The 57,671-nt window shown below is 43.2% G+C and carries 51 protein-coding genes and 1 pseudogene (2 of these 52 running past the window's edge); 41 read left to right on the top strand and 11 right to left on the bottom strand.

Going from position 1 to position 57,671, the window contains the following annotated elements; translation table 11 throughout:
- The 6 genes from hrcA to PW220_RS01500 form a co-directional block, all read left to right on the top strand.
- Nucleotides 1-940, top strand: the 3' portion of a protein-coding gene (gene hrcA, locus PW220_RS01475) for a heat-inducible transcriptional repressor HrcA (protein ID WP_248055403.1). The gene continues 95 nt to the left of window position 1, outside the view; the window shows 940 of its 1,035 coding nt (coding positions 96-1,035); the start codon falls outside the window, past its left edge; it ends in the stop codon at nucleotides 938-940.
- 11 nt (nucleotides 941-951) lie between these two features.
- Nucleotides 952-1,464, top strand: a complete 513-nt coding sequence (gene grpE, locus PW220_RS01480; protein WP_002943082.1) for a nucleotide exchange factor GrpE — start codon at nucleotides 952-954, stop codon at nucleotides 1,462-1,464.
- Between the two features lie 255 nt (nucleotides 1,465-1,719).
- Nucleotides 1,720-3,543, top strand: a complete 1,824-nt coding sequence (dnaK, locus tag PW220_RS01485) for a molecular chaperone DnaK (RefSeq protein ID WP_024417547.1) — start codon at nucleotides 1,720-1,722, stop codon at nucleotides 3,541-3,543.
- A gap of 258 nt (nucleotides 3,544-3,801) precedes the next feature.
- Complete coding sequence (locus PW220_RS01490) at nucleotides 3,802-4,437, top strand: DJ-1/PfpI family protein (RefSeq protein ID WP_248055404.1); 636 nt, start codon at nucleotides 3,802-3,804, stop codon at nucleotides 4,435-4,437.
- 308 nt (nucleotides 4,438-4,745) lie between these two features.
- Nucleotides 4,746-5,882, top strand: coding sequence for a molecular chaperone DnaJ (gene dnaJ / locus PW220_RS01495; RefSeq protein ID WP_248055405.1), 1,137 nt, complete (start codon nucleotides 4,746-4,748; stop codon nucleotides 5,880-5,882).
- A gap of 337 nt (nucleotides 5,883-6,219) precedes the next feature.
- Entirely contained in the window at nucleotides 6,220-14,823 is an 8,604-nt protein-coding gene (locus PW220_RS01500; RefSeq protein WP_316716440.1) for a MucBP domain-containing protein, read from the top strand.
- A 119-nt stretch (nucleotides 14,824-14,942) separates the two neighbouring features.
- Here the strand turns inward: PW220_RS01500 and PW220_RS01505 are convergent.
- Nucleotides 14,943-15,433, bottom strand: a pseudogene (locus tag PW220_RS01505) (transposase); the annotation flags it as partial.
- Between the two features lie 250 nt (nucleotides 15,434-15,683).
- On the opposite strand from PW220_RS01505, the gene PW220_RS01510 reads away from it, so the two are divergent.
- Nucleotides 15,684-16,136 carry a pyridoxamine 5'-phosphate oxidase family protein gene (locus PW220_RS01510; RefSeq protein ID WP_248054960.1) on the top strand — a complete coding sequence of 151 codons (453 nt, stop codon included), beginning with the start codon at nucleotides 15,684-15,686 and terminating at the stop codon, nucleotides 16,134-16,136.
- A 131-nt stretch (nucleotides 16,137-16,267) separates the two neighbouring features.
- Nucleotides 16,268-16,609, top strand: coding sequence for a metal-sulfur cluster assembly factor (locus PW220_RS01515; protein ID WP_172080562.1), 342 nt, complete (start codon nucleotides 16,268-16,270; stop codon nucleotides 16,607-16,609).
- A 26-nt stretch (nucleotides 16,610-16,635) separates the two neighbouring features.
- Here the strand turns inward: PW220_RS01515 and PW220_RS01520 are convergent, their stop codons facing one another.
- The 5 genes from PW220_RS01520 to PW220_RS01540 all read right to left on the bottom strand — a co-directional run bounded on the left by PW220_RS01520 (nucleotide 16,636) and on the right by PW220_RS01540 (nucleotide 21,326).
- Nucleotides 16,636-17,022 (bottom strand): DUF6176 family protein, encoded by a 387-nt coding sequence (locus tag PW220_RS01520; protein WP_248054959.1) that lies wholly within the window; start codon nucleotides 17,020-17,022, stop codon nucleotides 16,636-16,638.
- Nucleotides 17,023-17,069: 47 nt separating this feature from the next.
- On the bottom strand, nucleotides 17,070-18,788 hold the full coding sequence (ilvD, locus tag PW220_RS01525; RefSeq protein WP_248054958.1) for a dihydroxy-acid dehydratase: 1,719 nt from the start codon (nucleotides 18,786-18,788) through the stop codon (nucleotides 17,070-17,072).
- A gap of 160 nt (nucleotides 18,789-18,948) precedes the next feature.
- Nucleotides 18,949-19,371, bottom strand: coding sequence for a hypothetical protein (locus PW220_RS01530; protein ID WP_248054957.1), 423 nt, complete (start codon nucleotides 19,369-19,371; stop codon nucleotides 18,949-18,951).
- Nucleotides 19,346-20,287: a phosphodiester glycosidase family protein gene (locus PW220_RS01535; RefSeq protein ID WP_248054956.1), complete on the bottom strand. Its 942-nt coding sequence runs from the start codon at nucleotides 20,285-20,287 to the stop codon at nucleotides 19,346-19,348. Before PW220_RS01535 ends, PW220_RS01530 begins: the two co-directional genes overlap by 26 nt.
- A complete protein-coding gene (locus tag PW220_RS01540; protein ID WP_248054955.1) occupies nucleotides 20,274-21,326 on the bottom strand; it encodes a glycosyltransferase in 1,053 nt (350 codons plus the stop codon). Before PW220_RS01540 ends, PW220_RS01535 begins: the two co-directional genes overlap by 14 nt.
- A gap of 226 nt (nucleotides 21,327-21,552) precedes the next feature.
- On the opposite strand from PW220_RS01540, the gene PW220_RS01545 reads away from it, so the two are divergent.
- The 6 genes from PW220_RS01545 to PW220_RS01570 all read left to right on the top strand — a co-directional run bounded on the left by PW220_RS01545 (nucleotide 21,553) and on the right by PW220_RS01570 (nucleotide 27,922).
- Nucleotides 21,553-23,256: an acetolactate synthase large subunit gene (locus tag PW220_RS01545; protein ID WP_248054954.1), complete on the top strand. Its 1,704-nt coding sequence runs from the start codon at nucleotides 21,553-21,555 to the stop codon at nucleotides 23,254-23,256.
- A complete protein-coding gene (gene ilvN / locus PW220_RS01550; RefSeq protein WP_105125208.1) occupies nucleotides 23,249-23,725 on the top strand; it encodes an acetolactate synthase small subunit in 477 nt (158 codons plus the stop codon). Before PW220_RS01545 ends, ilvN begins: the two co-directional genes overlap by 8 nt.
- 140 nt (nucleotides 23,726-23,865) lie before the next feature.
- Entirely contained in the window at nucleotides 23,866-24,888 is a 1,023-nt protein-coding gene (ilvC, locus tag PW220_RS01555) for a ketol-acid reductoisomerase (RefSeq protein WP_105125207.1), read from the top strand.
- 575 nt (nucleotides 24,889-25,463) lie between these two features.
- A complete protein-coding gene (gene ilvA, locus PW220_RS01560) occupies nucleotides 25,464-26,714 on the top strand; it encodes a threonine ammonia-lyase IlvA (RefSeq protein ID WP_172091256.1) in 1,251 nt (416 codons plus the stop codon).
- Nucleotides 26,715-26,723: 9 nt separating this feature from the next.
- Complete coding sequence (locus PW220_RS01565; protein ID WP_248050480.1) at nucleotides 26,724-27,629, top strand: SPFH domain-containing protein; 906 nt, start codon at nucleotides 26,724-26,726, stop codon at nucleotides 27,627-27,629.
- Nucleotides 27,630-27,712: 83 nt separating this feature from the next.
- On the top strand, nucleotides 27,713-27,922 hold the full coding sequence (locus PW220_RS01570) for a capsule biosynthesis transcriptional regulator (RefSeq protein WP_009910800.1): 210 nt from the start codon (nucleotides 27,713-27,715) through the stop codon (nucleotides 27,920-27,922).
- A 102-nt stretch (nucleotides 27,923-28,024) separates the two neighbouring features.
- Here PW220_RS01570 and PW220_RS01575 read toward each other — a convergent pair whose 3' ends face one another.
- Together PW220_RS01575 and PW220_RS01580 are read right to left on the bottom strand one after the other, a co-directional pair.
- Complete coding sequence (locus PW220_RS01575) at nucleotides 28,025-28,768, bottom strand: amino acid ABC transporter ATP-binding protein (RefSeq protein ID WP_248033052.1); 744 nt, start codon at nucleotides 28,766-28,768, stop codon at nucleotides 28,025-28,027.
- Complete coding sequence (locus PW220_RS01580; protein WP_248054953.1) at nucleotides 28,761-30,326, bottom strand: ABC transporter substrate-binding protein/permease; 1,566 nt, start codon at nucleotides 30,324-30,326, stop codon at nucleotides 28,761-28,763. The genes PW220_RS01575 and PW220_RS01580 overlap by 8 nt, the downstream gene beginning before the upstream one ends.
- Before the next feature lie 127 nt (nucleotides 30,327-30,453).
- Between PW220_RS01580 and PW220_RS01585 the strand changes: the two genes are divergently transcribed.
- The 8 genes from PW220_RS01585 (at nucleotide 30,454) to sufB (ending at nucleotide 38,658) form a co-directional block, all read left to right on the top strand.
- Nucleotides 30,454-31,290 carry an undecaprenyl-diphosphate phosphatase gene (locus PW220_RS01585; RefSeq protein ID WP_248054952.1) on the top strand — a complete coding sequence of 279 codons (837 nt, stop codon included), beginning with the start codon at nucleotides 30,454-30,456 and terminating at the stop codon, nucleotides 31,288-31,290.
- 125 nt (nucleotides 31,291-31,415) lie between these two features.
- The gene (gene mecA / locus PW220_RS01590) at nucleotides 31,416-32,138 is read left to right on the top strand and encodes an adaptor protein MecA (RefSeq protein ID WP_172084504.1); all 723 of its coding nucleotides are present in this window, start codon (nucleotides 31,416-31,418) and stop codon (nucleotides 32,136-32,138) included.
- A complete protein-coding gene (locus PW220_RS01595) occupies nucleotides 32,135-33,322 on the top strand; it encodes a glycosyltransferase family 4 protein (RefSeq protein ID WP_172084501.1) in 1,188 nt (395 codons plus the stop codon). Before mecA ends, PW220_RS01595 begins: the two co-directional genes overlap by 4 nt.
- Before the next feature lie 79 nt (nucleotides 33,323-33,401).
- Nucleotides 33,402-34,175, top strand: a complete 774-nt coding sequence (sufC, locus tag PW220_RS01600) for a Fe-S cluster assembly ATPase SufC (RefSeq protein WP_024376584.1) — start codon at nucleotides 33,402-33,404, stop codon at nucleotides 34,173-34,175.
- Between the two features lie 16 nt (nucleotides 34,176-34,191).
- On the top strand, nucleotides 34,192-35,454 hold the full coding sequence (gene sufD, locus PW220_RS01605) for a Fe-S cluster assembly protein SufD (RefSeq protein ID WP_248054951.1): 1,263 nt from the start codon (nucleotides 34,192-34,194) through the stop codon (nucleotides 35,452-35,454).
- Between the two features lie 3 nt (nucleotides 35,455-35,457).
- Complete coding sequence (locus PW220_RS01610; RefSeq protein ID WP_248054950.1) at nucleotides 35,458-36,681, top strand: cysteine desulfurase; 1,224 nt, start codon at nucleotides 35,458-35,460, stop codon at nucleotides 36,679-36,681.
- Entirely contained in the window at nucleotides 36,668-37,108 is a 441-nt protein-coding gene (sufU, locus tag PW220_RS01615; RefSeq protein ID WP_248054949.1) for a Fe-S cluster assembly sulfur transfer protein SufU, read from the top strand. Before PW220_RS01610 ends, sufU begins: the two co-directional genes overlap by 14 nt.
- A 134-nt stretch (nucleotides 37,109-37,242) precedes the next feature.
- Nucleotides 37,243-38,658 carry a Fe-S cluster assembly protein SufB gene (sufB, locus tag PW220_RS01620; protein ID WP_248054948.1) on the top strand — a complete coding sequence of 472 codons (1,416 nt, stop codon included), beginning with the start codon at nucleotides 37,243-37,245 and terminating at the stop codon, nucleotides 38,656-38,658.
- 424 nt (nucleotides 38,659-39,082) lie between these two features.
- Here the strand turns inward: sufB and pbp3 are convergent, their stop codons facing one another.
- A complete protein-coding gene (gene pbp3 / locus PW220_RS01625; RefSeq protein WP_248054947.1) occupies nucleotides 39,083-40,324 on the bottom strand; it encodes a D-alanyl-D-alanine carboxypeptidase PBP3 in 1,242 nt (413 codons plus the stop codon).
- Between the two features lie 211 nt (nucleotides 40,325-40,535).
- On the opposite strand from pbp3, the gene PW220_RS01630 reads away from it, so the two are divergent.
- From PW220_RS01630 to PW220_RS01675, 10 genes are all read left to right on the top strand, one after another.
- On the top strand, nucleotides 40,536-42,326 hold the full coding sequence (locus PW220_RS01630) for an oligopeptide ABC transporter substrate-binding protein (RefSeq protein ID WP_248054946.1): 1,791 nt from the start codon (nucleotides 40,536-40,538) through the stop codon (nucleotides 42,324-42,326).
- A 223-nt stretch (nucleotides 42,327-42,549) separates the two neighbouring features.
- Nucleotides 42,550-43,548, top strand: coding sequence for an ABC transporter ATP-binding protein (locus tag PW220_RS01635; RefSeq protein ID WP_248054945.1), 999 nt, complete (start codon nucleotides 42,550-42,552; stop codon nucleotides 43,546-43,548).
- 3 nt (nucleotides 43,549-43,551) lie between these two features.
- Complete coding sequence (locus PW220_RS01640) at nucleotides 43,552-44,493, top strand: ATP-binding cassette domain-containing protein (protein WP_105118298.1); 942 nt, start codon at nucleotides 43,552-43,554, stop codon at nucleotides 44,491-44,493.
- Nucleotide 44,494: 1 nt separating this feature from the next.
- On the top strand, nucleotides 44,495-45,451 hold the full coding sequence (opp4B, locus tag PW220_RS01645) for an oligopeptide ABC transporter permease (protein ID WP_105118297.1): 957 nt from the start codon (nucleotides 44,495-44,497) through the stop codon (nucleotides 45,449-45,451).
- A 13-nt stretch (nucleotides 45,452-45,464) separates the two neighbouring features.
- Nucleotides 45,465-46,367: an ABC transporter permease gene (locus tag PW220_RS01650; RefSeq protein ID WP_248054944.1), complete on the top strand. Its 903-nt coding sequence runs from the start codon at nucleotides 45,465-45,467 to the stop codon at nucleotides 46,365-46,367.
- A 123-nt stretch (nucleotides 46,368-46,490) separates the two neighbouring features.
- On the top strand, nucleotides 46,491-46,856 hold the full coding sequence (locus PW220_RS01655; protein ID WP_002939192.1) for an Asp23/Gls24 family envelope stress response protein: 366 nt from the start codon (nucleotides 46,491-46,493) through the stop codon (nucleotides 46,854-46,856).
- Nucleotides 46,857-46,858: 2 nt separating this feature from the next.
- Nucleotides 46,859-48,523: a DAK2 domain-containing protein gene (locus PW220_RS01660; RefSeq protein ID WP_248054943.1), complete on the top strand. Its 1,665-nt coding sequence runs from the start codon at nucleotides 46,859-46,861 to the stop codon at nucleotides 48,521-48,523.
- A 100-nt stretch (nucleotides 48,524-48,623) separates the two neighbouring features.
- Nucleotides 48,624-49,064: a tRNA (adenosine(37)-N6)-threonylcarbamoyltransferase complex ATPase subunit type 1 TsaE gene (tsaE, locus tag PW220_RS01665; RefSeq protein ID WP_316716441.1), complete on the top strand. Its 441-nt coding sequence runs from the start codon at nucleotides 48,624-48,626 to the stop codon at nucleotides 49,062-49,064.
- On the top strand, nucleotides 49,057-49,581 hold the full coding sequence (locus PW220_RS01670) for a GNAT family N-acetyltransferase (RefSeq protein WP_248054941.1): 525 nt from the start codon (nucleotides 49,057-49,059) through the stop codon (nucleotides 49,579-49,581). The genes tsaE and PW220_RS01670 overlap by 8 nt, the downstream gene beginning before the upstream one ends.
- On the top strand, nucleotides 49,581-50,822 hold the full coding sequence (locus PW220_RS01675; protein WP_248054940.1) for an LCP family protein: 1,242 nt from the start codon (nucleotides 49,581-49,583) through the stop codon (nucleotides 50,820-50,822). Before PW220_RS01670 ends, PW220_RS01675 begins: the two co-directional genes overlap by 1 nt.
- Before the next feature lie 37 nt (nucleotides 50,823-50,859).
- On the opposite strand, the gene PW220_RS01680 is transcribed toward PW220_RS01675, so the two are convergent.
- Nucleotides 50,860-51,159 carry a chemotaxis protein gene (locus PW220_RS01680; protein ID WP_105118292.1) on the bottom strand — a complete coding sequence of 100 codons (300 nt, stop codon included), beginning with the start codon at nucleotides 51,157-51,159 and terminating at the stop codon, nucleotides 50,860-50,862.
- A 1-nt stretch (nucleotide 51,160) separates the two neighbouring features.
- Entirely contained in the window at nucleotides 51,161-51,574 is a 414-nt protein-coding gene (locus PW220_RS01685) for an HIT family protein (protein ID WP_248054939.1), read from the bottom strand.
- Between the two features lie 61 nt (nucleotides 51,575-51,635).
- Here PW220_RS01685 and PW220_RS01690 point away from each other — a divergent pair, with 61 nt between their 5' ends.
- From PW220_RS01690 to infB, 9 genes are all read left to right on the top strand, one after another.
- The gene (locus PW220_RS01690) at nucleotides 51,636-52,370 is read left to right on the top strand and encodes an ABC transporter ATP-binding protein (RefSeq protein WP_248054938.1); all 735 of its coding nucleotides are present in this window, start codon (nucleotides 51,636-51,638) and stop codon (nucleotides 52,368-52,370) included.
- A complete protein-coding gene (locus tag PW220_RS01695; protein ID WP_248054937.1) occupies nucleotides 52,367-53,404 on the top strand; it encodes an ABC transporter permease in 1,038 nt (345 codons plus the stop codon). The genes PW220_RS01690 and PW220_RS01695 overlap by 4 nt, the downstream gene beginning before the upstream one ends.
- 53 nt (nucleotides 53,405-53,457) lie before the next feature.
- Nucleotides 53,458-54,252, top strand: a complete 795-nt coding sequence (ccrZ, locus tag PW220_RS01700) for a cell cycle regulator CcrZ (protein ID WP_248054936.1) — start codon at nucleotides 53,458-53,460, stop codon at nucleotides 54,250-54,252.
- The gene (gene trmB, locus PW220_RS01705; RefSeq protein WP_248054935.1) at nucleotides 54,249-54,884 is read left to right on the top strand and encodes a tRNA (guanosine(46)-N7)-methyltransferase TrmB; all 636 of its coding nucleotides are present in this window, start codon (nucleotides 54,249-54,251) and stop codon (nucleotides 54,882-54,884) included. Before ccrZ ends, trmB begins: the two co-directional genes overlap by 4 nt.
- Nucleotides 54,885-55,098: 214 nt before the next feature.
- The gene (rimP, locus tag PW220_RS01710) at nucleotides 55,099-55,569 is read left to right on the top strand and encodes a ribosome maturation factor RimP (protein ID WP_248054934.1); all 471 of its coding nucleotides are present in this window, start codon (nucleotides 55,099-55,101) and stop codon (nucleotides 55,567-55,569) included.
- Between the two features lie 39 nt (nucleotides 55,570-55,608).
- Nucleotides 55,609-56,751, top strand: a complete 1,143-nt coding sequence (gene nusA / locus PW220_RS01715) for a transcription termination factor NusA (protein ID WP_248054933.1) — start codon at nucleotides 55,609-55,611, stop codon at nucleotides 56,749-56,751.
- 16 nt (nucleotides 56,752-56,767) lie between these two features.
- A complete protein-coding gene (gene rnpM / locus PW220_RS01720) occupies nucleotides 56,768-57,064 on the top strand; it encodes an RNase P modulator RnpM (RefSeq protein ID WP_172022661.1) in 297 nt (98 codons plus the stop codon).
- Nucleotides 57,021-57,359 carry a YlxQ-related RNA-binding protein gene (locus PW220_RS01725; protein ID WP_172053996.1) on the top strand — a complete coding sequence of 113 codons (339 nt, stop codon included), beginning with the start codon at nucleotides 57,021-57,023 and terminating at the stop codon, nucleotides 57,357-57,359. The genes rnpM and PW220_RS01725 overlap by 44 nt, the downstream gene beginning before the upstream one ends.
- A 17-nt stretch (nucleotides 57,360-57,376) precedes the next feature.
- Nucleotides 57,377-57,671: the start of a translation initiation factor IF-2 gene (infB, locus tag PW220_RS01730; RefSeq protein WP_248054932.1), read on the top strand. The gene runs 2,504 nt beyond the window's last position; 295 of the gene's 2,799 nt are visible here — the first part of the coding sequence; the start codon lies at nucleotides 57,377-57,379; its stop codon lies beyond the right edge, outside the window.

Here is a 57,671-nt window from a genome sequence, read left to right on the forward strand (position 1 = left end):
GATTGCTTCTAGCTCTGCTACCATTCGCAATGACATGGCTAAGCTGGAGCAGTTGGGCTTGCTAGAAAAGGCCCACACATCAAGTGGTCGGATACCCAGTAGGGCTGGTTTTCAATACTTTGTCAACCACTCGCTTAATCTGGAACACATTGATGAAGAAGATGTTTATCAGGTGGTTAAGGCCTTCGACTTTGAAGCCTTCAAGCTGGAGGACATCTTGGAGCGGGCCAGTACAGTCCTAGCGGATTTGACAGGCTATTCCTCGGTCATTTTAGATGTGGAGCCGACCAGTCAGCAGCTGACTTCCTTTGACATCGTGCAGCTCAGTAGCCACGATGCCCTGGCAGTCTTGACTTTGGACCAGTCCAAACCTGTCACTGTCCAGTTTGCCATTCCCAAGAACTTTTTGGCCAGGGACTTGGAGGTGCTCAAACGCCTGGTGGATGAACGCTTCGTTGACCAGACGGTCTTGGCAATCCACTACAAGCTGCGGACGGAGATTCCCCAGGTGGTGCAACGTTACTTTACCACGACGGACAATGTCTTGGATTTGATGGACTATATCTTTGCTAATCTCTTCCGAGAATCGGTCTTTATCAGTGGAAAAGTTGCTTCGCTGACCTACGGCAACCTCGCCACCTACCAACTCTTGGATAGTCCTCAGCTATTGGCACCAGAGTTGCGGCAGGGCTTGGCGCCAAACCAGCAGACCAGCATTTCTGTGGCGGAACATAGAGAACCTGCTCTTGCAGATGTGACTATCATTCATCATTGCTTTCCAATCCCCTATCGGGGCATGGGCCAGATGAGTTTGCTCGGTCCTGTTGACATGAACTACCGCAGGCAGATGAGTTTGATCAATATCATCAGCCGCGTCCTATTTATGAAATTAACCGATTACTACAGATATTTAAGTAGTAATCATTATGAAGTCAATTAAAGGAGAATGCTTTGTCAGAAGAAATCAAAAACGAAGAAATCGTAGAAGAGGTTGAAGCAACAGAAGAAGTTGTGGAGACACCTGAAAAGTCAGAATTGGATTTGGCAAATGAGCGAGCGGAAGAATTTGAAAACAAGTACCTTCGTGCTCACGCTGAAATGCAAAATATCCAACGCCGTGCCAACGAGGAACGCCAAACCATTCAGCGTTACCGTTCACAAGACTTGGCCAAGAAAATCTTGCCAAGTTTGGATAACTTGGAGCGTGCCCTTCAAGTCGAAGGCTTGACAGAAGATGTCAAAAAAGGCTTGGAAATGGTACAGGAAAGCTTGATTCAAGCCCTCAAAGAAGAAGGGGTGGAGGAAGTCGCAACCGATGTCTTTGACCCAAATCTTCACATGGCCATTCAAACAGTTCCAGCCACAGACGATTGCCCAGCAGAACACATTGCACAAGTCTTCCAAAAAGGCTACAAGCTGCATGAACGCTTGCTGAGACCGGCTATGGTAGTCGTATCAGAGTAGCCACTCTGCTATTTCCCAAAAAAGAAACTTGACCGAAATGTCACAAAACTATGAAATTGTAAAAAAAGACAAGCCTTGAGCTTGTGGGCTGGCGAACATCGTGAGCTCATTCGATACTCTCCGCCGTGGCGGTAAATACGCAAAGTTTGAGACTAGAGGCTCAAACTTTAGTCAAAGAGACCGCAAAAGCGGGCTCTGACGGCGTCGCCACTTAAGGAGAGTATCACTAAAAGAAATAAAAAAGAGGTAACACATATGTCTAAAATTATCGGTATTGACTTAGGTACAACAAACTCAGCAGTTGCAGTTCTTGAAGGAACTGAATCAAAAATTATCGCAAACCCAGAAGGGAACCGTACAACTCCGTCTGTTGTGTCTTTCAAAAATGGTGAAATCATCGTTGGTGACGCGGCAAAACGCCAAGCAGTGACTAACCCAGATACCATCATCTCTATCAAATCAAAAATGGGAACTTCTGAAAAAGTTTCAGCAAACGGCAAAGAATACACACCACAAGAAATCTCAGCTATGATCCTTCAATACTTGAAAGGCTACGCTGAAGAGTACCTTGGTGAAAAAGTAACTAAAGCCGTTATCACTGTTCCTGCTTACTTCAACGATGCGCAACGTCAAGCAACCAAAGACGCTGGTAAAATTGCTGGTCTTGAAGTAGAACGTATCGTCAACGAGCCAACTGCAGCAGCTCTTGCTTACGGTTTGGACAAGACTGACAAAGACGAAAAAATCTTGGTATTCGACCTTGGTGGTGGTACATTTGACGTATCTATCCTTGAACTTGGTGACGGTGTCTTTGACGTACTTGCAACAGCAGGTGATAACAAGCTCGGTGGTGACGACTTTGACCAAAAGATTATCGATCACATGGTAGCAGAATTCAAGAAAGAAAATGGCATCGACTTGTCTGCTGACAAAATGGCTCTTCAACGTTTGAAAGATGCAGCTGAAAAAGCGAAAAAAGACTTGTCAGGTGTAACATCCACTCAAATCAGCTTGCCGTTCATCACTGCAGGTGCAGCAGGTCCGCTTCACTTGGAAATGACTTTGACACGTGCGAAATTCGATGAATTGACTTACGACCTTGTAGAACGTACAAAAATTCCTGTTCGTCAAGCTCTTTCAGATGCAGGTCTTAGCTTGTCAGAAATTGACGAAGTTATCCTTGTCGGTGGTTCAACTCGTATCCCAGCCGTTGTAGAAGCTGTTAAGGCTGAAACTGGTAAAGAGCCAAATAAATCTGTAAACCCTGATGAAGTTGTTGCTATGGGTGCAGCAATCCAAGGTGGTGTCATCACTGGTGATGTGAAAGATGTTGTTCTTCTTGACGTAACACCATTGTCACTTGGTATCGAAACAATGGGTGGTGTCTTTACAAAACTCATCGACCGCAACACAACGATCCCAACGTCTAAATCACAAGTCTTCTCAACTGCGGCGGACAACCAGCCAGCTGTTGATATCCATGTGCTTCAAGGTGAGCGTCCAATGGCAGCAGACAACAAGACTCTTGGTCGCTTCCAATTGACTGACATTCCTGCAGCACCTCGTGGTATTCCACAAATCGAAGTAACATTCGACATCGACAAGAACGGTATCGTTTCTGTAAAAGCCAAAGACCTTGGTACGCAAAAAGAACAAACTATTGTTATCCAATCTAACTCAGGTTTGACAGACGAAGAAATCGACCGCATGATGAAAGATGCAGAAGCAAACGCTGAAGCAGATAAGAAACGTAAGGAAGAAGTGGACCTTCGTAACGATGTTGACCAAGCAATCTTTGCGACTGAGAAAACTCTGAAAGAAACTGAAGGCAAAGGCTTCGACGCAGAGCGCGACCAAGCTCAAGCAGCCCTTGATGAGTTGAAAGCAGCTCAAGAAGCCAACAACTTGGATGACATGAAGGCTAAACTTGAAAACCTCAACGAAAAAGCCCAAGCCCTTGCAGTGAAACTCTACGAGCAAGCCGCAGCAGCCCAACAAGCAGCCGCAGGCCAAGAAGGTGCCCAAACAGCTAACAACGCAGGCGATGATGTTGTAGATGGCGAGTTTACTGAGAAGTAGTACTCTTCGAAATTCTTCACTAGGTTTCGTTAACTCTCCGCGATGAACTCCAGTTCAATCTTCGTCCAGTTGCCTAGCCTAGTCTTGAATTTCTTTGAGTATCTAGAACATGGAAAGTTATCTTTTTTCTGAAGTTCTTAGCTCGAACTCAGTTCTTATCTTCTCGAGAATAGAAATCATTATTAAGTCAAAATTCCAATCACAGAGGTTGCAACCCAGCCTCTGTTTTTGGGTAAATAACTGATGAGGAGGCTTTTCGTGAAAAAAGTTGCTTGTTTGCTTTATCCTAATTTTTCTCTTTATGAGATAGCTCCGTTGACTAGCACATTGGTGTTGAATTTTGGGCGAAAGATTGATTTTATTGCCTCTACTAAGGAAACGATTTATTCGGAGGACGGTTTACCTTGTCATGCCAACAAAACCTTGGAAGAGGTAAATATAGAGGAATATGATTGTATTCTTTGTCCAGGGACGATTGACTTCACTTCGGCTTTGAGAGATGAGCGCCTCATTCGATTTCTGGCTGGCTTAGATGGTAAGCCAATCAAAATTGCAGCGATTTCCTCTGCTCCACTCCTGCTTGCTAAGGCTGGATTATTGGAGAATACCTTATATACAGGTGGTATTTGGCAAAATTTCATTGACTATTTTGACTTTCTATCTGGAGAAAATTTTCGTCCCCTACCAGTATGTGAAGATGGGAATATTATCACAGGAACTGGTTTTACAGTAAATGCCTTTTCTCGCCAGGTTATAACCAGTCTTGGATTGATTGAAGATGCGACTATGTACTTCAAAGAAAGCGATGATTATTCTGCGGAAGACTTTATTTTTGAGTTGTCTGACGAAGAATTTGAAGAGTTCAAAGCAACATTTGAGAAAGATCCTAACTAATTTTACAGAAAGGAAAGTGTTCGTAATCGAACACGGGCTACTTTCAATATTTCAAAGAAAGGAATACAAGTTCGTTTATTCGAACACAGGCTAAAAACCTAGTGAAAAAGATAAACTTCCTAGTGTGTTAGGCACACAGCGTCAGTTTTCTGTTTTCACTTTTCCAAAACCATGATAGAAAGGAAAGTGTTCGTAATCGAACACGGGCTACGGACTGTGCCAAAAAGATAGTTTTTCCTAGGACGGTGAGGTCCTACGTCAAAACTCCTATTTTGGCTGTGTCCGCTTAACGCCCTTAGTATCTTAATATGAACAACACAGAATTTTACGATCGTCTGGGGGTTTCCAAGAATGCTTCGCCAGACGAGATTAAGAAGGCTTATCGGAAGCTTTCAAAGAAATACCATCCAGATATTAACAAGGATCCGGGTGCGGAGGATAAATACAAAGAAGTTCAAGAGGCTTATGAAACCTTGAGTGATCCGCAGAAGCGTTCTGCCTATGACCAGTTTGGTCCTGCTGGGGCAAACGGAGGCTTCGGCGGTGGAGCAGGTGGCTTTGGTGGTTTCGATGGAGCTGGTTTCGGTGGCTTTGAAGACATCTTCTCAAGCTTCTTTGGTGGTGGCGGTGCGACCCGCAATCCGAATGCTCCTCGTCAAGGGGATGACCTCCAATACCGTGTCAACCTCAAGTTTGAAGAGGCAATTTTTGGCGCAGAGAAAGAAGTTTCTTATCACCGTGAAGCTACTTGTCGGACTTGTACGGGTTCAGGAGCTAAACCTGGTACTAGTCCAGTAACCTGTGGACGCTGTCACGGCTCAGGGATTATCAATGTAGATACGCAAACACCACTTGGGACCATGCGCCGTCAAATGACCTGTGATGTTTGTCATGGTCGTGGGAAACAAATCAAAGATCCTTGTACAATCTGTCATGGAACGGGCCATGAAAAACAAGCCCATACAGTAACAGTGAAGGTGCCAGCAGGTGTGGAAACTGGTCAGAAAATCCGTCTGGCAGGTCAGGGGGAAGCAGGTTTTAATGGAGGTCCTTACGGAGATCTCTATGTGGTCATTCAAGTCCAGGCTTCAGATAAGTTTGAGCGTGAGGGGACAACAATTTATTATAAATTAGACCTCAACTTTGTTCAGGCAGCCTTGGGTGATACGGTCCATGTGCCAACCGTTCACGGTGATGTGGATATGGTGATCCCTGAAGGAACACAGACAGGTAAGACCTTCCGTCTGAAAGGCAAGGGAGCTCCAAGTGTTCGTGGGGGTGCCATCGGTGACCAGTATGTGACAGTCAATATTGTTACCCCTACAGGTTTGAACGACCGCCAACGCGCAGCCCTCAAAGAATTTGCAGCAGCAGGAAACATTGATATCAAACCCCATAAAAAAGGCTTCTTTGACAAGGTAAAAGATGCTTTTGAAGAATTGTAAAATAGCTGAGATAAAGTAAAGATACATAGAGTAGCTTCTCTTTCAGGAGCGATATTCTATTCTAAAATAAAGCAAAAAGGAAGTGTAATGTATTGCTTCCTTTTTCGTTGTGCATACTGTCTTTAAATAAACCTTGTTTTCTATTGTAAGAAAATATCTAAAATAAAGGAAAATTAGGAAAACAATCAAAAAAGTTTCATCAGTTCATGAAAAAAAGATACAAATCTTTTGAAAACAGTGATTATCAATGTTATAATGTAACGTATTTTAAAAACATGCCAGTATTAAAGTATCATGAATTGTACTTACCATACTGCGCAATTGGGAAGGATTTTACATGCGTAAAATAAAGAAAAAATCATTTGACTGGTATGGAACGAGACAACATTTCTCGATTCGTAAATACCATTTTGGAGCAGCCAGCGTATTGCTTGGTATGTCCTTGGCACTGGGTGCAGGCGGACAAGCAGTAAAAGCGGAAGAGACAGCTGCTTCATCAGAAGCACTTATTTCTACAACGGCGACATCTTCAATACAGGCTAGCTCAGAAGTTGCGTTAGCTACAAGTGTTGAGACGGCTGCTACTGAGACAGTAGCGTCTACACCAGCACCAGCAGCTACAACTACAGAAGTAGCAGCTACAGAACGTACAGCAACTATCAACTATATCGTTCAGTACCTTCTTGAAGATGGTACTCTTGTTGATGCAGTTGTGAAGACAACAACAGTCACAACGACTGATGCCCTTGCAAAAACAACAGTTGAAGTAGTAGCAGAACTACCAGAAGGCTATGAATTGGCTGAAGGTCAAGTAGAAACAACTTCACAAGAAGTAACAGAAGGTGCTGAAAACCTTGTTACTATCAAAGTTGTTAAGAAAGCTGAAGTAGCTGCAACTACAACAGCAGCACCAGCAGCAACTACGACAACAACAGAAACAGCAGCACCGGTTGCAATAACTCCTGTAACAGTTGAAGAAGGGAAAGTTGTCCTTGAGCAAAACATCTCAGAAGCACAACTCTTGTCAAATGAAGCTTCACGCTTGTATGCAACAACACAAGCTGGTAATGAGGCTTTGAAAGCAGCTGCTGACGCAACACAATTGGTAGCGACAGATGCAACTGCAGTCTTGAATGACTCACTTGCAACTCTTGAGCAAGTGAATGCTCAGATCGATGCAGTTCGTACAAACGTTGAGGCCTTGGCAGTTGAATTCCGTAAGTTCTCTACGGATGGTGAAATTTCAGTAGCCTTGTTCGAAGTGGCAGGAACAACAGCTGGTTTGAACAACATCGGTGATGATTTAGGTACACTTATCAAGACAGATACAACAGTATCAGTTCCAATGACAGATCCAGCAGGTGCAGCAGTAAGCTCACGTGTTCAATCTCCATATGCTCCAACAGCAGTAGATGACTACTATACTATGAACTATATGACAGTCAGCTACTACGATGCAATCATGGGGTATAGCCGTTACAAACCAACAGGTGGTACATCTACAGGTGGCGCTTACTTCCGTACTTCGATCAAGTCAGCAAATGTAGCAGATCCTATCCTTGTCGAATTGGTAGCCAAAGACGGCACGCTTCTTGAGAGCCACTACATGACACCAAACGTTTCTAAGGATTTCACATATTTCCAAGCTACATCTGGTGTGAATAAGCCAATGACAGCTACTATCCGAACGGATGTTGCTTCTGACACTGTTCTTGGTCAAATCTTTATCCAGTTCGATGATAACACTATCGCGACTGCATCGGATACAAGAAGTCTTCCAAGTACCCTAATCTCTCAACCGTGGGAATACACAACTTACTACAAGACGACTGCGGATTCTACAAACGAACCCCTTGCGACATATACTATCGTAGGTGTGCCAGGTAACACGGTAACCCCATCTGGCGTTCGTAAGTTCGGTGGTTATGAGTATGTCAATACAACTACTGAAAATATCCAAGTTAACCAAGTAGCAGGTGCTCCTTATGTAGAACGTACCCGTGCACACGTTAATGGTACCTACCACAAGTCTGTTGCGACACCGATGGGAACGGATGGTTCTATCAAGTTGGATCTCTACTTTGCGGATCCTAACTACGCAGGTACACCAAACTTTGAAGATACATCAAGTGAAGGCTTTATCAAGATTATTGAAACCCAAACAATGGGCTACACTCAGTCTAATACTACACAAATACTGAGCCCAGAATTGTTTGACAAATATCCAATCTACTTTATTGATGCCTCAACTGAAGCACCAGTTGGTACAGAAAAGGGACCCGTTCCAGTTAAAGGTACTCGTTTGACCTCTGCAGATCAAATGGATTTGAGCAAGTTGACAAGTACTGCTCAATACTACCAAATTACCTTCAAGGAAAATGCAGCGGCAGAAGAATTGTCATTTGCCCGTATTGGTTTAGGTGCCGTAGGTTCAACTAGACAACTCCGTATCGAGTATAACGTTAAGGCAGATGGTGCAGAAACACACGATCAAGCTGATGGTGAGGTTCGTGTAGCTACATACAAAGGTACATTCATCCCTATCACCCTTCAAAACCAGCCAAACATCATAACTGAAACAACTCACTGGTACCGTCCAGTTATCCAAGAAGCCATCATCCGTTACCAAGTTGAAGGTGAGGCAGGATATCTTGAAGAGTCAGCTACCTTGACAGGTAACCCAGGTACAGACATCACTTACTCAACTGAAGATACCATTAACAAGTATAAGAAATTGGGTTATGAGCTTGTATCTGACAACTTCACAACAGCCGCTGGTCAAGACTATGACTACGATACAGCTGTGAAACAAGAATTCCTTGTTGTCATCAAGCCTCTTACCAAAGAAGTTCCAAAGACTGCTGTACCAGGTGAGCCAGTAGATCCAACAGATCCAAACTCACCAGTATGGCCTGCAACTGTAGAAAACTTGGAAAGAACTCAAGAAGTAACTCGTACAGTTGAGTACAAGTATGATGATGGTACTCCAGTTCGTGTAGATGCTGCAGGCAATGTCTTGCCAAAAGACTCTACAGAAGGTACGCCACTTGTTAAGACTGAAACAGTAACCTTCACTCGCCCAGCTCAAGTTAACCTTGTAACAGGTGAAGTAACTTATGGTGAATGGGTAGCTGATACAACAGATACACTCAGCGGAAACCAAATCCCTGCTATCACAGACTACACTGCAACTCGTACAACCCTTGAAGGTGCAGATGCGCCTATGTCTGAAACAGTTATTCCTAAGAAAGTAGCTGCTACAGATGCGGACATCAACGAGGTTGTTTACTACACACCAAATCCTAAGTACGGAGATGTTGTTGTTAACTATGTAAACACAGATGGCAAAGTTATCGCAAATCCTGTTGTAGATACAAACGATGCCCTTGTAGGTACAGACTACTCTACAGCTGATCAAGTTCCAGAGAAGATTGTTGAAGATGCTACTGGTGATGTTTACTACTACAAAGAAATCAAACCAGAAGATGCAACTAAAGAAACTGGCACAGTCGTAGAAGGTACAACAGAAGTTACTTATGTTTACGAAAAAGCTGGTGACGTTGTTATCAAGTATGTGGATGTTAACGGTCTTGAATTGCAAGCTCCAGTTGCGGACACTACAGACGGCAAACCAGGTTCAGACTACAACACAGCTGAAGGTACTGAAAAACCAGCAACTATCACAGCAGGTGGTAAAGTATATGCTCTTGTTCCAGCAGGTGACTACCCAGTAGGTACAGTAGCAGCAGATAGCAACTTGGCTTCAGGCGCAACTCCAACAGGTACTGTTGAAGCAGGTGTAACTAAAGAAGTAACTTACGTTTACCAAGAAGTGAAATCTGACGTTGTAGTTGAGTACTACGATACAGAAGGTAACCCAATTTCAGGTACTGAAACAGGTAACGCAACATCTGTAGTGGATACAGAAGATGCTTCAGTTGGTACAGCCTATAATACAGACGATAAGAAACCAGCAACCATCACAGCAGCGGACGGCACAGTTTACTACTACAAAGAAGTGAAAGACACTTCTGCACCAACAACTGGTACTGTAGCAGAAACGACTACAACTGTTCAGTATGTTTACGAAAAAGCAGGCTCTGTCAATGTTAACTATGTAGATGTAAATGGTACTGAAATCGAGGCAGATGTATTGGATGTTGAAAACGGACAACCAGGTTCTAACTACGATACACTTGCGGACAACCGTCCAGATACAATTGTTGCAAAAGATGGTAAGACCTACAAACTTGTTCCAGCAGGTGACTACCCAGTAGGTACAGTAGCAGCAGACAGCAACTTGGCTTCAGGTGATGCTCCAACTGGTGCAGTTGAAGCAGGCGTAACTAAAGAAGTAACTTACGTTTACCAAGAAGTAAAAGGTAACGTTATCGTTAACTACGTTGATGAAAATGGTAACCCAATCTCTGGTATTACTGATGCAGGTACAGAAACTGCAAGCACAGTTGAAGACACACCAGAAAGCTCAACTGGTACTGAGTATAATACGACTGACCTTCGTCCAAACACCATCACAACTGCAGACGGTAAGATCTACAAACTTGTTCCATCTGCTATCCCAGCAAATGAAACTGGTAAGGTTGTAGAAGGTACGACAGAAGTAACCTATGTGTACGAATTGGTACAGGGTGATGTTGTTGTTCACTATGTAGATACAGAAGGCAACACAATCGCTAAAGATGTGACAGATACTAAAGTATCTGACACAGGTACAGCTTACGATACAACAGATAACAAACCAGCTAAGATCACAGCAGAAGATGGTACAGTTTACTACATCTTGCCACAAGATGAAGTGAAGGCTGGTTCAGCTCCTGAAACTGGTAAGGTTGTAGAAGGTACAACAGAAGTTACTTATGTTTACCAAAAAGCTGGTAATGTTGTTGTTAACTACACATTGGCAGATGGTACAGTTATCAAAGATCCTGTGAATGATGAAACGAACCAAGAACCAGGTTACGACTACAACACAACAGATAACAAGCCAGAAACCATCACAACAGCTGATGGCAAAGTCTACAAACTTGTTCCAGCAGCAACAATCGGTAACGAAACTGGTGATGTTGAAGCAGGTAAGACTATCGAAGTAACTTACATCTACGAAGAAGTTAAATCTGACGTCGTTGTAGAATACTACAACACAGCTGGTGAAGAGATTGCAGCAACTGTTGTCGATGAAGATGACAAGTCTGTTGGTACAGTCTACAACACAGATGAAGACAACCGTCCAGAAACTATCACAGCAGCGGACGGCACAGTTTACTACTACAAAGAAGTGAAAGACACTTCTGCACCAACAACTGGTAAAGTAGCAGAAACGACTACAACTGTTCAATACGTTTATGAACAAGCTGGTAACGTTGTTGTTAACTACATCGCTGAAGATGGTACTGTAATCAAGCAACCTGTAAACGATGAAACAAACGCTAAGCCAGGTACTGAGTACAGCACAACTGATAACAAACCAACTACTATCACAACAGAAGACGGTAAGACTTACGAGTTGATCCCAACTGCAACAATTGGTACTGAAGAAGGTACGGTTGAAGCTGGTAAGACAACAGAAGTGACTTATGTCTACAAAGAAGTGAAAGGTTCAGTCGTTGTTAACTATGTAACAACTGATGGCACAGTTCTTCAAGCGCCTGTGACAGACACACCAGAAACTTCAACAGGTACAGCTTACGACACAACAGACAACAAACCAACTACTATCACAACAGCAGATGGTAAGACATACAAACTTGTTCCAGCCCTTACTCAAGGTTCTGAAACAGGTGAAGTTGTTCCAGGTGTAACGGAAGTAACATACGTTTACGAAGAAGTTAAGGGTGATGTTGTTGTTAACTATGTAAACACTGCAGGTGAAGTAATCGCTCCTCAAGTAGTGGATACGAAGACAACTTCAACAGGTACAGCTTACGATACAACTGATAACAAGCCAGCTAAGATCACAGCAGCAGATGGCACAGTTTACTACTACAAAGAAGTAGACGCAACTTCAGCTACTGAAACTGGTAAAGTTGTAGAAGGTACAACTGAAGTAACTTATGTTTACGAGCCAGCAGGTTCTGTAACAGTTAACTATGTAACAACTGACGGTACAGTCATCAAATCTCCAGTTAAGGATGAAGAGAACGCTGAACCAGGTAAGACATACTCAACTGAAGACAACAAACCAACAACAATCACAACAGAAGACGGCAAGACTTACAAGCTTGTTCCAAACGCAACTACAGGCGAAGAAAACGGAACAATCACTTCTGGTGAAGACAAGCAAGTCACTTACGTTTACGAAGAAGTGAAAGGTTCAGTTGTTGTTAACTATGTAAACACTGCAGGTGAAGTAATCGCTCCTCAAGTAGTGGATACGAAGACAACTTCAACAGGTACAGCTTACGATACAACTGATAACAAACCAACTACTATCACTACAGAAGATGGTACTACTTACGAGCTTGTTCCAGTTCTTACAAAAGGTTCAGAAACAGGTAAGGTTGTAGAAGGTGAAACGGTTGTAATTTATGTTTACCGTAAGGTTGTTGCTCCAACTCCAGACGTGAAGACAGGTTCAGTTGTTATCCGTTATGTTGAAGCAGGTAACGAATCAAACGTTCTGAAAGACCCAGTTCTTGATGAGAATGCTGTTGTAACAGGTACTAAGTACGATACGACTGACGAAGGTGACAAGCCAGCTGAAATCGTGAAAGACGGCGTTCGTTATGTATTGGTTCCATCTAAGACAACTGCTGTAGATCCAAATGGTAACCCAGTTACTGAAACAGGTGAAGTTGCTGAGGGTACAACTGTAGTAACCTACAAGTACCAGAAAGTCGCTAACTGGATCCCACAACTTCCTGTAACTCCAGAGAATCCAACTCCAGTTAACCCAGTAATCCCTTACCCATTCGATCCAACTAACCCAGATAAGCCAATTGATCCAACAACACCTTACCCAGATGGTGAAGTTCCATCAATTCCACATGTTCCAGGCTACACACCAGTAGATCCTAAGACCAACGAACCATTGAAACCAGTTGATCCAACAGATCCAAGCAAGGGTTATGTGCCACCAACTCCAGACGAGTCAGGTATCGACACGCCAATCCCTTACGTTCAAAATGGTAACGTTGTGGTGAACTATGTGACTGAAGATGGTACAGTCATTAAGGCACCTGTTCAAGACGAAACAAACGCTCCAGCAGGTAAGTCTTATGACACAACTGACAACAAGCCAGCTGAGATTGTTACAGAAGATGGTTCACGTTATGTCTTGATCCCATCTAAGACAGTTGGTTCTGAAACAGGTACAGTTGAAGGTGGTAAGACAACTGAGATCACTTATGTGTATAAGAAAGTCGCTAACTGGATCCCACAACTTCCTGTAACTCCAGAGAATCCAACTCCAGTTAACCCAGTAATCCCTTACCCATTCGATCCAACTAACCCAGATAAGCCAATTGATCCAACAACACCTTACCCAGATGGTGAAGTTCCATCAATTCCACATGTTCCAGGCTACACACCAGTAGATCCTAAGACCAACGAACCATTGAAACCAGTTGATCCAACAGATCCAAGCAAGGGTTATGTGCCACCAACTCCAGACGAGTCAGGTATCGACACGCCAATCCCTTACGTTCAAAATGGTAACGTTGTGGTGAACTATGTGACTGAAGATGGTACAGTCATTAAGGCACCTGTTCAAGACGAAACAAACGCTCCAGCAGGTAAGTCTTATGACACAACTGATAACAAGCCAGCTGAGATTGTTACAGAAGATGGTTCACGTTATGTCTTGATCCCATCTAAGACAGTTGGTTCTGAAACAGGTACAGTTGAAGGTGGTAAGACAACTGAGATCACTTATGTGTATAAGAAAGTCGCTAACTGGATCCCACAACTTCCTGTAACTCCAGAGAATCCAACTCCAGTTAACCCAGTAATCCCTTACCCATTCGATCCAACTAACCCAGATAAGCCAATTGATCCAACAACACCTTACCCAGATGGTGAAGTTCCATCAATTCCACATGTTCCAGGCTACACACCAGTAGATCCTAAGACCAACGAGCCATTGAAACCAGTTGATCCAACAGATCCAAGCAAGGGTTATGTGCCACCAACTCCAGACGAGTCAGGTATCGACACACCAATCCCTTACGTTCAAAATGGTAACGTTGTGGTGAATTATGTGACTGAAGATGGTACAGTCATTAAGGCACCTGTTCAAGACGAAACAAACGCTCCAGCAGGTAAGTCTTATGACACAACTGACAACAAGCCAAACACTATCACTACAGAAGATGGTACAACTTATGAGCTTGTTCGTGTGGAAGGTTCAGAAACTGGTACTGTTGTAGGTGGTAAGACTACTGAAGTAACTTATGTTTACCGTAAAGTAGGAACACCTGCTAAGAAGGTTGTAACAAACCACGTTGACGAAGACGGTAACCCAATTGCACCGCAAGAAGAGGGAACAACACCTAACAAGTCAATCCCAGGATACGAGTTCACAGGTAAGACTGTAACAGATCCAGACGGTAACACAACTCACATCTACCGTAAGAAACCAACGACGCCAGTAACACCAGTTCTACCAGGTGAGCCAGTAACATCACCTGTAGCACCAGTTGTACCAGGTGAGCCAGTAACATCACCTGTAGCACCAGTTGTACCAGGTGAGCCAGTAACATCACCTGTAGCACCAGTTGTACCAGGTGAGCCAGTAGCGCCTGCAACACCAGTTGCACCTGCAGTATCTGCTAAACCAGCGGCACCAGCTACATCTGCTAAGTCAGGTGCGGCACAGTTGCCAAATACAGGTGAGTCAAGTACAGTAGCAGCTTCTGCCTTTGGTGTGGGTATGCTGGTTGCAGCACTTGCTTTGGCAGGTAAACGTCGTCGTAACGAAGACTAATTCAGATTTTTTCAAGAGGAATCTTTCTTGATAAAAAGAATATGAATGAAATAAGCAAGGGTTTAGGCCCTTGCTTTTTTGGCTCTTTGTCAACTGTAGTGGGAAGATGTCAGCTAACATTAAGAGAGAACGAAGTCCGTTTTCTCATTTTTGATGTTTAAGGCAATCAAAATCAGTTTTTTAAAGTTTTCATCTTCCTAAAACAAAGGCATTTCGTTTAATGACTTTGATGAGATTATTAGTAGATTCCAATTTTGCGTTGGAATAAGGCAATTCCAATGCGTTTAAACCTTGTCCTTATCTTTTAGAAACGTCTTGAATACCGTCTGGAAAATAGGGTTAATTGAGGAATTTTCCTGTTTGATGAGGTTAAAGAAATAGTCTAAGTTTTTTTCTTGGAAATGGGAAAGAAGGATTTGGTAGACTTGATGCTAGAATTTCAGTTCTTCTGAGAAATTCAGTGTCTTCTGAACCACCTCATTCTGTGCAAGGTTTGCCCAAAGGTACGGGAATGAAAGTGATTCTGGGACAGTTTACAGCTGTCTTTTAGGAGAGTGCGCCAGTGCTTTTTCATGGATCGATAAGGTATAGACCGCGTATCAAAAGTTTCACTTTACTATTTCTAGGCTCAGGAGTCTTAGTTACCTCCCTTACTCTTGCTTTATCCGATATAAACTCTTTTTGTGTGAGTTCGGTTGCTTTTCATTATTGGTCATATGGACTTTTTCTACATTCAAAAAGGCTCTTATAATCTTCTTTGTGTATTTTACTCACAGCAGTTTTATTGATCCGTATTTTTTCTTAACTTTCTTGTTAGAATTTGCTATAATCAAGGTAGAAAGAAGTCTAGGAGGTGTGCTATGGAATTGAAAGATATCATGGACATTTTGGAAGGAATGAAGGTAGGGATTTTTGCGACGGTTGATGAGGCGGGTAATCCTCATTCCAGACCGATTCATATCACAGCAGCGACGGAGGATGGCGTGTTCTTTATGACAGGTTCGGAAACTCATTTTTACCATCAATTGATGGGGGATGAGCGCCTAGCTATCACGGCCTTGTCTGAGGAAGATTATCTTATTCAAGTCATCCGAATTGAAGGAAAGGCTAGACCAGCAAGTCAAGATCTCTTGGAAAAGGTCTTTGCGGACAATCCTTATGTTCAACATGTTTACAAGGACGAGGAAAGTCGCAAGATCATGCAGATTTTCCAAGTTTATGAAGGAGAGGGATTCTATCATAGTCTGACACAAGGGCATAAGTATGTGTTCCAGATTGGAGAAGGTCAGTCGAAGGAGATGAGAGTGATCTAATTCTCTAGACAGAAAACTTCAAGAAGCTCTTTGGAGCTTCTTTTTGAATATTCAGACAATTAAGCTACATTTTCTTGAAAAATTATGAAAAATATGAGAAAATGATAAAAACAAGAAAGTTGAGAATTCCAATGAGAGATGATATAAAAATCAATGATCGAGCAGCTGCACTTTCAAGTCAATTGATCGAAGTCCTGGAGAATATTTATGATCCGGAAATTGAATTGGATATCTATAATTTAGGCTTGGTCTATGAAATTGATTTGGATGAGAATGGATTTTGTAAGGTCATTATGACCTTTACCGATGCTGGTTGTTCTTGTGCGGATACCATGCCAGGAGAATTGGTAGCAGCCTTGAAAACCATTGAGGGAATTGAGGATGCCCAGGTCGAAATCGTCTGGTCACCAGCTTGGAAAATGACCCGTATCAGCCGACTTGGACGGATTACGCTAGGTATCAGTCCAAAATAAAAAGAAAATGAGTTGCATAGAGCAGCTCATTTTTTAAATGTTTCATCGTATTGTTTATTTAGTTCTTCCATGGTTTCATAAATCGGCTTGGGAATCATGACAACCTGAGGTTCAAGATCCACCATATCGTAGCTGGAATCAATGCATTCATTCCAGTATTCTAGGTGTTTTTTGTCAATATAGGATTGGGAATGTTCTACCTCAATCCCGCCTTCTGCTTGGACGGAGTACCAGTAGAGGTATTCACGACCGTCCAGCACTTCACGGAAGATGGTTTCGACATACATTTTCTCTCCTTCAAGAGTGAGAAGGGTGTCTTCCATGCGGTCATTGAGAAAGGTCATCCACTGGTCAACGACAGCTGACTTCCCTTCTTTGACACGGAAACGGGATAGTTCGACGTTTAGTTTCATTTTTTCTCCTTGTGAAAACCCTGTCGCAGTGCCAGGGTTTTGTAATGTTATGATTGTTTCCCACTGCGTTCTGGTCTCCAGAAGTCGGTAACAGCTCCTTTAGAGGCAGAAGATACAGTGTGGGCATATTTGCCGAGAACGCCACGAGAGTAAAGCGGTGGAATGACCGTCGTTTTCTTGCGTTCTTCAATTTCTTGGTCAGAAACGTGCATGGTGATTTCTTTGGTATCCTGGTCAACCGTCACCAAATCTCCTGTGCGGAGGTAGGCGATTGGACCGCCGTCCTGGGCTTCAGGAGCGATGTGACCAACAACCAGACCATAAGTACCACCAGAGAATCGACCGTCTGTCAGAAGGGCTACCTTGTCGCCTTGGCCTTTGCCGACAATCATAGAAGAAAGGGACAGCATTTCAGGCATACCTGGACCACCTTTTGGTCCAACATAGCGGACAACAACCACATCGCCATCGACGATATTGTCAGAAAGAACAGCCTCGATAGCCTCTTCTTCAGAATCAAAGACTTTGGCTGGACCAGTATGGTTACGGACTTTCACACCGGAAACCTTGGCAACGGCACCTTCAGGAGCAAGGTTACCTTTGAGGATGATGAGTGGGCCATCTGCACGTTTTGGATTTTCAAGTGGCATGATGACATCTTGACCTGGTGTTAAATCTGCAAAGTTTTCCAAGTTTTCAGCAACGGTTTTACCTGTACAGGTGATGCGGTCACCATGGAGGAAGCCGTTTTTGAGCAAGTATTTCATAACCGCAGGGACACCGCCGACATTGTAGAGATCTTGGAAAACATATTTTCCAGATGGTTTTAAGTCTGCCAAGTGGGGCACGCGTTCTTGGAAATCATTGAAATCTTCCAAGGTCAAGTCAACGTTGGCAGCATGGGCAATGGCTAGTAAGTGCAGAGTAGCGTTGGTTGAGCCACCGAGTGCCATGGTAACAGTGATAGCATCTTCAAAGGCTTCGCGAGTCATAATGTCAGACGGCTTGATGCCCAGTTCTAACATGCGGACAACGGCACGACCAGCTTCTTCAATGTCCGCTTTTTTCTCGGGAGATTCAGCAGGGTGAGAGGAAGAGCCAGGAATAGACATACCCATTACCTCAATGGCAGTAGCCATGGTATTGGCAGTGTACATACCGCCGCAGCCACCAGGTCCAGGGCAAGCGTTACACTCGATTTGACGGACTTCTTCGGCCGTCAAGTCGCCATTGTTCCATTTTCCGATTCCCTCAAAGACTGAAACAAGGTCGATATCTTTACCGTTGAGATTTCCTGGTGCAATGGTTCCGCCATAGGCAAATACAGCAGGGATGTCCATGTTGGCGATGGCAATCATGGAACCAGGCATGTTCTTATCACAGCCTCCGATAGCAACAAAGGCATCGACGTTATGACCGCCCATAGCCGCTTCAATAGAGTCAGCGATAATATCACGGGAAGTCAAGGAGAAACGCATACCAGGAGTTCCCATGGCAATCCCGTCTGCAACGGTGATGGTGCCGTATTGAACAGGCCAGCCCCCTGCCTCTTTGACGCCTTCTTTGGCTAGTTTTCCAAAGTCATGCAGGTGGATGTTACAGGGTGTATTTTCTGCCCAGGTCGAAATAACCCCGACAATCGGTTTTTCAAAACTGTCGTCGGTCATGCCTGTGGCACGCAACATAGCACGGTTGGGTGATTTGACCATCGAATCGTAAACAGAGCTACGGTGACGGAGGTTTTTGAGTGTATCTTTATCTGTCATTTCTCTTCTCCCTATCTTTCTGGTGATTAGTTTCCTTATTATACCATAGTTATGAGGGATATGAAAAAGGATTTGTTAAATGATGTGAAATTTCTGAATTTTACAAAAAATAAAACAAAACAGCCTTGGATGTTTTAAAGGCTGTTCTAGTTTGTTCTTGTTACTGAGTAGTTGCTCGGAGCTGTGCTTTCTTATTTCCGGTAAAGAAGAGGCTAACCAAGGCAAGAACTAAGAATCCTGCACCGATAAACCAATAGGGTTGGTCCAAGGTGGTTGAACGACCAGACAGGTTGATGATACCACGGAGCAGGAAGCCTGCTGTAATGGTGGCAACACCTGAATTCCAGAGATTAAAAGTCAGTCGTGATAAGTTTGGCTTTAGAGTGAGCATACCAAGTAGCAAGGCTCCGCCAATCAGGGTCACACAGAACATATAATGCATGAAGAATGAAACCTCGCCATAACTAAGGCTTTCGTAGATACGGCTGAAGATAAAGAGGAAGGCTGTTGTAGCCAAGTAGGTAATGAAGGTGCGTGCAGTACGCGTAGATGTTTGATTAGTAACCGATGTAGACAATGTCACTTACCGCCCTTTCTGAGATAGTATTTCCGTTTGTTGTTGGATTGTTGATGACTTGGCCGTTGAAGTAGAGGGTTGATGAACCGCCACCGTCAAGGTTATAGGCTGTTTTGGCACCATACTGCTTCATAACCTCGGCCATTTGATAGAGAGAAAGTCCTTGACTTTCAGAGGTACGTCCGTCTGCGACTACGATGATGTAGTGGTTTTCATCAATAATTCCGATAGCAGAACGAGGATTGGATGACTTGGCACGACCAACTTCTGTTGATGTATCAACGACAATTTCACCATTCTCTACCAATGATGGACCGAATGCTAAGAGGTTGACGACACCCTTGTCAATCAATTCTTGAGCAGTAATTTCATTTTCATAGATGATTTCAAATGAGCCGTCGGCGTAGATAGCCAAGTCGCCGTAAGCTGCATTGTCACGAACAGTGTCACGGTAGAGGACTCCGTTTTTAATGACATAACCAGTTGAGTTGGCGCCGTAATAGTCACCGTTGACTGCTAGGATAGCATTGTTTGCAGCGGCGGTTTCAGAAGTTTTGGCCGTTACGTTGGTACCGTAGGTATTTTGAGCTAGAGCTGTCTTTAGATACTCTGGAGAGTTGACCTGGATATCAGCCACATAGACAGTTGTGTTGTTGGTAGTGATAGTTTCTAAGTTAACTTGGATATTATCATCAGAGTAAGATGTATCTGTTGTCGTCACGTTGGTAGCTGTTGAGGCAGTGGTGGCTGATGAAGTGGTCGTTTCTGCTGTCGGTTGACTACTTGTAGTAGTGCTGTTTGCCGCGACGGTGGAAATAGCTTCAGACAGGACAAAGGTTTTCAACATAGAGTAGGAAAATCCACTCGTTAGCAGCATTCCAAAGATGGTGGCGTAGGCAAAGGGTTTTTTAAGCAATTTCATGGGAAAATGATTTCCTTTCTTTAAAGATGATATTTTTTTGAATGAGCCAAGAGGCTAGGAAGAGGAAGACTCCGACCACAAGTTTGACAAGGTAGAGGTTAAGTCCAAGAATTTGATGGAAAAGATAAAGAAGAGCTGTATCAGCTAGGAAGAGAATGAGAGCTAGAGTAAAGTAGCCAGCACCTGTTCGTGCGACGCTTTCTTTGTTTTTAAAGACTAATTTCTTATTGAGGACAAAATTACAGCTAGCACTGCAGATGCGAGCAATGGTGTTAGCAGCTAACAAGCGTGCAGCAGTTGGTAGTCCGGTCAGCACTAACAATACTAAGGCGTAGATACCATAGTCGACTAGGAAACCACCGAAGGAAGCCAAGGCAAATTTGAAGAGATTTTTGTAAATGAGTAGTCCATCTTTTATGGGACGAAAGTGCGAACTGGCATTATCATCGATATAAATAGTTTGAATGGGAACTTCCGTGATTTTATAGCGTTGACATGCCTGAGTTAACATGTTCATCTCGTACTCATAGCGGTCGCCGTCAATTTCTAACATGAATGGAATTAAGTCGGTATGAAAACCACGCAAGCCTGTTTGTGTATCGGATACATTGACACCGGTTTGTAGTCGGAACAAGACTCTGGTTAGTTTGTTTCCGAAACGGCTACGGAGCGGAATATCTTTGGTAAATTGACGAACACCAAGGATGAGGCGACTGGGTAGGTTCATGGCTGCGCGTGCGACACGGTCTATATCATTCACAGCATGTTGACCATCTGCATCAGCGGTAACAACGACACCAGGCTTTCTCAAATCTTGGATAAAGCTAAAGGCTGTCCGCAAGGCTTGTCCTTTTCCTTTGTTGATATCATGGTGGAGAACAATGGCATAGGTTTTGGCGATTTCAAGAATATTTCTTGCTTGGTCTGTACTACCATCATCTACAACAATGACCTGGCAGTTTAGTCTATTTTTCATAACTTCTAAGAGTTGAATCAATTTTTCATCTGGCTGATAAGCCGGTATCACTACATAATACATATCATAAACCTCGTCTGTTTTTCTTGATGAGTCTACTATACGGGACTTTCCTAAAAGCAAGCTAAAACCAGAGGGGGCTTGCGATTAGCTTAAGTTTGCTTTAAGAATTTTTTTGGGAATTTTTAAGAATCCGAACAAATGTAGGAATTTTCAGAAAGTTTTCTTGACATTCCAATTCCTTGTGATATTATAGTAGATAACACACTTGCAGAGAGGAGGAATATTCGTGCAAGAATTCCAATTAGACCAACCACGTTCAGGGTCTTATCTAATCTTAGACACCTTGCATCAACTGGGGGTTGACCTAATTTTTGGTTATCCAGGTGGCGCAGTTTTGCCGTTATACGATGCTATTTATCAGTATGAGGGTATCCAACATATTTTGGCGCGACATGAACAAGGGGCAGTTCACGAGGCAGAAGGTTATGCCAAATCATCAGGAAAGGTGGGCGTAGCCATTGTCACATCTGGTCCAGGCGCAACGAATGCCATTACAGGTATTGCGGATGCTATGGGTGATAGCGTACCCTTGTTGGTCTTTACAGGTCAAGTAGCTACACGGGGGATTGGTAAAGATGCCTTCCAAGAGGCCGATGTCTTGGGTATGACCATGCCCATTACTAAATATAATTATCAGATTCGAGATACTGCCGATATTCCTCGTGTCATTACAGAGGCACTTCATATCGCGACGACTGGCCGCCCTGGTCCGGTTGTCATTGACGTTCCAAAAGATATTCAAGAGAGAATAGTTGATTTTTATCACGATCCAACTGTTCAACTCCCAAGTTATCAACCGACAGTTGAGCCAAATGGTTTACAGGTCAAGAAAGTATTGAAACAGCTTAGTCAGTCCAAGCAGCCAGTTATCCTTGCTGGTGGAGGAGTTAACTACGCGGATGCTAATCAGGAACTGATTGCCTTTGCAGAACGCTATCGGGTCCCTGTTGTGTCTACCTTACTTGGTTTGGGAGCTATGCCTATCCATCATGAATTAGCATTAGGTATGGGTGGCATGCATGGTTCCTACGCAGCCAATATGGCCATGAATGATGCAGATTACATTATCAATATCGGTGCCCGTTTTGACGACCGATTGACAGGTAATCCTCTCACCTATGCACCCAATGCCTTAGTTGCCCATATTGATATCGACCCAGCTGAAATTGGTAAGGTTAAGAAAACAGCCATTCCTGTCGTGGGAGATGCCAAGGCAACTCTGCAAGCTCTTCTCAAGCTGGACCCAGTAGAAACAGATTACGCTGACTGGACTGCTCAGGTCTTAGAAAATAAACGCAGAGCACCGTTCTGGTATGAGGAAGATAAAACTGTCATCAAACCGCAACAAGCGATTGAGATAATTGGTCAGTTGACAAAGGGTGACGCCATCGTCGTAACGGATGTTGGTCAACACCAGATGTGGGCTGCTCAATTCTATCCATATAAGCATGCCCGCCAGTTGGTGACATCAGGTGGCATGGGAACCATGGGCTTCGGTATTCCAGCAGCTATTGGTGCCAAGTTAGCCAATCCAGACAGGGAAGTTGTCTGCTTTGTTGGGGACGGTGGTTTCCAGATGACCAACCAGGAATTAGCCATTCTCAACGGCTATGGTGTACCGATTAAGGTGGTTCTGATTAACAACCACTCGCTCGGCATGGTCCGTCAGTGGCAGGAGTCCTTCTATGACAAACGTCGTAGCCAGTCTGTCTTTGATGCGGAGCCAAATTTCCAGCTGCTAGCGGAAGCCTACGGAATTGCCCATTACAGTTTTGACAATCCAGTCACCCTGGCTGAAGATATGAAAGTTATTTTGGAAGACAAGCCTATGTTGATTGAAGTGCATATTTCCAAAGCAGAACACGTTCAACCAATGGTGCCAGCTGGCAAGAGCAATGCAGAGATGTTGGGGGTGAAGTTCAATGCGTAGAATGTTAACAGCAAAATTACGAAATTCATCAGGCGTCCTCAACCGCTTTACAGGTGTCCTATCTCGTAGGCAAATCAATATTGAGTCCATATCTGTTGGTCCGACAGAAGTAGATGGCATTTCCCGAGTTACAGTGATTGTCGATGTGGCAACCATGGACGAAGTGGAGCAAATCATCAAGCAACTCAATCGCTTGATTGATGTGGTCCGTGTCCGCGATTTGACGGATATTCCACACTTGGAACGGGAAGTGATCTTGGTTAAGATTGTTGCTCCACCAGCTAAACGGGCAGAAATTTTAGCCATTATCCAACCTTTCCGGGCCAGCGTTGTTGATGTGGCCCCCCATTCCATTACCATTCAGATGACCGGTGACGGAGATAAGATTGATGCCCTCCTGCGCGTCATTCAGCCTTATGGTATCAAGAATATCGCTAGGACGGGAGCAACTGGTTTCAGTAGAGATTAATGCTCTTCGAAAACAAACACTATACTGCGTTGAGCTGGCTTGATGAACTCTAGTTCTATCCTCGCCTTCCTCGCCCAGTCTAGCGTTCAATTTCTTTGAGTATCCAAACTACAAATAAAAAATAGAAATGAGAAAAGATTATGACAGTAGCAATGCAATATGAAAAAGATGTAACAGTAGCAGCACTTGACGGCAAGCGTATCGCCGTTATCGGTTATGGTTCACAAGGCCATGCCCATGCGCAAAACTTGCGTGATACAGGGCACGATGTTATCATCGGTGTGCGTGCTGGTAAGTCATTTGACAAGGCTAAAGAAGACGGTTTTGAAACCTTTGAAGTAGCAGAGGCTGCTAAGCAAGCTGATGTTATCATGATTTTGGCTCCAGATGAAATCCAGGCTGACCTTTACAATGACGAAATCGCTCCAAACTTGGAAGCAGGAAATGCCCTTGGTTTCGCTCATGGTTTCAACGTTCACTTTGAATTTATCAAGGTACCAGCAGATGTGGATGTCTTCATGTGTGCACCAAAAGGTCCAGGTCACTTGGTGCGCCGTACCTTTGAAGAAGGCTTTGGTGTACCAGCCCTTTACGCAGTTTACCAAGATGCAACTGGTAATGCCAAGCACATCGCTATGGACTGGGCAAAAGGCGTTGGTTCGGCTCGTGTAGGTCTTTTGGAAACAACCTTCAAGGAAGAAACAGAAGAAGACTTGTTTGGTGAGCAAGCAGTTCTCTGCGGTGGCTTGACAGCCCTTATGCAAGCTGGTTTTGAAGTTTTGACAGAAGCTGGCTATGCACCAGAATTGGCTTATTTCGAAGTGCTCCATGAAATGAAACTCATCGTTGACCTTGTTTACGAGGGTGGTTTCAAGAAAATGCGCCAGTCTATTTCAAACACTGCTGAATTCGGTGACTATGTATCAGGTCCACGCGTGATTACAGACCAAGTGAAAGAAAACATGAAAGCAGTTCTTGCGGATATCCAGTCAGGTAAATTCGCAAATGACTTTGTAAACGACTACAAGGCTGGTCGTCCACGCATGGAAGCTTACCGCAAAGAAGCAGAAGGACTTGAAATCGAAAAAGTCGGAGCAGAACTCCGCAAAGCAATGCCATTCGTCAGCCGCAACGACGACGATTCGTTCAAGATTTATAACTAAAACAGTCCAGTGGACTGTTTTAGCCCTCGCCTAAAAACGAGAAAGCGAGGCAGTTGAAGTGGAGTGAAAGAGTCTGGGGATAGACTCTTTCAGCTGGTCGCCTAGAAATGTGAGAGCGACCATACGCCCTCGCCTGAAAACGAGAAAGCGAGGCAAGTCCGGGGGTCTAATTGACACTTGTTGTCGCAAGCTTTATCTCCAATCTATAGCAGTTCCCCTAGAAATAGGTGGTTGGAAAAGCTTTTGCTTCCCTATCCTATTTTGAAGTTAGGGAGTTTTGGAAAAGTTTAGTAGACAAGACATATTAAAGAGCTGGTGGGGCCAGCTCTTTTGACCGTCTATTTATGTTATAGTCCTTCAATAGATAATATTTGCTTTCTTCGGATCCCTGTGTCTAAGTGTAACTCGATCCATCATTAGAGAGGTTACTTTGACCCACTCAAGGAAGAATACTATAGCTAAAAAGTTCGGCATTTGACCTAAATATATAATATTATTTTAAATATGCGTATAATTGTTAGTATTATTTTGAAAATACTGGTACAATATGATTATAGAAAGAAATTAGTGCAAATATGATTACAGCAAAAAATGTAGAGCAGGCCTACGAAGTCTTAAAAAGAGTTGTCGTTCGAACGCCATTAGATTACAGTCGCTACTTATCAGAAAAGTACGGAGCCACCATCTATATCAAGCGTGAGAATGAGCAACGCGTTCGTTCATTTAAAATACGAGGAGCCTACTATGCCATTTCTCAATTATCCGATGAAAAAAAGGCGCTAGGTGTGGTCTGTGCTTCTGCCGGCAACCATGCCCAAGGTGTTGCCTATACTTGTCAAGAAATGCAGATACCAGCAACCATCTTTATGCCTATTACAACACCACAGCAAAAGATTGGACAGGTTCGTTTCTTTGGCGGTGACTATGTAGATATTCGTTTAGTGGGTGATACTTTTGATGAATCTGCTCAGGCAGCACAGGATTATACTACGGAGAGTGGCAAGACCTTTATCGATCCCTTTGACGATGACCATGTTCAGGCGGGTCAAGGAACGGTTGCTTATGAAATAATAGAAGAAGCCCAGGAACAGACCATTAGTTTTGATCAAATCCTCGTGCCAGTGGGAGGCGGCGGTTTGATTGCAGGTGTGTCTGCCTACCTCAAAGAACACGCGCCTGAAATCAAGATTATCGGCGTTGAAGCTAACGGGGCTCGTTCTATGAAGGCAGCCTTTGATAAGGGACGTCCTATCAAATTGGCGAGCATTGATAAGTTTGCGGATGGGATTGCCGTTCAAAAGGTTGGTGCTAGAACTTATGAAGTGGCTCGCAAGCATGTCGATAAGTTGGTTGGTGTTGATGAGGGTTGGATTTCAGGTACCATTTTGGACCTCTATTCAAAACTCGGGATTGTAGCTGAGCCAGCAGGTGCAGCGACTGTGGCAGCTTTAGAAGTCATCAAAGATAAGATTAAGGGGCAGACTATCTGCTGTATTATTTCAGGTGGCAATAATGACATTAACCGTATGCCGGAGATGGAAGAGCGTGCCCTTATTTATGAAGGGATTAAACATTACTTTGTAGTGAATTTCCCGCAACGACCGGGTGCCTTGCGTGAATTTGTAAATGATATTTTAGGTCCAAATGATGATATTACTCGCTTTGAGTACATCAAACGTGCCAATAAAGGTACAGGTCCAGTCTTGATCGGGATCGCCCTGGGCAATAAGGAAGACTACGTCCAATTCCTTTCTCGCTTAGAAGATTTCGATCCTCAGTATATCAATCTTCATGAGAATGATTCTCTCTATAAGATGCTTGTTTAGGAGGAAATGATGGCTCTTGGTTCAATTATTTTTATCATTAGTTTCTTATTTGTTGTATTGCTTACCTTGGTTTTGGTTGTGTCGGGGCTATATGTGGTCAAACAGCAGACAGTTGCCATTGTAGAGCGGTTTGGGAAGTACCAAAAGACTTCTACCTCTGGTATTAACTTTAAAATCCCCTTTGGTGTAGATGTGATTGCGGCCCGTATCCAATTACGGATGCTACAGAGTGAGATTGTGGTAGAAACCAAAACACAGGACAATGTCTTCGTGACTATGAATGTGGCTACGCAGTATCGTGTCAATGAAAATAATGTCACAGATGCCTACTACAAACTCATGCATCCAGAGGCTCAGATTAAATCCTATATTGAAGATGCCTTGCGGTCATCAGTTCCGAAGTTGACCTTGGATGAACTCTTCGAGAAGAAAGATGAAATAGCCCTTGAAGTACAAAAGCAGGTGGCGGAAGAAATGTCGACCTACGGTTATGTTATTGTCAAGACCTTGATTACCAAGGTTGAGCCAGATGCCGAGGTTAAGCAATCAATGAATGAAATCAACGCAGCTCAGCGGAAACGGGTTGCGGCCCAAGAATTGGCAGAAGCCGATAAGATTAAAATAGTCACTGCTGCTGAAGCAGAAGCTGAAAAAGACCGCCTACACGGTGTGGGGATTGCCCAACAAAGGAAGGCAATTGTAGACGGACTAGCAGACTCTATTCGTGAACTGAAAGAGTCTAACATCAGCATGACAGAAGAGCAGATTATGTCTATCTTATTGACCAACCAATACTTGGATACATTAAATAATTTTGCGCAAGGAGGTAATCAAACAATCTTTTTACCAGCTAATGCTGGCGGAGTGGAGGATGTACGTACACAAATATTGTCTGCTCTCCAGGTTAAAAATTGAGTAAAATCCGAACATTTTACTTGACAATTCAAGGCAATTTGTATTATACTAAATTGCACGAATAAATTGGAAAGGGGTTCCTAATGACTAGTTACGAAAAAGTTGCCGCTGTTGTCGGCTGGGTACGCGAAAAGAAAATCACTGGCTACCGTATCAGCAAGGAAACAAATGCTCGTGAGATGTCAGTTATCGCTCTTGCACAAGGACGCGCTAAAATTGACAACATTTCATTTGCGACTGCCTTGGGGTTGATTGACTTTTACGACAAAAACCACAAGAAATTTGAAAACTAATCTAAATCTTAGTATTTAGACAATTTGATGAGAAGACGTCAGGTCTTCTCTTTTTTGTTACAAAAAAACTTACCAGCAGGTGAATGCTGGTAAGTGAGGTGTTTATCCAAGGAAACGTTGCAGGAATTCGCGGGTGCGTTCTTCTTGTGGGTTTTCAAAGATTTGTTGAGGTGTGCCTTCTTCGGCGATGACACCCTTATCCATGAAGATAACACGATCAGAAACATCGCGGGCAAATTCCATTTCGTGAGTAACAATCACCATGGTTAGACCAGACTTGGCCAAATCCTGCATGGTTTTGAGTACTTCACCGACCATTTCTGGGTCTAGAGCAGAAGTTGGTTCATCAAAGAGAATAACTTCGGGATCTACAGACAGAGCACGGGCAATGGCAACACGCTGTTTTTGACCACCAGAGAGTTGGCTTGGTTTGGCCTGCCAGTATTGCTCAGTCATACCGACCTTGTTGAGGTTTTCTTTGGCGATTTTCTCAGCCTCTGCACGATCGCGTTTCAATACAGTGGTTTGTGCTACGATGGCATTTTCCAAGACATTGAGGTTGTTAAAGAGGTTGAAGGACTGGAAAACCATGCCTAGTTTTTCGCGATAGGTGGTCAAATCATAGCCTTTGGCCAAGACGTCTTGACCGTGGTAGAGGATTTGTCCTTCGGTTGGTGTTTCCAAGAGGTTGATGGAACGGAGGAAGGTTGATTTTCCAGACCCCGAAGAACCGATGATGGAAATCACTTCCCCTTTTTCAACTGTCACAGAAATGTCCTTTAGGACCTGGTTTTGTCCATAGGATTTCTTTAGGTTTTTAATTTCAAGAATTACATTATTAGTCATGAGGCACCTCGATTTGCATTTGGTTGGCACCAGTTGTATAGGTGTCTGTGTCAAAGCGTTTTTCAACTGCGCGCAAGATGCGGGTCACAGTGAAGGTCAAGATAAAGTAAATGATGGCAATGACGGTAAAGGTTTGGAAGTACTGGTAGGTTTGTGTCGCCACAGTATTTCCTGAGAAGTACAATTCCACAACGGAGATAACGTTCAATACAGATGTATCCTTGATGTTGATGACAAACTCGTTACCAGTTGCTGGCAAGATATTGCGGATAACCTGCGGAAGAACAATCTTGCGCATGGTTTGGTTGTGGGTAAAGCCAAGAGCTGTTGCAGCTTCAAATTGTCCCTTATCAACGGCGAAGATACCACCGCGGACAATTTCACTCATGTAGGCACCGGTATTGATGGATACGATGAAGATGGCAGCCAGGGTGCGGTCAAGGTTAAGACCGAAGGCTTGGGCAGTACCGTAGTAGATAACCATAGATTGTACAATCATTGGCGTGCCACGGAACACTTCGATATAGATATTGATCAACCAACCGAGAACTTTTTGACCGATAGCAAGAGCCTTGTTGGCTGCTTTTGGAGCGGTACGGAAGACACCAATTAGAAGACCAATAAGGGTACCGATGACAGTTCCTAAGATAGAAATCAGCAAGGTCATTCCAGTGCCACGAAGTAATTGTTGCCAGTTGTTAACGATGATATTCCACACTTGTGCAAAGAAGCTTGGTGTTTCCCCTTCGCTGGCTTCTTCAACAGGCTGGTTTTCAATCATATTGTCCATAAGTGCAATTTGGTCGTTCTCCGAAAGAGTAGCTAGTACTTCATTGACCTGGCTGATGCGAGCATCGTCTTTACGCATACCGACAGCAATAGTCACGTCCTCAGCATTGGTTTCAAAATTATCCGTTAATTCGACCATCTTGAATGCCTTGTTGGCTGCTTCGGCTGTACGACCTTCTGGACGCTCCGAAACGTAGGCATCAATAATACCAGCTTCTAGTGCTTGACGGATTTGAGAGAAATCTCCCATGGCAGTTTGTTTGTCTGCTCCTTGGATTTGGTCGATTAAGTCGTAGAGGTAGACACCTTGCTGGGCAGTGATTTTTGCCCCAGCAAATTCAGCCAAACTAGTCGCCTTAGCATACTGGCTGTCTGAGCGAACAACCAAGGTTGGAATAGATGTATAGTAGCTGTCTGAGAAAGCAATTTCTTTCTTACGTTCTTCGGTTGGGCTCATACCAGCGATAATCATGTCAATCTTGCCAGAAGTAAGGGCAGGAACCAGACCTTCCCACTTGGTTTTAACAACTAGCAACTCTTTATCCATAGATGCTGCGATTTTTTTTGCAATCTGGACATCGTAACCGTTGGCAAATTGGTTGGTTCCTTCAATCGGAACTGCTCCGTTACTGTTATCCTCTTGGGTCCAGTTAAATGGAGCGTAGGCTGCTTCCATTCCTACCCGGAGGTATTCATCTGCTTTAACACCGGTTGCCATGGAAAAAACAGCAATCAGTGTTAGCAGAAATATACTAAGTTTATGTTTCATAATGTCTCCTTAATAAATAATATTATTCCATTTTATTAAAAATTCTGACAAATTTCAATCTCCTTGTACCATGAAAGGAAGTTTTTTTTATGGTATAATAATAAGACTTGATATAAAGGAGTGTAGTATGTTACTCGAATTATTAAAAGCTGTTTTTTTAGGGATTGTTGAAGGGGTGACAGAGTGGTTGCCTGTTTCTTCAACAGGGCATTTGATTTTGGTTCAAGAGTTTATGAAGCTCAACCAAAGTGCTAGTTTTGTAGAAATGTTCAATATCGTCATCCAGTTGGGAGCCATCCTTGCTGTTATGACCATCTATTTCAAAAAATTAAACCCCTTCCAGCCGGGTAAAACCAAGCGTGAGATTCAGTTGACCTGGCAATTGTGGGCAAAGGTTGTCATAGCCTGCCTGCCTTCTATTCTAATAGCTGTTCCATTGGATAGTTGGTTTGAAGCCCATTTTAACTTTATGGTGCCCATTGCCATTGCCTTGATTGTTTATGGTATTGCCTTTATCTGGATTGAAAATCGTAATCGGGATGTAGAGCCACAGGTGACAGATTTGGCTAAAATGTCTTATAAGACGGCCTTCTTAATCGGTTGCTTTCAGGTTTTGAGTATTGTTCCAGGAACTAGTCGTTCTGGTGCGACTATTCTAGGTGCGATTATCCTGGGGACTAGTCGGACAGTTGCTGCTGACTTTACCTTTTTCCTTGGAATCCCGACCATGTTTGGTTATAGTGGTCTAAAGGCGGTCAAGTATTTCTTGGATGGAAACAGTTTAAACCTGGAGCAAGGTCTCATTCTCTTGGTTGCCAGTCTGACAGCCTATCTTGTTTCCTTGGTGGTGATTCGCTTCTTGACGGACTTTGTTAAGAAAAATGATTTCACCGTATTTGGCTACTATCGCATTATCTTGGGAGCGATTCTGCTAGTCTATTCCTTTATCACATTTTTATTTTAAGAGCAGGGGGACCTGCTTTTCTTTTGTCTTTCAAGCGGTCATTTAGTATAATGGAAAGAGATATGTATGAGAATTGAAAATGAATGGTAAATTTTTCGAGAGCTGTTCATCAATAAGAGGTAAGTATGAAAGTAAAACAAATTAGTGATTCAACCTTGAAAATCACTATTCAAATGGATGATTTGGAAGAGAGAGGGATGGAATTGGCCGACTTCTTAATTCCACAAGAAAAGACAGAGGATTTTTTCTATACAGTTTTGGATGAATTAGAGTTGCCCTTAACCTTCCGTGAAAGTGGTATGCTTAGTTTTCGTGTGACTCCTAAGCCAGATCGGGTGGATATTTTTGTGACCAAGTCGGACTTGGATCAGAATTTGAATTTTGACGAGTTCGCAGATTTGTCTGATTTAGGGGATGTTTCAAGCATGAGTCCAGATGAGTTTTTTAAGAGCTTGGAGCAGACAGTTCGGGAAAGAAGTAGCAAAGATATGGATGCGGTTCGTCATTTGGAAGAAGTTGAAAAAGCTGAAGAAGCTGAGGAGAGCGAGTCAGAAGGCTACATCTACTATATCCTTGATTTTCCTAACATGGATGAACTGATGGCTTTTGTAGGAACAGTAGATTACCCTATCGAAGAGTCAGAGCTCTATAAGATGGACGGTCATTACTATATGACTGTCTTGATCAATATCGAGGAACGTTCTAAGCGTTACCCGGACTATCTTTTGGCGCGTATGTTGGAATTTGCCAATGATACTAAGTTGACTAGACCTGTCTTACAGGAACATGGGGTGACCCTCTTGCCAGTTGCAGCCCTAGAGGAACTTAGGAAGGTTTCCTTGCTATGATGCCTTTTGCTTTAAAATATATAATGGTCATCATTTCGACCATGGTTGTAGCAGCGATAGCAACTCCTTTGGTGCGTTTTCTATCCTTCAAGGTTGGAGCAGTGGATAATCCAAACGCGCGTAGAATCAACAAGGTGCCCATGCCATCGGCTGGAGGCTTGGCTATCTTCATAGCTTTTGCCTTGGCTGCCCTGGTCTTTTTGCCGAGAATTGTCACCCATGTTAATTATCATGGAACCTACCTGCACTATATTTTGCCCTTGATTGTATCCTCGCTTATTATCATCATTACAGGCTATATTGATGATGTGAAGGAGTTGGGTCCAGCTCCAAAGATGTTTGGAATTGTTCTTGCAGCAACCCTGATCTGGTTTTTTACGGAATTCCATTTTGATAGCTTCAAGATCCCATTCGGTGGGCCCTTACTCATTTTTCCAAGCTGGTTATCCTTCTTTTTAACTGTCTTGTGGATTGTGGCTATTACTAATGCGGTCAACTTGATTGATGGTCTGGATGGTTTGGTGTCAGGCGTGTCTATCATTTCATTGACGACTATGGGAATTGTTTCCTACTTTTTCTTACATGATAGCAATATCTTTTTGACCCTGACTATTTTTATTCTGGTAGCGGCTATTATAGGCTTTCTACCTTATAATTATAATCCAGCTATTATTTATCTGGGAGATACCGGAGCTCTCTTTATTGGTTTCATGATTGGAGTTTTGTCACTCCAAGGATTGAAAAATTCAACAGCAGTTGCGGTAGTTACCCCCATGATTATCTTGGGGGTTCCAATTACAGATACGGTTGTAGCCATCATCCGTCGAAAATTGTCTGGAAAAAAAATTTCAGAGGCGGATAAGATGCATCTACACCATCGTTTGCTATCTTTGGGCTTGACTCATCGTGGTACAGTTTTAGTTATCTATGCCATTTCCTTCCTATTTTCTTTAACCTCGCTCTTGCTCAATGTTTCCAGTCGTCTAGGCGGTGTTCTCTTGGTTCTAACCATGGGTCTGGGTGTAGAGGTCTTATGTGAGTTGATAGGTATTTTTGGTGAAAATCGCATGCCCCTACTCAATCTCCTTCGATTCATTGGAAATAGTAGTTATCGCCAAGAACGCATAGCGGATTGCAAGGAAAAGCGCTGTCTTCGTAAGCAACAAGCCAAGAAAAGAAAATAAGAATCTTTCTAAACAAGAAGAGAGCCCTTAGGCTCTTTTTTTGATATAATGAGAAAGATAATAAATAAAGGAGTATACGATGTCAGTATTAGAAATCAAAGACCTTCATGTTGAAATCGAAGGTAAAGAAATCCTCAAAGGTGTCAATTTGACCCTCAAAACAGGTGAAATTGCAGCCATCATGGGACCAAACGGAACAGGCAAGTCCACCCTTTCCGCAGCTATCATGGGTAATCCAAGCTACGAAGTAACACAAGGGGAAGTTCTCTTTGACGGTGTTAATATTTTGGAGTTGGAAGTGGACGAGCGTGCTCGTATGGGACTCTTCTTGGCCATGCAATATCCATCAGAAATCCCGGGTATTACTAATGCAGAGTTCCTCCGTGCTGCTATGAATGCTGGCAAGGAAGATGAAGACAAGATTTCTGTCCGCGATTTCATCACCAAGTTGGATGAAAAGATGGAACTCCTCAACATGAAAGAGGAAATGGCAGAGCGTTACCTCAACGAAGGCTTCTCAGGTGGTGAGAAAAAACGCAATGAAATTCTCCAGTTGCTCATGTTAGAGCCAACTTTCGCTCTTCTTGACGAGATTGACTCAGGTTTGGATATTGATGCCCTTAAAGTTGTATCAAAAGGTATCAATGCTATGCGTGGTGAAGGTTTTGGTGCCATGATTATCACCCACTACCAACGCTTGCTCAACTACATCACTCCTGATGTTGTCCATGTCATGATGGAAGGCCGTGTCGTGCTTTCAGGCGGACCAGAATTGGCACAACGCTTGGAAAAAGAAGGTTATGTCCAAGTCGCAGCTGAGCTTGGCATCGACTACAAAGAAGATGACATTTAAGTCTTTGGAGGAAGCTATGACCAAAGAAAAGATTAAAGAATTTTCAGCCTTGCAGGCAGAACCAACTTGGTTGACAGACCTGCGTCTTAAGGCTTTTGACAAAATAGCAGAGCTGGACTTGCCAGTTATCGAGCGGGTCAAGTTTCACCGTTGGAATCTAGGTGATGGAAGCCTTGCTACAAATGATGAAATCGGAGCTGTTCCAGATTTTACAGCTATCGGTGACAATCCTATGTTGGTCCAGGTTGGCAGCCAAACTGTTCTAGAACAACTGCCCGCTGACCTAGTAGAAAAAGGTGTAGTCTTTACGGACTTTGCTTCAGCTCTAGATGTCATTCCTGATGTCATTGAGAAATACCTCGGTGTAGCAGTTCCATTTGATGAACACAAATTGGCAGCCTACAATACAGCCTATTTCAACGCAACCGCGGTTCTCTATGTTCCTGACAACGTTGAAATTGACCAGCCAGTTGAGGCACTTTTCTACCAAGATAGCACTAGCCCGATTGCCTTTAACAAACGTGTTCTAATCATCGCTGGGAAAAATGCCAAGTTTAATTACCTAGAACGTTTTGAAAGTCTTGGTGATGGAGCAGAAGCGACTTCAGCCAATATTATGGTGGAAGTGATTGCTCTTGCTGGTAGCCAAATCAAGTTTGCAGCCATTGACCGCCTTGGCAAGCACTTGGATACCTACCTCAACCGCCGTGGTTATCTTGGAAACGATGCAACGATTGATTGGGCGATTGGTCTTCTCAACGAAGGAAATGTGATTGCCGATTTGGACAGCGAATTAAAAGGAAATGGTAGCCATGCCAACCTCAAGGTTGTTGGTCTTTCATCAGGCCGTCAGGTCCAAGGTGTGGATACGCGCGTGACTAACTACGGTCATAATTCTGTCGGTCACATCCTGCAACATGGGGTTATCCTCGAAAGTGGAACACTGACCTTTAACGGTATCGGTCACATTGTCCGTGGTGCCAAGGGTGCAGATGCCCAGCAGGAAAGCCGTGTTCTCATGCTATCCGATAAGGCACGTTCGGATGCCAATCCAATCCTCCTCATCGATGAGAATGAGGTTACAGCTGGTCACGCAGCCTCTATCGGACAGGTTGACCCAGAGGATATGTACTATCTCATGAGTCGCGGTTTGGACCGTGCAACAGCTGAACGCTTGGTTGTTCGTGGCTTCCTTGGTGCCGTCATCACAGAAATCCCTGTCAAGGAAGTCCGTGACGAGCTGATTGCCGTCATTGAAGAAAAACTAACAAAGAGATAAGATATGGATTTGGAACGCATTCGCAAGGATTTTCCAATCCTAGACCAAGTTGTTAACGACGAGCCGCTGGTCTATTTGGACAATGCGGCGACCACTCAAAAACCGCAGCAAGTATTAGATGTGTTGGCAGATTATTACCAGAAGGACAATGCCAATGTCCACCGTGGCGTTCACACCCTTTCGGAACGAGCAACGGCTCGCTACGAGGCGGCTCGGCAGAAGGTGGCTGATTTTATCCAGGCCAAGTCTAGCAAGGAAATCCTCTTCACCAGAGGAACGACCACTGGTCTTAACTGGGTAGCTCAGTTTGCCAGAGAAATTCTCCAGCCAGACCAGGAAGTGATTATCTCGGTCCAAGAGCACCACTCCAATATCATCCCTTGGCAGCAAGCCTGTCAGCAAACAGGTGCCAAGCTCCGCTATGTCCCTCTAAAAGACGGCGAGTTGGATGTGGCTAGCCTCAAGTCCATGCTCTCTGAAAAGACCAAGTTGGTCTCTCTAGCTCATGTGTCCAATGTCCTGGGCAGTGTGGCTCCTATTGGGGAAATAGCAGAGCTGGTGCATGCAGTAGGTGCCTACTTGGTGGTGGACGGAGCACAGTCAGTTCCCCACATGGCCGTCAACGTGCAAGAATTAGACGTGGATTTCTATGCCTTTTCAGGCCATAAAATGTTGGGACCGACAGGAATTGGCGTTCTCTACGGCAAGGAAGAATTGCTCAATCTCATGTCGCCTGTTGAATTCGGCGGTGAGATGATTGACTTTGTCTATGAGCAGTCAGCCACTTGGAAGGAATTACCTTGGAAGTTTGAGGCAGGAACGCCCAATATTGCAGGTGCCATTGGGCTGGGAGCAGCCATTGATTACCTGACCGAAATTGGTATGGACGCTATCCAGGCCCACGAGGCAGAGTTGGTCAATTATGTCTTTCCAAAAATGCAGGCTATTCCAGGCTTGACCATTTATGGTAGTCAGGACCTGTCCAAGCGGACGGGAGTTATTGCCTTTAACTTGGACGACTTGCATCCACACGATGTGGCAACTGCTCTGGACTATGAAGGTGTTGCTGTGCGGGCTGGCCACCATTGTGCCCAACCGCTTCTCAGATATTTGCAGGTACCAGCTACCGTTCGGGCAAGTTTTTACATCTACAATACCAAGGCTGACTGTGATAAGTTGGTCGAGGCAATTATCAAGACAAAGGAGTTTTTCAATGGCCCTATCTAGATTAGATTCTCTGTATATGGCAGTTGTATCTGAACACTCCAAGTCACCTCGTCACCGCGGAAGTTTGGATGGAGTGGAAAAGTTGGAACTCCACAACCCAACCTGTGGCGATGTGATTGAATTATCGGTCAAGTTTGAAAATGGCTTGGTATCTGACATAGCCTTTGATGGTGTTGGTTGTACCATTTCAACCGCCTCGGCTTCCATGATGACTGAAGCAGTCCTTGGAAAAGAAATCAGTCAGGTTCAAGAACTAGCAGAAATCTTCTCACAAATGGTCCAAGGGCAAGAGGACACACGCCAGAAGGAACTGGGAGATGCCTCCCTCCTTGCAGGTGTCGCCAAATTCCCCCAACGAATCAAATGTGCCACATTACCGTGGAATGCCTTAAAGAAGACGATCGAACGAAATGAAAGTGCTGAATGAGCATGAACAAATAAATAAAATGAAAATCATACAGAAAGGATTGTTCAGTTTCTGATTGGAATTGAACAGGCCCAGCAAGCTTTGAGGAAAGCGTAACAGCATTCTCATACTTTTTGGGCTTAGTATCTTATATTATGTCAGAAGAAAGAATTGAACCAACCCCGATTGATCTTGGGGAATACAAATTCGGTTTCCATGATGAAAATGTGGAACTGGTGGCTTCGACTGGTAAGGGTTTGAGCGAAGATGTCATTCGTCAAATGTCCCGTATCAAAGGCGAGCCTGAATGGATGTTGGAATTCCGTTTGAAATCCTACGAAACCTTCAAGAAAATGCCGATGCAGACTTGGGGAGCTGACCTGTCTGAACTGGATTTTGATGACATTGTTTACTATCAAAAACCGTCGGATAAGCCAGCGCGTAGCTGGGATGATGTACCGGACAAAATCAAGGAAACCTTTGAACGCATCGGTATTCCAGAAGCTGAGCGTGCTTACCTGGCAGGAGCCTCTGCCCAGTACGAATCAGAAGTGGTCTACCACAACATGAAGGAAGAGTACGATAAGCACGGCATTATCTTTACAGATACCGACACGGCCCTCAAGGAACATCCAGAACTCTTCAAAAAATACTTTGGAAAACTTGTTCCGCCATCAGACAATAAACTAGCTGCCCTCAACTCAGCGGTTTGGTCAGGTGGAACCTTCATCTACGTACCAAAAGGTGTTAAATTAGATATTCCGCTTCAGACCTATTTCCGTATCAACAACGAAGGAACAGGTCAGTTTGAACGCACCCTCATCATCGTGGATGAAGGAGCAAGTGTTCACTATGTAGAAGGCTGTACCGCTCCGACCTATTCAACGGCCAGCCTCCACGCAGCGATTGTAGAAATCATTGCCCACGAGGGTGCTTATATGCGTTATACGACCATTCAAAACTGGTCCGATAACGTCTACAACTTGGTAACCAAGCGTGCCCGTGCCGAGAAAAATGCCACAGTTGAGTGGATTGACGGCAACCTTGGTGCCAAAACGACCATGAAATATCCAGCGGTTTACCTAGAAGGCGAAGGGGCACGTGGAACCATGTTGTCCATTGCCTTTGCCAATAAAGGTCAAGTCCAGGATACCGGTGCTAAGATGATTCACAACGCCCCACGCACTTCATCTTCTATCGTATCCAAATCTATAGCCCGTGGCGGTGGGGAAGTCAACTACCGTGGACAAGTGACCTTTGCCAAAAACTCAGCCAAGTCAATCAGCCACATTGAATGTGACACCATTATCATGGATGATATTTCCAAATCAGATACCATTCCATTTAATGAAATCCACAACTCGCAGGTGGCCCTCGAACACGAAGCTAAAGTATCAAAAATCTCAGAAGAACAACTCTACTACCTCATGAGCCGTGGCTTATCCGAATCCGAAGCTACAGAGATGATTGTCATGGGCTTTGTTGAACCATTCACCAAAGAACTCCCAATGGAATACGCAGTCGAACTCAACAGACTGATTGCCTATGAGATGGAGGGGAGCGTGGGTTAAGGTAACAATTCGGGGAATTGTTACCTTCCACGCTCGTCGTTTTCTGTAAGAAAATGATGTGTAGTGAGGAGTTCCACAGGAACTCTCTCCAACCGAGGTGGGTGATGAGAAGTAGGGAATACTACAAATGCCAACGCTCATTGGAAATAGAGAGCGACGGTAGTCGCTCTTCTTTATGCTCTTATAAAAATCCTATTCCTTCCACGCTCGTCATTTTCTGTCAGGAACTTTCACCAACTCCCACCAACTCACTCTCCAACCGAGGTTGGAAATAGGGAGTGATGGCAGTCGTTCTACTATGTAAATTTAGTAAACTAGTCTGGGAGATTAGATTACCTCACTGATTTCGCTCCTTGCAGGAACTCTACAAGCCTATAACATAAAAATACTATGCCGAGTGCTTATCCGGCATAGTATTTTTGTATTATAATTTCTCGTTCACATATCGAACGAAGTTATTCCACCAGGAAACTGGCCAAGGAGCTTTTTTCATATCATTCGGGAGGACCATTTCCACACTGGCTTGCTCTCCAATATAACCTTTTCCAATCAAGTCTTGGTCTTTTAATTGTAGTTTTCCAACAATGCTACCAGCAGTTAAGGGTGCATCGATTTCATTTGTAGTAGGGCTAAAGTTTGCAGACGCAGTCAATTCTGTCTGGTTGCGCTGAACGACGTATAAGTCTGCAGCAGCAACGACGGGACTGGTTTCCTTTTCCCCGTTAAAGACCTTAATTTTACTATTGTTGTAGGCTTTTCCTTTTTCGGCAATTGCAACCCGTGAAAAATTGGCATAGACATAGTTCATCAAATCATTGGTTGCAACAAAACGATTATCAGGCATAGCCAAACCGTCCGTGGCATTGAGGACTACTGTAATGATACGCATACCAGCTTGTTGGGTTGTGGCCAAGAAACCTGAACCAGCAGAGTTTGAAGTCCCTGTTTTTAAACCATCCACTCCCCCACGAGCATGGGTTCCGTCACTCAGCATTTGGTTGGTGCTATAGTAGGTATAGCCACCAAAGTCATAGGCGTTGAGTGAGGTAATCTCTAGGACTTGCGGATAGTCAAGGATGAGCCGACGTGCAATAATAGCCATATCGAGTGCTGAAAAGTGATTGGCATCTTCAGGACTGGAACCAGGATAGATATTCCCTCCTAAATCAGCATTATCTAATCCAGAAACGTTAACGATTTTAGCATCTGTAATGCCCCATTCCTGGACCTTTGTTTTCATTCGGTCCACAAATGCAGCTTCGCTACCCGCTATTTTTTCAGCCAGAGCAATGATGGCGCTGTTAGATGAAGTGATGAGAGAGGCATTCAATAGATCACGGACAGAATAAGTGCGCTCATCCAAATTCACGTTACTGAGTTCGATATTGGCAGTCAAGCTATAGGAGTAGTCTGAAATGTCCACCATGGTATCCAAGTTGATTTCTCCTTTTTCCAAGGCTTCGTAGACCATATAGACACTTAAGAGCTTACTGATGGAGGCGACACTGGCTTTGGTTTCAGCATCTTGTTGAAAAAGGATTTTTCCTGAATCAACCTCAACCGCGATAGCGTGTTTAGCTGCTACCGAGAAATCGTCCGCTAGGACAGCGGGGCCTCCGATAAGAAAACTAAAGGTTGCCAATAATAGAAGTATTAACTTACGCATAAACATTCCTTTATCTGATATTTCTTCCATTATATCACATGGATTGTAAGAAAAATAAGGAAAAAACATGAAAAATGATAGAAAATAATGAAAATTTATGTTTTTACAAAATTTTCTGACAAAAAGACTTTATTTAAGAAAATTTTATGATATAATGAATTTTATAAGGCATACAATTATGTGTCAAACAAAAAGAAAACAGAGGTGTTTTATGAAAAAGACAACAAAACTCTTTGCACTTGCAGGTGTAACTCTTCTTTCTGCATCTGTACTTGCTGCTTGTGGTTCTAAATCATCAAGCTCAACAGAACAAAACTTGTCATTCCCGTCAGAAGTGAAACAAGACGGAACTGCTGTGGCTGATGCACAGTTGAAATACGCTTGGGTGTCGCCGACAACTTCATCAGGTCTTTTGATTGATGAATTGACTGAGAATACAACAGACTCAACTTTTGGTGGAATGGTCGATATCTCAATGTTCGGTTATGATGGAAATCGTAAATTGGACGATTCAGGTCTTGCTAAGGCTGAATTTGATATCGAAAACAAAAAAATCACTGTTAGCTTGACAGGTAAAGACTACAAGTGGTCTGATGGTCAGCCATTCACAATCAATGATTACATCTTCACAATCAAGTCATTGGCAAGCAAAGACTACACAGGTGTGCGTTTTGATGATAAATTCTTGAACATCGTGGGTATGGAAGAATTTGTGGCTGGAACAGCATCAGATATTTCTGGTATCAAGAAAGTTGACGACTACACAGTAGAATTGACAGTGAAAGAAATGTCACCTTCTATGATGTATGCTGGCGGTGATGTACCTGCCTATATCCAACCAGAACACATCTACAAAGATATTCCTGTGGCTGATTGGGAAAAGAGCGAGTACTCACGTACTGCTAAACTTGTAGGTATGGGTCCATGGAAGATTAAAGAAATTGTTAACGGTGAGTCTATCACTTACGTTCCAAACGAACACTTCTTCAAGGGAACAACTCCAAAAACAAGCTCATTGAAGATTGATATCGTTTCACCTGATACAATCGTTTCTGAGATGAAGGCTGGTAACTACGATATCGCTGATATGCCAGTTGACCAATTGGATTCATACAAAGACTTGTCTAACTTGAACATCGTTGGTTCACTTAACTCATCTTACGAATACATCTCATTTAACTTTGGTAAATATGACGAGGCTGCTGAGAAGAACGTCATGAATGAAAATGCTAAGATGAATGATGTGAAACTTCGTCAAGCGATTGCCTATGCAATTGATACCAAGACTGCTGGTGAGAAATTGTATAACGGCTTGTACCACCCAGCAAACTCATTGATTATCTCATTCTTTGGCGAACTTCATGATTCTGAATTGGCAGGCTATACATACGATCCAGAAAAAGCTAAGAAACTCTTGGATGAAGCTGGCTACAAGGATACAAACGGTGACGGCATTCGTGAAGGTAAAGACGGTAAAGAATTCAAAATCACTTTCGCAGCTCGTAAACGTACAGAAGCGAACGAAGCACTCGTACAACAATACATTGCTTGGTGGAAAGAAGTTGGCTTGAATGTTGAATTGTACACTGGCCGTACTGTTGAAGTAAATACTTTCTACGATGCAATTCAAGCAAATGACCCTGCAATTGATATGTATGCTGGTGGATGGTCAACAGGTTACGATCCAAATCCTAACGGACTTTGGGGAGAACTTGCTCCATTCAACATGTCACGTTTCGTATCTGAAGAAAACACTAAATTGTTGGATGCAATCGGCTCAGTAGAATCATTTGATGAGAAGAAAAACCTTGAAAGCTACAAGGCATGGCAAAAGTATGCTGCTGAACAAGCATTTGCTATCCCAACATTTGAATCTGAAGAAATTACAGCACTTAACAAACGTGTGAAGAACTACGATTCTAACTACGGTTCAGCTTCAGGCAAAGGTATTGCGCTTGAAAATATCGAATTGACAGCTGACAAAGGTGTAGCAGCAGAATAATCCTATTTCATCCAAATAGTATCTGAAAAAGCCAACTTGGTTGGCTTTTTTCAGATGGCTATTGGAATTTTCAGATAATTATGGTATAGTAGAACCAGTACACAAAAAAAGAGTAATTTACTTTTTAATATATGAATTGGTTAGTCAAAGACTGGATGATGTTGATATTATAGAGTTCGAAATGATTGAGCTTGATTAGCCGATAGACAAAGGAGGACGAAGCGTGGCTACTGAAAAACCGCTTTTAGATATTAAAGATTTACACGTCGGATTCCGTATTGCTGATGATTATTTTGATGCTGTTGATGGCGTTGATATTTCATTGCAGAAGAATGAGATTCTTGCAATCGTTGGAGAATCAGGATGTGGTAAATCTACTTTGGCAACGACCATTATGGGCTTGCACAATCCATTAAATACCAAAATCACAGGAAGTATCCAGTACAATGATATGGAGTTAATTGGGATGGATGAAACCAAGTACAATACTGTACGCGGAAATGACATTGGGATGATTTTTCAAGATCCCTTGGCTTCCCTCAACCCCTTGATGACCATTGGAGCGCAGATTGATGAAGCCCTCTTCTATCACACGGACTTGGATGCGACTGCTCGTACGGAGCGTGTTTTGGAGTTGTTGGCTCAGGTTGGTATTCCAAATCCTAAGCGGACTTTTAAACAGTATCCACATGAATTGTCAGGTGGTATGCGTCAGCGTATCGTTATTGCCATGGCCCTTTCTTGTAAGCCACCAATCATTATTGCCGATGAGCCTACAACAGCCTTGGATGTGACCATCCAGGCACAGATTTTGGACCTCTTGAATGATATTCAGGCGGAAACGGGTTCTGGTATTATTTTGATTACCCACGACTTGGGTGTAGTGGCAGAAACGGCTGATCGTGTAGCCGTTATGTATGGTGGTCAGTTTGTTGAGGTGGCTCCTGTTGAGGAACTCTTTACCAATCCAAAACATCCATATACACGTTCGCTCTTGAAGTCAAATCCGCAATCAGGTGGCGAAGGTGGGGATCTTCACGTTATCGAAGGTATCGTACCACCGATTACCAAAATGTTGCGTCAAGGTTGCCGTTTTGCACCACGTATTCCTTGGATTGAAGCAAGTGCTCACGAGGAAAATCCAGGTATGCACGAAGTAGGACCAAATCACTTTGTGCGTTGTACTTGTCACGAAACATTCTATTTTGAAGAGGAGGCCTAAATAGTGGGATTTATTGAAGTAAAAGATTTAAAAGTCCATTATCCAATTCGAAGTGGCTTCTTTAACCGTGTCACAGACCATGTTTATGCCGTGGATGGTGTCAATCTCGAGTTTGAAGAGGGAAAAACCTATGGTTTGGTAGGCGAGTCAGGTTCTGGTAAGTCAACAATTGGTAAGGCAATTATTGGTTTGGAGCGGGCTACATCTGGTCAAATCATCTATGAGGGTCAGGATGTGACCAACAAATCACGCAGTAAAAAAGGTAACTTTAATCGTGATGTCCAAATGATTTTCCAAGATTCGCTTTCTAGTTTCAACCCTAAAAAACGTATTTTAGACATTATTGCTGAGCCTATTCGTAACTTTGACCGTCTTTCTCCAGATGAGGAGAAGAAAAAGGTTCTTCAACTCTTGGATACCATCGGTCTCAACGAAGAAGCCTTGATCAAGTATCCACATGAATTTTCAGGTGGTCAGCGTCAGCGTATCGGTGTTGCCCGTGCCCTAGCAAGTAATCCGCGTCTGATTATTGCTGATGAGCCTGTTTCTGCCTTGGACTTGTCTGTTCAAGCTCAGGTTTTGAACTATATGAAACGTATCCAAGATGAGTTTAAACTCAGCTACCTCTTTATTTCTCATGATCTTGGTGTTGTGCAACATATGTGTGACGAATTGTTTATCATGTACCGTGGTCGCTTCGTAGAAACGGGTAACAAGCAGGACATCTATAACAATCCACAGCATATCTATACCAAACGTCTTTTGTCAGCTATTCCATCGATTGATCCAGTTAATCGTTTGAAGAACAAGGAAAAACGCTTGGTTGCTGAAAAAGAGTATCAAGAAAAACAAGGTCAATACTATGATGAAAAGGGTCGAGTTTACGATTTACAAACCTTCTCAGCAACTCATCAGGTAGCCCTTCCAAAAGGAGGTCAGAACTAAGATGTGGAAAACAGTTTTACGTCGTTTGCTCATGATGATTCCTCAAATTATCATTTTGAGTGTCATCGCTTTCTTCGTGGCTAAGATGATGCCAGGGGATCCTTTTACGGGTATGATTGATCCCAATATCGACCCAGCCATTATCGAACAAAAACGGATTGCAGCAGGGTACTATGACCCAATTCATATTCAATACTTCCGCTGGGTTGGTAATCTCTTGCAGGGTGATTTTGGTCAGAGTTTCCTCTTTAAGCAACCAGTTTTGGATGTTATCATGCAACGCTTGAACAATACTATTTGGTTGTCGCTCTTGACTATGATTTTGACCTATGCCATCGCTCTTCCTTTGGGGATGATTGCTGGTCGCTACCAAAACTCCCTAGCTGATAAGGTGATTGGGGTTTATAACTTCCTGACCTTCTCAACACCAACCTTCGTTTTTGCCATTCTTATGTTGTGGTTGTTTGGTTTTAGCTTGGGCTGGTTCCCAACTCGTGGTTCAATCGGGGGTGGCGTTGAAGGTTTTGCAGCAGTACTCAGCCGTCTTCATCATATGATTTTACCGGCGATTACCATGGCTATCTTATCTACAACAGTAACCATCCAGTACCTCCGTACAGGGATTATTGATGCTAAGAGCCAAGATTATGTCCGTACGGCGCGTGCTAAGGGTGTTCCTGAGCGTGTGGTTTACAACCGTCATATCTTCCGTAACTCAATTTTGCCAATTGCATCCTTCTTGGGTTATGAATTGACAGGTTTGATTGGTGGTTCTATTTTCATCGAAAATATTTTCACCTATCCAGGTATTGGTCAATTGTTCTATAATTCCATTTCTAGTCGTGATTATAGTGTTATCTTGGCCCTCTTGTTGATATTTGGTATGGGAACTCTCTTGGGAACCTTGATTTCAGATATTATCATGAGTATTGTAGATCCACGTATCCGTGTGAAATAGAAGGAGGAGTAAGGTGAGTAAAGAAAATAAAAAACAAGTACAATCAACTTCAACTCCTCCAGGTGGTTTTCGCGTCATCGCGCGGGAGTTCTTGAAGGATAGATTAGCTTTAGCTTCCTTGGTCATTTTGGTGACAGTTCTTTTGACTGTTTTCATCGGTGCCCTGGTCTTGGATCAAGAGCAAGTGATGAAAGTCAATCTTTTGGGACGTTACTTGGAACCTGGAGTTGATGGTTATATCTTGGGAACGGATGAAGGTGGTAAAGACATCTTTGGTCAGTTGATTATTGGTGCTCGAAACTCCATTGTTATCGGTTTTACTATTACCATTATTACAAGTATTGTTGGTATCTCGGTCGGATTGATTTCAGGCTATTATGGAGGTCGTTTGGATGGTTTCTTGATGCGGATTGTAGACTTCATTATGATTCTACCTGTTACGATGCTCATTATCGTTTTCGTAACGGTTATCAAAAACTATACCATTTATCACTTTATCCTAATCATGAGTGCCTTCTATTGGACAGCTAAGGCCCGCCTTTTCCGTACAAGAACCTTGTCAGAGGCGAGCTTGGATTATGTCAATGCATCCAAAACACTTGGAACAAGTGACTTTATGATCATGTTCCGTGAGATTTTGCCTAACTTGAGTTCTTTGATTATTGTCAACTTGACCCTCAACTTTGCAGGGAATATTGGTATCGAAACATCATTGACCTATCTTGGGTTTGGTCTCCCATCGACGGTTCCAAGTTTGGGTACCTTGATTTCAAATGCCCGTAACGCAGACATCTTAGAGAACAAGACCTGGATTTGGTTGCCAGCAGCCATCTTCATCCTTGTCATGATGCTTTGTATTAACTATGTCGGTCAAGCCTTCCAACGTGCTGCCGATGCCAAACAACGTCTAGGGTAAGCAACCTATAAGAGTTCCTTCGGGAGCTCTTTTTTTCTTCTTTCAGTTGTCACAGGCTTGTTTTTTACAGAATTTGGAAAATATGGTAAAATGGAGTGATAAAACTATTTGAGGTAAGGAATTATGACTGTTAAAATCAATACAAAAGACGGCCAAATTGAATTGACTGATGACGTGATTGCCACAGTTGTCGGTGGTGCTACGACTGAGATTTTCGGTGTTGTTGGTATGGCTAGTAAGTCTGCGATTAAGGATAATTTTCAGGCACTTTTACGCAAGGAAAATTACTCCAAAGGTGTTGTTATTAAGACCTTGGAAGATGGTCGCATTGCAGTCGATGTTTACACTGTTATGAGTTACGGTGTGAAAATCAGTGAAGTATCTCGCAATATCCAAGAACGTGTGAAATTCAACTTGGAAAATCAATTAGGTATCTCTGTTGATGCCGTTAATGTTTTTATCCAGAATATTAAAGTCGTAGGAGAATAATTGTGTCTAAAATTACAACAAGTTTATTTCAAGAAATGGTGCAGGCAGCATCCACTCGTCTAAATAAACAGGCCGAATATGTGAACTCGCTCAATGTCTTCCCAGTTCCTGATGGAGATACGGGCACCAATATGGGGATGACCATTACAAATGGTGCCAAAGAAGTGGCGGATAAGCCGGCAAATACAGTTGGTGAAGTCGCTCAAATCTTGTCAAAAGGTTTGCTCATGGGAGCTCGCGGAAACTCTGGCGTTATTACGTCACAATTGTTCCGTGGTTTTGGTCAGTCTGTCAAAGGCAAGGTTGAGTTAGACGGTAAAGATTTGGCGCAAGCCTTCCAACATGGTGTTGAAGTGGCTTATAAGGCTGTAATGAAACCAGTTGAAGGTACCATTTTGACGGTTTCTCGTGGTGCGGCGACGGCTGCCCTTAAAAAAGCAGAAGAAACTGATGATGCGGTTGAGGTCATGCGTGCAACTCTGGAAGGTGCCAACCGTGCCCTCAAGAAAACCCCTGACATGCTTCCAGTCTTGAAAGAGGTTGGGGTTGTCGATTCAGGTGGTCAAGGTCTGGTTTATATTTACGAAGGCTTCTTGTCAGCATTGACAGGTGAGTACATTGCGTCAGAGGATTTTGAAGCGACACCAGCTGTTATGTCAGAAATGATCAATGCAGAGCACCACAAGTCAGTTGCCGGTCATGTGGCGACAGAAGACATTACCTTCGGTTATTGTACAGAAATCATGGTAGCTCTTCGTCAAGGTCCTACTTATGTCAAGGACTTTGATTATGAAGAATTCCGCAACTATCTCAACGACCTTGGGGATTCCCTCCTAGTGGTCAACGATGATGAAATTGTTAAAGTCCACGTCCATACAGAAGATCCAGGTTTGGTCATGCAAGCTGGTCTCCAATATGGTAGCTTGGTCAAGGTAAAAGTGGACAATATGCGTGAGCAACATGAAGCGCAGGTTGAAAAAGAAGAAGCCTACCAAAAACCAGCTGAGCAAAAAGAATACGGAATTATTGCTGTTGCGGCAGGTGAGGGATTGACAGAAATCTTCAAATCACAAGGAGTTGACTATGTGATTTCAGGTGGTCAGACCATGAACCCATCAACAGAAGATTTTGTCAATGCCATTGAATTGGTCAATGCCCGAAATGTCATCTTGTTGCCAAACAACAAGAACATCTTGATGGCTGCTCAGACGGCTGCTGAGGTGGCAGAAGTTGCGGTTAAGGTTGTGGAAACTAAGACCCTACCACAAGGTTTTACTAGCTTACTTGCCTTTGATCCAAGTCGTGATTTGGAAAGTAACTTTGAGGCTATGACGGCATCTCTTACAGAGGTGAAAAGTGGTAGTGTAACAACTGCAGTCCGTGACACAACCATCGATGGTCTTGAAATTCATGAGAATGATAACCTTGGTATGGTTGATGGCAAGATTGTGGTGTCCAATCCAGATATGATGGAAACACTTGTTGCTACCTTTGAGAAAATGCTGGACGAAGATAGCGAAATCGTAACGATCTATATCGGTGAAGATGGAGATGAGGAATTGGCTCAGACACTTGCAGACCAATTAGAAGAACAATTTGAAGATATCGAGGTGGAAATCCATCAAGGAAATCAACCGGTTTATCCATATCTTTTCAGTGTAGAATAAGTAAACTCGCAGGCCTAGGCTTGCGAGTTTTTGTGTCGATTTGTCTACAATTTCCAGTAGACCTATGACAAAGCCGAATGGCTATGGTATAATAACAAGTATGTATAGTCAAAATGAAAATGAATTGATTGCCATTGGCGAGCGAATTGGTAGGGCTTGTAAGGCCAATCAAGTGCTAGTCCTGTCGGGCGATTTAGGTGCAGGCAAGACAACATTGACCAAGGGGTTGGCTATGGGTTTGGATATTGACCAGATGATTAAAAGTCCGACTTATACCATTGTCCGTGAGTATGAAGGTCGAATGCCTCTCTATCACTTGGATGTCTATCGGATTGGTGACGATCCGGATTCTATTGATTTAGATGATTTTCTCTATGGTTGTGGTGTGACGGTTATCGAATGGGGAGAATTGTTGGATGCTAGTCTTTTGGATGACTATTTGCTCATTCGTATCGAGAAGGAAGAAGACGGTCGTCGTCTGACTTTTAAGGCTCATGGGGCTAAAAGTCAAGTATTGGCTGAGGAAATACAGAATGACTGAAAAAGAAGTATATTTTAGCGAGGCTGAGCCAGCTGATGCGGTGGCCTTTATTGATTTTATGAACCAAGTGGCTAGAGAATCGGATTATCTGGTCATGGATGAATCAGGCTTTCGGTTTAGTCCTGAAGAGATGGAAAGGATTTTTGAAGCTGGCATTGAAAATCCTAGTGAACTGTGTTTGCTAGCAAAAGTTGGTTCAGAGGTTATCGGCGCCATCTCAGTCAAGTCTTCTAAGCAGTTTCGGATCAGCCATATCGGGAATATTTTCATTGCGATAAAAAAAGATTACTGGGGACATGGTTTGGGGACCATTTTACTGGATGAGGTCATCGAGTGGGCTCAGGAAATGGACCTCCTCAAGCGTCTGGAATTAACTGTTCAGGTGCGCAATCAAGCGGCAGTCCACCTCTATCAGAAGATGGGCTTTGTGATTGAAGGGACCCAAGTGAGAGGGGCTAGAACAGATGAAGGGGAATGGCTTGACCTCTATTACATGGGCAGGCTGATTGGTGAATGATGACAATTGGAAAAAAAATAGTCTTAATGTCTTTGGCGATTATAGTTCTGACACTTGGAGCTGGATTTGCCTATGGGATTAGTTTGTTAAACTTTTCGACAGATGCGATTTCAAAAACCTTTAGGCGGTTAGGTGGCGAAGAGGAAATTACGCCTATTGATGCAACGGAGCCTCTTACCATTCTCTTGATGGGGGTGGATATGGACCAGGCTACTCGTGGTGGCGTTTGGGAGGAAGGTCGAAGTGACTCCATGATTTTGGTGACGGTCAATCCCAAAACTAAGGAAACCACTATGATGAGTTTGACGCGTGATATCATGGTGGAGATTGCTGAAGCCAATGGAGAATCAACAGGAACAGTGGAGAAACTCAATCATTCCTATAGCTACGGTCAGGCTCCTATGGCGATTGCGACTATTGAAAAGATGATGGATATTGATATTGATCGCTATATTGAAATCAATATGGATGGTCTAGTCGAGCTAGTTGATGCAGTAGGTGGGATTGAAGTCAATAATACACTAGGTTTCCCGATTTCCATTTCAGAGTATGAACCAGCCTATACGGCAATTGTTCCAACAGGTAAACGTCTGGTAAATGGTGATCAGGCTCTGGTCTATGCTCGCATGCGTTATGATGATCCGGAAGGAGATATCGGTCGCCAACGTCGTCAGCGTGAGGTTATTACTGCTATTGTCAAGAAACTTCTACAACTAGATGGCTTTACCCAGTATAAGAAAATTTTAACAGCTATTTCCAACAACATGCGGACGGATATTGAAATCAGTACGGCAACGATACCAGAACTTTTAGGATACAAGGACTCAATTAGGAATTTACATTCCTACCAATTGAGAGGAATTGATGAGCTTGTTGATGAAATCTATTACCAGCTACCTCCTACCCAGCATTTGCTAGAGATGCAAAATATCTTGAAGACTTCTATTGGTTTAGAAGCAAAGACGGATCTCCTAACAAATGTTAAGGTTTATGAGGGGCAGATGGGCTTGTCTAGTCCAATCAACGTCTATAATGCTTATACAGATTTACTAGAACTTGAGGCCAGTCCTTGGGCGGAAGTGATTGATTTGGAGACGATGACGGGGACGGTCGCTACTGATGCAAGTGACTTACAAGTCAGTGAAGAGCAGTTTGATTCTGTTGTAGTTGAGACTACAGAAACAGAAATATCTGGAACAACCGAGGTTGGAACAGAAATACAAACAGAAGAAGGACAATAAAAAATGAGGTTGGATTTCCAATCTCATTTTCTTTGTCCTATTTTTCGTCTTCTTTTTTATATTTTGCCATTACTTTTTGGATTTCTTCTAGATTTCCTGTAATACTTTGCTGATAGACACGGCTTTTGTACTGTAAATCATTTGCTAGACTTTCTAGTGGCTCTTTGAAATTTTGGATGATGGCAAGTTGTTCCTGGATATTGGCTTTGCTTGTTTCCATATCAGTCATAATTTGCTTGGTATCCTTGACTTCTTTGGCAATTTTTTCTCGGTTGGAGATAGCCAGATAGGTAGCACTAGCAGCAGATAGGGCTAAGAGGAGGTTGCGAAGTTTCATCTTATTCTCCTAAATAGAGTTCTTGAGCCAGATTGGCTAGGGCAGGAAAATCAGGTTCATTGACCGTAAATTGAATGTCCAGACCATCGTTCTGGTCAAAGCGAGGCAGGAGATGGATATGGGTGTGGAAGACGGTTTGTCCAGCTGCTTCTTCATTGTTGTTGACAATATTTAAACCGCTTGCCCCTAATTTTTCCTTCAGTTGACGAGCAATTGCTGGAACAGCTGCAAAGACTTGACCAGCTGCCTCGGCGTCCATATCTAAGACATTACGATAGTGTTTTTTGGGAATGACTAGGGTATGTCCCTTGGTGACCTGAGTAATGTCTAAAAAGGCAAGAACTTGGTCATCTTCATAGACCTTGGAGGCTGGGATTTCCCCAGCTACAATTTTACAAAAAATACAATCTGACATAATACGCCCTCTTTCTCGGATTTCTGTTATAATAATTATATCAAATTATAGGAATAAATGTATGTTAGAAGTTAAAAATGTAACAGGGGGCTATGTCAATATCCCTGTCTTGAAAGATGTGTCTTTTTCTGTTAAAGACGGAGAACTCGTCGGCTTAATTGGTCTAAATGGTGCGGGGAAATCAACGACTATCAAGGAAATCATCGGCCTCTTGACGCCTTATCAGGGGCAAATTTTGATCGATGGCCAAGGGCTAGCTCAGGCTCCTGAAATTTATCGGAAGAAGATTGGTTTTATCCCTGAGACACCTAGTTTATACGAGGAGTTGACGCTAAAAGAGCACTTGGAAGTGGTGGCAATGGCTTACGATTTGCCATGGGAAGCTGCTTGGGAGATAGCAGAGAGATTGCTGAAAATCTTTCGTTTGAATGAGAAATTAGATTGGTATCCGGTTAATTTCTCTAAGGGCATGAAACAAAAGGTCATGATTATCTGTGCCTTCCTGGTAGAGCCAAGTTTGCTAATCGTTGATGAGCCATTTTTGGGTTTGGACCCAGTTGCCATTGCAGATTTGATTGCTCTCTTGGAAGAGGAAAAGGTAAAGGGGACTTCTATCCTCATGTCCACTCACGTTTTGGACTCGGCTGAAAAGATGTGTGATTCCTTTGTGATTTTGCATCAAGGACAGGTGAGGGCAATTGGAAACTTAGCAGATTTGCAGTCCCAATTTGGTATGGAAGGGTCTAGTTTAAATGATATTTATCTGGCCTTGACCCAAGAAGGAGCGGTCGGATGAAAGCTTTGTTTCAAAAACGCAGACGAGGTTTTCTAGGACGTTGTTCCAAGTATCTGCGCTATGTCTTGAATGATCATTTTGTCTTGGTTCTCATGGTTTTTCTGGGATTTTTGAGTTTGCAGTATCGACAACTCTTGATAGCTTTTCCTGAAAATACTTGGCCCCTTATTCTGATTGTTCTTGCCATCAGTTTCTTGATTTTGTTTTCAGGTAGAATGGCGACTTATTTGGAAGAAGCTGACCAGATTTTCCTATTAACTAGGGAGAAGGAAGTCTTAGAAGAATTTGAAGCTGCAAGCCGTCGTTCATTCGTGCTTTGGTCTGGATTGCAGGTCTTGCTCCAGCTTCTGCTCTTACCCATTTATCTGAAGCTGGGTTTGGAAATCTGGATGGTGGTTGTTTATATAGTGGTCTTGCTTGTTGCCAAGTATTTTCTAGTAAAATACCAGCTAGCAACCTACCAGCAACAAGGTGTTTTGAACTGGTCAACAGCCATTCAGGATGAGCAGAAGAGAAAGCAAACTATCCTGCGCTTCTTTGCTCTCTTTACGACCGTTAAAGGAATTAGTGCGACCGTCAAGCCAAGAAGGTATTTGGATGGCATCTTGCGTTTGCTACATTCTCGCCAAACCTGGTTCTATCTCTACTTGAGGGCATTTTTACGGGCTGGAGATTATTTTGGTCTCAGCTTGCGCCTGTTCTTGCTAATCCTTCTGTCCTTGGTAGCCATTGACGAGGCATGGCTCTCTCTTGGTTTGGTATTGGTCTTTCATTATCTGCTCCTCTTTCAGCTGTTGGGGCTCTATAAGCACTATGATTACCAGTACCTAACTCAGCTTTATCCTTTGGATAAAAAAAGGAAGATGAAAGATTTTCAGCACTTGCTTCGGGTTATTTTATATGGGCTCTTAGTCGTGGAAACGGTAGTCGCTCAGCTATTTATCCAAGAAAAAATCATGGTAGCCATTTTACCAATCGTATGTATTTTTCTACATGAAGTTTATTTACCGATAAAATTGAAAAAAATTGATTGACTAAATAGCTGAAAATTAGTAAAATAGTAGGGAATTTTTAAAGGAGGTAAGGCATGCAGTTTGATACCAGTGGGCTACAGTTACAGTCTATTGCAGGAAATAGTGGCAAAGCGTTTAAGGGCCTACGGTCAGACGGAACGCAAGTCTTTGTAAAGTATGAAATGCCTCCTATCGTGTCTGCACTGGCTCGCGAACAAATTACACCGCCTGTTTTGTCGGCAAATCGGGAGGTAGGAATGGGTCACCGTGTGGAGCAAGAATGGCTCAATGGTCGTACCTTGGAACGTCAGGATATGATTAGCAAGCAGGTTCGCCAAATTTTAGTGCGGATGCATTTTTCGCGCATCTTGCTCAATCAGGCCTTGCAAATGAATTATACCTATCTAGAGCCTAAGGATTTGGTCCGTCGTTGGCAGGATGAAGTACCACCTATTTTACTTCAAAATTCTTACTTACAATCGGTTTGTCAGGATTTGTTGAACAATCTGCCGAGGTTCCGTCAGGAGCTAGCAACCTTTGTACATGGTGATTTGCACCATAGCAACTGGGTTGAAACAACTTCAGGTTTCATTTATTTGACGGACTGGGAAACAGCCTGTGTGACCGATCGTATGGTTGATGTGGCCTATATTTTGACCCACTACATTCCACGTCAGGCTTGGGAAGAGTGGCTTCGTGCTTATGGCTACAAGTATAATCAAACCGTCTTGAATAAGATTTATTGGTATGGTCAATTGGCCTACCTCAATCAAATTGCCAAGCATGTTGAAAGTTACAACACCTTGGCAGCTAATAGAGAAATTTACGCTCTGCGTCAATTCCGTCAGAGTTTTTATAGGGAAGTATGAGAGTTAGAAATCGTAAGGGGGCCAGTGATCTCCTAGCAAATAATCCCCAGTATGTTATCTCCAATCCAGAGGAGTGTAAGGGGAAATGGGCAGAAATTTTCGGGAATGATAATCCCATTCATATTGAGGTTGGGTCTGGTAAAGGTCGATTTGTGACAGGCATGGCAGCACAAAATCCGGATATTAACTACATCGGTATTGATATTCAGATGACGGTCTTGAGCTATGCCTTGGACCGAGTGCTTGAAGCAGGTCTACCAAACATTAAACTCTTGCAGGTTGATGGATCTAGCTTGACCAACTATTTTGCCCCAGCGGAAATTGATCAGCTCTATCTAAACTTTTCTGATCCATGGCCAAAGAAACGCCATGAAAAACGTCGGTTGACTTATAAGTCTTTCTTGGATACCTACAAGGAAATCTTGCCTGAGAATGGGGAAATTCATTTTAAGACAGACAACCGTGGTTTATTTGAATATAGTTTGGCTAGCTTTTCCCAATACGGTATGGTCTTGAAACAGGTCTGGTTAGACCTTCATGCGGATGGCTTGGAAGGTAATGTCATGACGGAGTACGAGGAGAAATTCTCAAACAAGGGTCAGGTCATCTATCGTGTGGAAGCAAGATTTTAATAAGATAAGCAAATAAGGAATCCATTTGGGCTCCTTATTTTTATGTGGTGAGGTAGGTAACGTTTACAATTTCTATCCTTATCGTTTTCCTTTACAGGTGTTCGAAATTATGATAGAATACAGAGTAGAAATAAAGAGAAAAGGGGGTTGACGTCAGTCAACCCTTTCCCTGTATGCAGATTGCAGCAGGTTAGAATTGTAAAAGGAGGTGCCTATGTCATCAATTGTTGATTTAGTCACGGCTACCATTGCACCAGCTATCCAGGCTCCCTATGAGTTGGTAGATGTGGAATATGGCAAAATGGGTGGTGACTATGTCCTGTCTATTTTCATTGATAAGGAAGGGGGGATTTCCCTTCAGGATACGGCAGATTTATCAGAAGTCATTAGTCCACTCTTGGACACCATTCATCCGGATCCTTTCCCAGAGCAGTATATGCTTGAGGTAACAAGTCCAGGTTTGGAACGTCCCTTGAAGTCAGCGGATGCAGTTGCCCAGGCTGTTGGGAAATACATCCATGTCAAGCTCTATCAGGCCATCGACAAGATTAAGGTTTTTGAAGGAACTCTAATGTCCTTTGATGGAACAGACTTGGTTATGGAGTACATGGATAAGACCCGTAAAAAAGAAGTGACCATTCCATATTCAACAGTAGCTAAGGCACGTTTGGCCGTTAAAATTTAAGTGTAAGAAAGGACCTTTTGACATCAAAAGGAAATCAAAATGAGTAGAGAAATGCTAGAAGCCTTCCGTATTTTAGAGGAAGACATGGGTATTAACAAGGCGGATATTATTGATGCAGTGACAGAATCACTTCGTTCTGCTTATAAGCGCCGCTATGGACAAGCTGAGTCAGCAGTTATCGAGTTTGACGAGAAGAAGGCTGATTTCCACGTATATACTGTCCGTGAAGTAGTGGATGAGGTCTTTGATAGCCGTTTGGAAATCAGCCTCAAGGATGCCTTGGCCATCTCAACTGCTTATGAAATGGGTGATAAAATCAAATTCCCAGAAGATCCAGCAGAATTTGGTCGCGTAGCTGCTCAATCAGCTAAACAGACCATCATGGAAAAAATGCGCAAGCAAAAGCGTGCCATTACCTTTAATACCTACAAGCAACATGAGAATGAAATCATGTCTGGTACGGTAGAGCGTTTTGATAATCGCTTTATCTATGTCAACCTTGGTACCATTGAAGCACAGTTGTCAAAACAAGATCAAATTCCAGGTGAGGTTTTCCAATCACATGACCGTATTGAAGTCTATGTTTACAAGGTAGAAGACAATGGTCGTGGGGTGAACGTATTTGTCAGCCGTAGCCATCCAGAGATGATCAAACGCCTCATGGAACAGGAAATTCCTGAAGTATATGATGGAACTGTTGAAATCATGAGTGTTGCCCGTGAAGCTGGTGACCGTACGAAAGTGGCTGTCCGTAGTCACAATCCAAACGTGGATGCTATCGGGACTATCGTTGGTCGCGGTGGTTCAAATATCAAGAAAATCACCAGCAAATTCCACCCAGCTCGCTACGATGCTAAAAATGACCGCATGATTCCGACTGAGGAAAATATCGATGTCATCGAGTGGGTAGCAGATGAAGCGGAATTTATCTACAATGCTCTCGCACCTGCAGAGGTTGACCAAGTATTGTTTGATACAGAAGATGGCAAGCATGCTACGGTTGTTGTGCCAGATGATAAATTGTCACTAGCAATTGGTCGTCGTGGTCAGAACGTTCGCTTAGCAGCCCATTTGACAGGATTCCGTATCGACATCAAGTCTGCTTCCGAATATGAGGCATTTGAGGCGGCTCAATATGCAACAGATGAGCTTGTAGAAGAAGTCACAGAAGAACTAGAATAAGACAAAAGGAGCAACCATGGCAAAAGCTAGAAAAATACCCTTGCGCAAGTCTGTGGTGTCCGGTGAAATCATCGACAAACGGGATTTGCTCCGTATTGTAAAAAATAAAGAAGGTCAAGTATTTATCGATCCAACAGGCAAGGCAAATGGTCGCGGAGCTTATATCAAACTAGATAATGTTGAAGCTGCTCAAGCTAAAAAGCGTCGTGTCTTTGACCGTTCATTTAGCATGGAAGTAGCTGAAGAGTTCTACGATGAATTGATTGCCTATGTTGATCACAAGGTCAAAAGGAGAGAGCTTGGACTGGAATAAGAAACAGAAAATCTTAAATTTATTGGGGTTGGCTCAACGGGCAGGTCGCTTGGTTTCAGGTGAGGATCTGGTTGTTGAAGCTATTCAAAAAGGGCAGGCGAAATTGGTTTTTTTGGCTGATGACGCTGCTGGAAATTTAAGTAAAAAAGTAACAGATAAAAGTCATACCTATCAAGTAGAAGTTGTAACAGTGTTTTCAACACTGGAATTGAGTGCAGCTGTCGGCAAGGCTAGGAAGGTTCTTGCAGTGACAGACGCTGGATTTACAAAGAAGATGAGGTCTATTATGGAATAGAACAGGAGGACAAGGCATTGTCTAAGAAGAGATTGAATGAAATTGCCCGAGAATTAGGCGTAAGTAGCAAGGAAGTTGTTGCTAAGGCTCAAGAATTGGGTTTTGAAGTCAAAAGCCATGCTTCAAGTGTAGATGAAGCAAGTGCCAAACGTTTGGCTGACAGCTTTACTAAGAAAGCAGAAGTTCCAAAAACAGTAGAGAAGGTTCAGTCTGTTGAGAAACCGACTGAAAGCAAGGCTCCAGTAGCAAAGCAAGAAGCACCCGCTCCAGCTACCAAGGAAGAACCGAAGGCAGTTGCTCCAGCAGCACCTC

Source organism: Streptococcus sp. 29892, from assembly GCF_032594935.1.
Taxonomy (GTDB): Bacteria; Bacillota; Bacilli; order Lactobacillales; family Streptococcaceae; genus Streptococcus; species Streptococcus hyiners.

What these genes read in the sequence shown, in the direction of transcription:
- dnaK (WP_024417547.1), top strand. Translation starts at nt 1,720, where the DNA reads ATGTCTAAAATTATCGGTATTGACTTAGGTACAACAAACTCAGCAGTT.
- dnaJ (WP_248055405.1), top strand. Translation starts at nt 4,746, where the DNA reads ATGAACAACACAGAATTTTACGATCGTCTGGGGGTTTCCAAGAATGCT.
- PW220_RS01500 (WP_316716440.1), top strand. Translation starts at nt 6,220, where the DNA reads ATGCGTAAAATAAAGAAAAAATCATTTGACTGGTATGGAACGAGACAA.
- PW220_RS01510 (WP_248054960.1), top strand. Translation starts at nt 15,684, where the DNA reads ATGGAATTGAAAGATATCATGGACATTTTGGAAGGAATGAAGGTAGGG.
- PW220_RS01515 (WP_172080562.1), top strand. Translation starts at nt 16,268, where the DNA reads ATGAGAGATGATATAAAAATCAATGATCGAGCAGCTGCACTTTCAAGT.
- PW220_RS01520 (WP_248054959.1), bottom strand. Translation starts at nt 17,022, where the DNA reads ATGAAACTAAACGTCGAACTATCCCGTTTCCGTGTCAAAGAAGGGAAG.
- ilvD (WP_248054958.1), bottom strand. Translation starts at nt 18,788, where the DNA reads ATGACAGATAAAGATACACTCAAAAACCTCCGTCACCGTAGCTCTGTT.
- PW220_RS01535 (WP_248054956.1), bottom strand. Translation starts at nt 20,287, where the DNA reads ATGAAATTGCTTAAAAAACCCTTTGCCTACGCCACCATCTTTGGAATG.
- PW220_RS01540 (WP_248054955.1), bottom strand. Translation starts at nt 21,326, where the DNA reads ATGTATTATGTAGTGATACCGGCTTATCAGCCAGATGAAAAATTGATT.
- ilvN (WP_105125208.1), top strand. Translation starts at nt 23,249, where the DNA reads ATGCGTAGAATGTTAACAGCAAAATTACGAAATTCATCAGGCGTCCTC.
- ilvC (WP_105125207.1), top strand. Translation starts at nt 23,866, where the DNA reads ATGACAGTAGCAATGCAATATGAAAAAGATGTAACAGTAGCAGCACTT.
- ilvA (WP_172091256.1), top strand. Translation starts at nt 25,464, where the DNA reads ATGATTACAGCAAAAAATGTAGAGCAGGCCTACGAAGTCTTAAAAAGA.
- PW220_RS01565 (WP_248050480.1), top strand. Translation starts at nt 26,724, where the DNA reads ATGGCTCTTGGTTCAATTATTTTTATCATTAGTTTCTTATTTGTTGTA.
- PW220_RS01570 (WP_009910800.1), top strand. Translation starts at nt 27,713, where the DNA reads ATGACTAGTTACGAAAAAGTTGCCGCTGTTGTCGGCTGGGTACGCGAA.
- PW220_RS01575 (WP_248033052.1), bottom strand. Translation starts at nt 28,768, where the DNA reads ATGACTAATAATGTAATTCTTGAAATTAAAAACCTAAAGAAATCCTAT.
- PW220_RS01580 (WP_248054953.1), bottom strand. Translation starts at nt 30,326, where the DNA reads ATGAAACATAAACTTAGTATATTTCTGCTAACACTGATTGCTGTTTTT.
- PW220_RS01585 (WP_248054952.1), top strand. Translation starts at nt 30,454, where the DNA reads ATGTTACTCGAATTATTAAAAGCTGTTTTTTTAGGGATTGTTGAAGGG.
- mecA (WP_172084504.1), top strand. Translation starts at nt 31,416, where the DNA reads ATGAAAGTAAAACAAATTAGTGATTCAACCTTGAAAATCACTATTCAA.
- PW220_RS01595 (WP_172084501.1), top strand. Translation starts at nt 32,135, where the DNA reads ATGATGCCTTTTGCTTTAAAATATATAATGGTCATCATTTCGACCATG.
- sufC (WP_024376584.1), top strand. Translation starts at nt 33,402, where the DNA reads ATGTCAGTATTAGAAATCAAAGACCTTCATGTTGAAATCGAAGGTAAA.
- sufD (WP_248054951.1), top strand. Translation starts at nt 34,192, where the DNA reads ATGACCAAAGAAAAGATTAAAGAATTTTCAGCCTTGCAGGCAGAACCA.
- PW220_RS01610 (WP_248054950.1), top strand. Translation starts at nt 35,458, where the DNA reads ATGGATTTGGAACGCATTCGCAAGGATTTTCCAATCCTAGACCAAGTT.
- sufU (WP_248054949.1), top strand. Translation starts at nt 36,668, where the DNA reads ATGGCCCTATCTAGATTAGATTCTCTGTATATGGCAGTTGTATCTGAA.
- sufB (WP_248054948.1), top strand. Translation starts at nt 37,243, where the DNA reads ATGTCAGAAGAAAGAATTGAACCAACCCCGATTGATCTTGGGGAATAC.
- pbp3 (WP_248054947.1), bottom strand. Translation starts at nt 40,324, where the DNA reads ATGCGTAAGTTAATACTTCTATTATTGGCAACCTTTAGTTTTCTTATC.
- PW220_RS01630 (WP_248054946.1), top strand. Translation starts at nt 40,536, where the DNA reads ATGAAAAAGACAACAAAACTCTTTGCACTTGCAGGTGTAACTCTTCTT.
- opp4B (WP_105118297.1), top strand. Translation starts at nt 44,495, where the DNA reads ATGTGGAAAACAGTTTTACGTCGTTTGCTCATGATGATTCCTCAAATT.
- PW220_RS01655 (WP_002939192.1), top strand. Translation starts at nt 46,491, where the DNA reads ATGACTGTTAAAATCAATACAAAAGACGGCCAAATTGAATTGACTGAT.
- tsaE (WP_316716441.1), top strand. Translation starts at nt 48,624, where the DNA reads ATGTATAGTCAAAATGAAAATGAATTGATTGCCATTGGCGAGCGAATT.
- PW220_RS01670 (WP_248054941.1), top strand. Translation starts at nt 49,057, where the DNA reads ATGACTGAAAAAGAAGTATATTTTAGCGAGGCTGAGCCAGCTGATGCG.
- PW220_RS01675 (WP_248054940.1), top strand. Translation starts at nt 49,581, where the DNA reads ATGACAATTGGAAAAAAAATAGTCTTAATGTCTTTGGCGATTATAGTT.
- PW220_RS01680 (WP_105118292.1), bottom strand. Translation starts at nt 51,159, where the DNA reads ATGAAACTTCGCAACCTCCTCTTAGCCCTATCTGCTGCTAGTGCTACC.
- PW220_RS01685 (WP_248054939.1), bottom strand. Translation starts at nt 51,574, where the DNA reads ATGTCAGATTGTATTTTTTGTAAAATTGTAGCTGGGGAAATCCCAGCC.
- PW220_RS01690 (WP_248054938.1), top strand. Translation starts at nt 51,636, where the DNA reads ATGTTAGAAGTTAAAAATGTAACAGGGGGCTATGTCAATATCCCTGTC.
- PW220_RS01695 (WP_248054937.1), top strand. Translation starts at nt 52,367, where the DNA reads ATGAAAGCTTTGTTTCAAAAACGCAGACGAGGTTTTCTAGGACGTTGT.
- ccrZ (WP_248054936.1), top strand. Translation starts at nt 53,458, where the DNA reads ATGCAGTTTGATACCAGTGGGCTACAGTTACAGTCTATTGCAGGAAAT.
- trmB (WP_248054935.1), top strand. Translation starts at nt 54,249, where the DNA reads ATGAGAGTTAGAAATCGTAAGGGGGCCAGTGATCTCCTAGCAAATAAT.
- rimP (WP_248054934.1), top strand. Translation starts at nt 55,099, where the DNA reads ATGTCATCAATTGTTGATTTAGTCACGGCTACCATTGCACCAGCTATC.
- nusA (WP_248054933.1), top strand. Translation starts at nt 55,609, where the DNA reads ATGAGTAGAGAAATGCTAGAAGCCTTCCGTATTTTAGAGGAAGACATG.
- rnpM (WP_172022661.1), top strand. Translation starts at nt 56,768, where the DNA reads ATGGCAAAAGCTAGAAAAATACCCTTGCGCAAGTCTGTGGTGTCCGGT.
- PW220_RS01725 (WP_172053996.1), top strand. Translation starts at nt 57,021, where the DNA reads ATGTTGATCACAAGGTCAAAAGGAGAGAGCTTGGACTGGAATAAGAAA.